The 57,671-nt window shown below is 45.7% G+C and carries 44 protein-coding genes and 1 pseudogene (2 of these 45 only partly in view); 16 read left to right on the top strand and 29 right to left on the bottom strand.

The window, feature by feature from the left end; translation table 11 throughout:
• Window positions 1–208: the 5' portion of a S9 family peptidase gene (locus ACHZA1_RS16765; protein WP_320053014.1), read on the bottom strand. The gene continues 1,964 nt to the left of window position 1, outside the view; 208 of the gene's 2,172 nt are visible here — the first part of the coding sequence; its start codon is at window positions 206–208; the stop codon falls past the left edge of the window.
• 148 nt (window positions 209–356) lie between these two features.
• Between ACHZA1_RS16765 and ACHZA1_RS16760 the strand changes: the two genes are divergently transcribed.
• A complete protein-coding gene (locus ACHZA1_RS16760; RefSeq protein ID WP_320053013.1) occupies window positions 357–1,094 on the top strand; it encodes a DNA alkylation repair protein in 738 nt (245 codons plus the stop codon).
• Between the two features lie 759 nt (window positions 1,095–1,853).
• Here the strand turns inward: ACHZA1_RS16760 and ACHZA1_RS16755 are convergent.
• A complete protein-coding gene (locus ACHZA1_RS16755) occupies window positions 1,854–4,310 on the bottom strand; it encodes an outer membrane beta-barrel family protein (RefSeq protein WP_320053012.1) in 2,457 nt (818 codons plus the stop codon).
• Window positions 4,311–4,541: 231 nt separating this feature from the next.
• The gene (locus tag ACHZA1_RS16750; RefSeq protein ID WP_320053011.1) at window positions 4,542–6,998 is read right to left on the bottom strand and encodes a TonB-dependent receptor domain-containing protein; all 2,457 of its coding nucleotides are present in this window, start codon (window positions 6,996–6,998) and stop codon (window positions 4,542–4,544) included.
• 483 nt (window positions 6,999–7,481) lie between these two features.
• Between ACHZA1_RS16750 and uvrA the strand changes: the two genes are divergently transcribed.
• A complete protein-coding gene (gene uvrA, locus ACHZA1_RS16745; RefSeq protein WP_320053010.1) occupies window positions 7,482–10,286 on the top strand; it encodes an excinuclease ABC subunit UvrA in 2,805 nt (934 codons plus the stop codon).
• Window positions 10,287–10,610: 324 nt separating this feature from the next.
• Window positions 10,611–11,168 carry a hypothetical protein gene (locus tag ACHZA1_RS16740; protein ID WP_320053009.1) on the top strand — a complete coding sequence of 186 codons (558 nt, stop codon included), beginning with the start codon at window positions 10,611–10,613 and terminating at the stop codon, window positions 11,166–11,168.
• Between the two features lie 133 nt (window positions 11,169–11,301).
• Here ACHZA1_RS16740 and ACHZA1_RS16735 read toward each other — a convergent pair whose 3' ends face one another.
• From ACHZA1_RS16735 to ACHZA1_RS16725, 3 genes are all read right to left on the bottom strand, one after another.
• The gene (locus tag ACHZA1_RS16735; RefSeq protein ID WP_320053008.1) at window positions 11,302–12,258 is read right to left on the bottom strand and encodes a YafY family protein; all 957 of its coding nucleotides are present in this window, start codon (window positions 12,256–12,258) and stop codon (window positions 11,302–11,304) included.
• A 293-nt stretch (window positions 12,259–12,551) separates the two neighbouring features.
• On the bottom strand, window positions 12,552–12,896 hold the full coding sequence (locus ACHZA1_RS16730) for a DUF3795 domain-containing protein (protein ID WP_320053007.1): 345 nt from the start codon (window positions 12,894–12,896) through the stop codon (window positions 12,552–12,554).
• A 57-nt stretch (window positions 12,897–12,953) separates the two neighbouring features.
• Window positions 12,954–13,406 carry a GyrI-like domain-containing protein gene (locus ACHZA1_RS16725; RefSeq protein WP_320053006.1) on the bottom strand — a complete coding sequence of 151 codons (453 nt, stop codon included), beginning with the start codon at window positions 13,404–13,406 and terminating at the stop codon, window positions 12,954–12,956.
• Between the two features lie 170 nt (window positions 13,407–13,576).
• Here ACHZA1_RS16725 and ACHZA1_RS16720 point away from each other — a divergent pair, with 170 nt between their 5' ends.
• On the top strand, window positions 13,577–14,566 hold the full coding sequence (locus tag ACHZA1_RS16720; RefSeq protein WP_320053005.1) for a zinc-binding dehydrogenase: 990 nt from the start codon (window positions 13,577–13,579) through the stop codon (window positions 14,564–14,566).
• 105 nt (window positions 14,567–14,671) lie between these two features.
• On the top strand, window positions 14,672–15,085 hold the full coding sequence (gene arfB, locus ACHZA1_RS16715; protein ID WP_320053004.1) for an alternative ribosome rescue aminoacyl-tRNA hydrolase ArfB: 414 nt from the start codon (window positions 14,672–14,674) through the stop codon (window positions 15,083–15,085).
• Window positions 15,086–15,132: 47 nt separating this feature from the next.
• On the opposite strand, the gene ACHZA1_RS16710 is transcribed toward arfB, so the two are convergent.
• Entirely contained in the window at window positions 15,133–15,696 is a 564-nt protein-coding gene (locus ACHZA1_RS16710) for an adenylate kinase (protein ID WP_320053003.1), read from the bottom strand.
• 237 nt (window positions 15,697–15,933) lie between these two features.
• Complete coding sequence (locus tag ACHZA1_RS16705) at window positions 15,934–17,895, bottom strand: TonB-dependent receptor domain-containing protein (protein ID WP_320053002.1); 1,962 nt, start codon at window positions 17,893–17,895, stop codon at window positions 15,934–15,936.
• A gap of 477 nt (window positions 17,896–18,372) precedes the next feature.
• Here ACHZA1_RS16705 and ACHZA1_RS16700 point away from each other — a divergent pair, with 477 nt between their 5' ends.
• From ACHZA1_RS16700 to ACHZA1_RS16690, 3 genes are read left to right on the top strand one after another with little or no spacing between them, the layout of a single operon-like run.
• Window positions 18,373–18,945, top strand: a complete 573-nt coding sequence (locus tag ACHZA1_RS16700; RefSeq protein WP_320053001.1) for an RNA polymerase sigma factor — start codon at window positions 18,373–18,375, stop codon at window positions 18,943–18,945.
• Window positions 18,938–19,465 carry a hypothetical protein gene (locus ACHZA1_RS16695; protein WP_320053000.1) on the top strand — a complete coding sequence of 176 codons (528 nt, stop codon included), beginning with the start codon at window positions 18,938–18,940 and terminating at the stop codon, window positions 19,463–19,465. The genes ACHZA1_RS16700 and ACHZA1_RS16695 overlap by 8 nt, the downstream gene beginning before the upstream one ends.
• 1 nt (window position 19,466) lies before the next feature.
• Complete coding sequence (locus tag ACHZA1_RS16690) at window positions 19,467–20,537, top strand: DUF4097 family beta strand repeat-containing protein (RefSeq protein WP_320052999.1); 1,071 nt, start codon at window positions 19,467–19,469, stop codon at window positions 20,535–20,537.
• Between the two features lie 78 nt (window positions 20,538–20,615).
• On the opposite strand, the gene ACHZA1_RS16685 is transcribed toward ACHZA1_RS16690, so the two are convergent.
• Window positions 20,616–23,216: a M1 family aminopeptidase gene (locus tag ACHZA1_RS16685; protein WP_320052998.1), complete on the bottom strand. Its 2,601-nt coding sequence runs from the start codon at window positions 23,214–23,216 to the stop codon at window positions 20,616–20,618.
• Between the two features lie 224 nt (window positions 23,217–23,440).
• Here ACHZA1_RS16685 and ACHZA1_RS16680 point away from each other — a divergent pair, with 224 nt between their 5' ends.
• Window positions 23,441–23,728: a hypothetical protein gene (locus tag ACHZA1_RS16680; protein ID WP_320052997.1), complete on the top strand. Its 288-nt coding sequence runs from the start codon at window positions 23,441–23,443 to the stop codon at window positions 23,726–23,728.
• Here the strand turns inward: ACHZA1_RS16680 and ACHZA1_RS16675 are convergent.
• Window positions 23,725–24,459: a SprT family zinc-dependent metalloprotease gene (locus ACHZA1_RS16675; RefSeq protein ID WP_320052996.1), complete on the bottom strand. Its 735-nt coding sequence runs from the start codon at window positions 24,457–24,459 to the stop codon at window positions 23,725–23,727. The two genes, ACHZA1_RS16680 and ACHZA1_RS16675, sit on opposite strands and share 4 nt — an antisense overlap.
• A complete protein-coding gene (locus ACHZA1_RS16670; RefSeq protein ID WP_320052995.1) occupies window positions 24,459–25,730 on the bottom strand; it encodes an SPOR domain-containing protein in 1,272 nt (423 codons plus the stop codon). Before ACHZA1_RS16670 ends, ACHZA1_RS16675 begins: the two co-directional genes overlap by 1 nt.
• A gap of 647 nt (window positions 25,731–26,377) precedes the next feature.
• On the opposite strand from ACHZA1_RS16670, the gene ACHZA1_RS16665 reads away from it, so the two are divergent.
• From ACHZA1_RS16665 to secA, 4 genes and pseudogenes are all read left to right on the top strand, one after another.
• A complete protein-coding gene (locus ACHZA1_RS16665; protein WP_320052994.1) occupies window positions 26,378–27,616 on the top strand; it encodes a hypothetical protein in 1,239 nt (412 codons plus the stop codon).
• Window positions 27,617–27,684: 68 nt separating this feature from the next.
• On the top strand, window positions 27,685–29,952 hold the full coding sequence (locus ACHZA1_RS16660; protein WP_320052993.1) for a GAF domain-containing protein: 2,268 nt from the start codon (window positions 27,685–27,687) through the stop codon (window positions 29,950–29,952).
• Between the two features lie 125 nt (window positions 29,953–30,077).
• Window positions 30,078–31,875 (top strand): annotated as a pseudogene (locus tag ACHZA1_RS16655) (DNA polymerase III subunit gamma/tau).
• 159 nt (window positions 31,876–32,034) lie between these two features.
• Window positions 32,035–35,331 (top strand): preprotein translocase subunit SecA, encoded by a 3,297-nt coding sequence (secA, locus tag ACHZA1_RS16650; RefSeq protein ID WP_320052992.1) that lies wholly within the window; start codon window positions 32,035–32,037, stop codon window positions 35,329–35,331.
• A gap of 181 nt (window positions 35,332–35,512) precedes the next feature.
• On the opposite strand, the gene ACHZA1_RS16645 is transcribed toward secA, so the two are convergent.
• Both ACHZA1_RS16645 and uvrB read right to left on the bottom strand, forming a co-directional pair.
• Window positions 35,513–35,917 (bottom strand): hypothetical protein, encoded by a 405-nt coding sequence (locus ACHZA1_RS16645; protein ID WP_320052991.1) that lies wholly within the window; start codon window positions 35,915–35,917, stop codon window positions 35,513–35,515.
• A gap of 621 nt (window positions 35,918–36,538) precedes the next feature.
• Window positions 36,539–38,560: an excinuclease ABC subunit UvrB gene (gene uvrB / locus ACHZA1_RS16640; protein ID WP_320052990.1), complete on the bottom strand. Its 2,022-nt coding sequence runs from the start codon at window positions 38,558–38,560 to the stop codon at window positions 36,539–36,541.
• A gap of 118 nt (window positions 38,561–38,678) precedes the next feature.
• Here uvrB and ACHZA1_RS16635 point away from each other — a divergent pair, with 118 nt between their 5' ends.
• From ACHZA1_RS16635 to ACHZA1_RS16625, 3 genes are all read left to right on the top strand, one after another.
• Entirely contained in the window at window positions 38,679–39,239 is a 561-nt protein-coding gene (locus ACHZA1_RS16635; protein ID WP_320052989.1) for a manganese efflux pump MntP family protein, read from the top strand.
• Between the two features lie 100 nt (window positions 39,240–39,339).
• Window positions 39,340–40,245: a helix-turn-helix domain-containing protein gene (locus ACHZA1_RS16630; RefSeq protein ID WP_320052988.1), complete on the top strand. Its 906-nt coding sequence runs from the start codon at window positions 39,340–39,342 to the stop codon at window positions 40,243–40,245.
• 93 nt (window positions 40,246–40,338) lie between these two features.
• On the top strand, window positions 40,339–41,319 hold the full coding sequence (locus ACHZA1_RS16625; RefSeq protein WP_320052987.1) for an aldo/keto reductase: 981 nt from the start codon (window positions 40,339–40,341) through the stop codon (window positions 41,317–41,319).
• A 129-nt stretch (window positions 41,320–41,448) separates the two neighbouring features.
• Here ACHZA1_RS16625 and ACHZA1_RS16620 read toward each other — a convergent pair whose 3' ends face one another.
• From ACHZA1_RS16620 to ACHZA1_RS16545, 16 genes are all read right to left on the bottom strand, one after another.
• Window positions 41,449–42,393 carry an alpha/beta hydrolase gene (locus ACHZA1_RS16620; protein ID WP_320052986.1) on the bottom strand — a complete coding sequence of 315 codons (945 nt, stop codon included), beginning with the start codon at window positions 42,391–42,393 and terminating at the stop codon, window positions 41,449–41,451.
• A 64-nt stretch (window positions 42,394–42,457) separates the two neighbouring features.
• Window positions 42,458–43,087: a hypothetical protein gene (locus ACHZA1_RS16615; RefSeq protein WP_320052985.1), complete on the bottom strand. Its 630-nt coding sequence runs from the start codon at window positions 43,085–43,087 to the stop codon at window positions 42,458–42,460.
• Window positions 43,088–43,505: 418 nt separating this feature from the next.
• Window positions 43,506–44,615, bottom strand: a complete 1,110-nt coding sequence (locus ACHZA1_RS16610; RefSeq protein WP_320052984.1) for an acyltransferase family protein — start codon at window positions 44,613–44,615, stop codon at window positions 43,506–43,508.
• Window positions 44,616–45,159: 544 nt separating this feature from the next.
• Entirely contained in the window at window positions 45,160–45,582 is a 423-nt protein-coding gene (locus tag ACHZA1_RS16605) for a hypothetical protein (protein ID WP_320052983.1), read from the bottom strand.
• Window positions 45,583–45,695: 113 nt separating this feature from the next.
• Entirely contained in the window at window positions 45,696–46,163 is a 468-nt protein-coding gene (locus ACHZA1_RS16600; RefSeq protein ID WP_320052982.1) for a hypothetical protein, read from the bottom strand.
• Between the two features lie 378 nt (window positions 46,164–46,541).
• A complete protein-coding gene (locus ACHZA1_RS16595; protein WP_320052981.1) occupies window positions 46,542–48,428 on the bottom strand; it encodes a serine hydrolase domain-containing protein in 1,887 nt (628 codons plus the stop codon).
• Between the two features lie 569 nt (window positions 48,429–48,997).
• On the bottom strand, window positions 48,998–49,879 hold the full coding sequence (locus tag ACHZA1_RS16590) for a radical SAM protein (protein ID WP_320052980.1): 882 nt from the start codon (window positions 49,877–49,879) through the stop codon (window positions 48,998–49,000).
• A gap of 181 nt (window positions 49,880–50,060) precedes the next feature.
• Window positions 50,061–50,246, bottom strand: a complete 186-nt coding sequence (locus ACHZA1_RS16585; protein ID WP_320052979.1) for a hypothetical protein — start codon at window positions 50,244–50,246, stop codon at window positions 50,061–50,063.
• A 656-nt stretch (window positions 50,247–50,902) separates the two neighbouring features.
• Window positions 50,903–51,358 carry a cupin domain-containing protein gene (locus tag ACHZA1_RS16580; RefSeq protein WP_320052978.1) on the bottom strand — a complete coding sequence of 152 codons (456 nt, stop codon included), beginning with the start codon at window positions 51,356–51,358 and terminating at the stop codon, window positions 50,903–50,905.
• 201 nt (window positions 51,359–51,559) lie between these two features.
• Window positions 51,560–52,216 carry a hypothetical protein gene (locus ACHZA1_RS16575; protein ID WP_320052977.1) on the bottom strand — a complete coding sequence of 219 codons (657 nt, stop codon included), beginning with the start codon at window positions 52,214–52,216 and terminating at the stop codon, window positions 51,560–51,562.
• A 158-nt stretch (window positions 52,217–52,374) separates the two neighbouring features.
• On the bottom strand, window positions 52,375–52,797 hold the full coding sequence (locus tag ACHZA1_RS16570; protein WP_320052976.1) for a hypothetical protein: 423 nt from the start codon (window positions 52,795–52,797) through the stop codon (window positions 52,375–52,377).
• 128 nt (window positions 52,798–52,925) lie between these two features.
• The gene (locus tag ACHZA1_RS16565) at window positions 52,926–53,705 is read right to left on the bottom strand and encodes a TonB family protein (RefSeq protein WP_320052975.1); all 780 of its coding nucleotides are present in this window, start codon (window positions 53,703–53,705) and stop codon (window positions 52,926–52,928) included.
• A gap of 241 nt (window positions 53,706–53,946) precedes the next feature.
• The gene (locus tag ACHZA1_RS16560; RefSeq protein ID WP_320052974.1) at window positions 53,947–54,726 is read right to left on the bottom strand and encodes an MBL fold metallo-hydrolase; all 780 of its coding nucleotides are present in this window, start codon (window positions 54,724–54,726) and stop codon (window positions 53,947–53,949) included.
• Between the two features lie 198 nt (window positions 54,727–54,924).
• On the bottom strand, window positions 54,925–55,752 hold the full coding sequence (locus ACHZA1_RS16555) for a hypothetical protein (protein ID WP_320052973.1): 828 nt from the start codon (window positions 55,750–55,752) through the stop codon (window positions 54,925–54,927).
• 287 nt (window positions 55,753–56,039) lie between these two features.
• Window positions 56,040–56,426, bottom strand: coding sequence for a DUF4279 domain-containing protein (locus ACHZA1_RS16550; protein WP_320052972.1), 387 nt, complete (start codon window positions 56,424–56,426; stop codon window positions 56,040–56,042).
• Window positions 56,427–56,957: 531 nt separating this feature from the next.
• Window positions 56,958–57,671: the 3' portion of a RelA/SpoT domain-containing protein gene (locus ACHZA1_RS16545; protein ID WP_320052971.1), read on the bottom strand. 327 nt of this gene lie beyond the right edge of the window; the window shows 714 of its 1,041 coding nt (coding positions 328–1,041); its start codon lies off the right edge, out of view; it ends in the stop codon at window positions 56,958–56,960.

The raw sequence follows: 57,671 nt of genomic DNA, 5'->3' as shown, positions 1-57,671 counted from the left end.
TTTTGTAGCTGTACTCGACGATGTCGCTCCCGCTAAAGGCGGTATAGTTAACGCCATCGTTCATTGAGCTGATGCCCGAGACCGATTTCGCCCTGAATGTTCCCTTATCCATGAGGTCGGAGATGGTGATCTCCTTCTTTTGAGCCAACGATGGTATGCCTACGAGTAGTAAAGCAGCCAGCCCAAGGGCTAATCTCCCCTTCTGCATTTCGTTTTTTATTTAGTAAGTATTTACGGACACTGAAGCGCCAAAAGTATGCAACTACGGGCAAAGCGCCAATTAATATAGACACCCAAATTCCCTAAAACTGGCAGCTCGTAAAAGATTATCTTTAGCCAATCAAATACGATACGCTATGAACGATACGGCACCGGCATACCAGCGCCTAATGGACGAGCTGGTAAACCTTCAGGATCCATCGACCCAAAAGGTGGTTCAGTACTTCTTTAAAACCGAGCAGGGGCAGTATGGCGAGGGGGATAAGTTTTTGGGGATTAAGGTGCCGGTGGTGAGGGCTACCATTAAGCCGTACCTACACGAGGTAGCGCCTATAGAGGTTGAGCACCTGTTGCACTCGGAGTACCACGAGGTGCGGATGGCAGGGCTGCTGGTTTGGGTTAACCAGTACAAGAAGCTGAAGGATGAGGCTGCCCGTAGGGAGATCGTTGACCTCTACCTTAGGAATACGCGATACGTGAACAACTGGGACTTGGTGGACCTGAGCTGCGAGTTCATCGTTGGCGAGTACCTGCTGGATAAGCCCGCCGATTGGCTCTTCGCCCTGGCAAAGTCGGAGAACCTGTGGGAGCAGCGCATCGCCATTGTCTCGACGCTGACCTTTATCCGGAAGGGGCGCTACGGGGATACGCTGGCCCTGTGCGAGGGTTTCCTAGACCACCAGCACGACCTGATTCATAAGGCCTCGGGATGGTGCCTGCGCGAGATCGGAAAGCGCGACGAGGCTGTTCTTAGAGAGTTCCTCGAAGCGCATGCGCACGCTATGCCCCGCACCATGCTGCGCTACAGCATCGAAAAGATGAACGAGCAGGATAGGAAGTACTTCATGGAGGCTAGGGCAAGAAGCGGCAGGTAAGGAATTGCTAGCCCTGCGGGAATAGCGCTAAGCGTGGAAGCCTTTGTGCTAAGCGCAGGAGCGTATGTGTAATCCGCAGGAGCGATTGTGTAACTCGCAGGTGCGATTGTGTAAGCCGCAGGTCTGAATGTGTAACTCGCAGGTGCAATTGTGCAAGTCGCAGGTGTGATTGTGTAAGCCGCAGGTGTAATTGTGTAAAGCAACGGAGCGATTGTGTAGAGCGACGGAGCCAATGTGTAAGCCGCAGGTGCCAGTGTGTAAATCGCAGGTGCGAGTATGCTGAATCGGCAAGCCATAGCGGGAGTTGAGGTGATAATGGTAAACGGATACGGGGCAATCGTGAAATTTTTTGCAAAAAAAACGCCCTTCGTTTTTGCAAAAATTAAAAAAAGCCGTACTATTGCACCACTAACAAGCAAGTTCTTTAACAAAAAGATATTCCTCAGCATCTATATGCTTAACATGTAGCTATTTTTTAGCGAGGTGTTGAGTCTGTTGATTTGGGTTTGGTTGAGACAGGAGTAGAATTCTGTCACCGTTGCTCCACTTAATTTCGGCATTGCGCCGGCTAACGTAAGCCAAGAGCTGAGTGAGGTTTACGTGCGGTTTTTGCGAAATAACCTACTAGTGGGGCATACAAAAAATAAAAGGTCGATTGTTGCAATCGGCCTTTTTTTTGGCTCTATACCAAATGGGATGGGGCTGTAGAATCTGGGGCTGCGGCTTGCTAGAGAGCGCGCTCAGCCACTTCGAGGCAGCCTATCTCCCCGCCCCTTCGTTCCGATCCTTGCTGCTACTTGGCTTAACATCGTCGTTGCTAATTCCGCGCTGGGCTTTCTTAACGGCTTGCCCCATCTTGCCGAAGCGGTAGCTGATTGCAAGCTGAAGCACCCGTGCCTCCCGTCGGTTTTCGCTAACGGAGGAGAAGGTGGCTCCTTCGGCATATCTCCTAGAGGTGTAATATCTCTTGAAAGGATTTTGCACGGAGATGGCTGCGTTGAACTTTCGATCAAGGAAGTCCCTGCTAAGGGTGAACCCGTGATAGGTGTAGGATGACCATCTGGCTTGGAGCTCCATCGATCCATTTCCATACTCTCCGAAGCCCGAAAGGGTAAAGCCTTTGGCAAAGCACCATCTGAAGCTACCGCTAATACTTTTGGTCCACCCGCTGCTTTCCATTTTCTCGCCCGACGATCCGCTCCTGTAGGTGTTGTACTCTACGGATGGTACTAGGCTAATGGACAGCTTAGCGGAGGGGGTAACCGATCCGTAGAATGAGGCGCCATAGGTGCTGCTGCGCCCCCTGTTTCGGTAGGTTTGAACCTGCACGCCGGTGGGTAGCGTAAATATTAGCGTTTGGATGGCGCTGCTGCTTTGGCGAGCATAGAGGCTGAAGTCGAACTTAAGCTTGCCGGTGAAGTAGCTATAGCCGCAGTCGACGGAGTTCACCTTTTCGGCTTTCAGGTTTGGGTATCCGTAGGATATATACTTGGGATTTTTGTCGTCGATGTAGGGGTTAAGGTACTCGATGCCGGGGCGCTGCAGGCGCTGGGTGTACGAAATCCTGATGCTGCTGGCTTCGCTGAGGTGGTACGCCACGCTTGCATAGGGAATGAGGTCGGTTTGGCGGTTGCTGAATGAGGTGTCCGCCACCTGCTTAAACGAGGCATCGGTATAGGCACCTTCGAGCCTTAAGCCAGCCTTGACCGAGATCGTTTTAAGCTTAAGGAGGTAGCCTAGGTAGCCAGCAGCAATGCTTTGGGTGTAGCTTAAGTCGTTGCTGCGCGAGGGGTTGGGCTCCCACTCCTTGGCGGTGGTGCTGTAGGTGTAGCAGCTTACGTCGCTCGGATTGGTTCGTAGGATGTACTTTACGCCTGCCTCGTATAGGCTGTTTTTGTTGATGGGGTTAACGAAATCGAGCTGGAAGGTGTTCTCGTAGGAGCCTGCCGTATTCTTCGACCTGGTAAGAGACGAGCCGTAGCTAATATCGCCAGTGATATCGTTGGTGTAGCTAGCCTCTTGGGGGGTATAGTCGAATTTGTAGGAGATGGTTAGCAGCTTATCGGGCTTCCGGTACGAACGCTGGTAGTCGACATTCCCTGTTATTGAAGCCCAATCGTTTTTAGCATAGCTGTCGGTTGTAAAGCGCTGCGTAAGCCCACTTGTGGCGGAATAGGCAGCGGTTGAGGAGTACGAATCAATTTTCCACACGCTTTTATAGCAGATAAAGGAGGCGCTTATGAGGTTCAGCGAGTCTATTTCGTAGCTGAACTCTCCGCTGAGGTAGTCGGCAGCGCCATGGCGCTTGGCGCTCCCCTCCCCAACCGTTAACCGATAGTCTTCGCTACCGAAATTGCTTAGGGTAGAGTGGCTCTGCGATGCGGGAAACCTCCAGCAGCCATGCCCGTAGTTCATCGAAAACGCAAACTTCCCAAGCGTAGCCGTTGCGTATAGGTGCCTCATATATCCGTCCAAGTTATCGAGGCGAAACAGGAGGCTCCCCGAAAAGCCCGATAACCCTTTTTTGCTGGTGATGATGTTGATGATGCCGCCAATCCCCTCGGCGCTGTACTTGGACGATGGGTTGGTGATCACCTCGATGCTCCTGATGCTGCTGGCCGGCATGGCCTTGAGCACATCCTTTGCGTTAGCCGACATCAAGGCCGACTCCTTGCCGTTGACGAGGATTTTGTAGCTGCTGGCACCTTTAAGCTTGATGTTATCCTCGCCGTCAACCGTAAGCAAAGGCACCTTACGCATCATGTCTAGCGCGGTTAAGGTCTGCGATTCGGGGTCGGCATCGGTATTGTACGAGATCTTGTCCACATCGATCTTTACCAGCTGCTTTTGGGCCTGAACAACCACCTGGTCGATCTTCGTGGATAGCTCGCTCATCGTAATGGAACCGAGATTTTCCTTGGCTTTGGCGCCCGCCAAGAATTTTACCGTTACGGGTTTATAGCCAACTGCAGAAATAACCACCTCGCCTCTAAGGTTCTCCTTAAGCGAAAACTCGAATGCGCCACTGGCATCGGCGGCTAACCGCTTTAGCACCTTACTCTGCGAGTCCTGAACCGTAACGGTTACAAATGGAACGCCTTTTCGTGAAAGAGAATCAACGACTTTTCCTGAAATGAGCGTAGAGACCGAATCGCCAAAGGTGCGTAGCGGGAACGCCCCAGCGAGAAGCAGAAAAACGAAAAAGAACCGACACATGATTATGCTATTTGGGGTTATTCGTTAAAAACATCCGTACAAACCTCTAGCATTCCATGCTTAGTTTCAACTTTAATCGATATACGCCCATTATTTGCCGATGAAGCAGGAGGCTTGGATGATCTTCCCGAAAACAGGACGGCTTAAACAGCAAAAACGGGAATCCCTCAGTTGGGATTCCCGTTCTTTTATCATAGTGATGTGTCGGTATAAATCGGGTAGTTAGGCAGACTAGTTGCCACCGCCGCCGTTACCGCCTTTGCTGCCGCCACTCTTAACGTCGTCGTTATTGATGCCGCGCTGAGCCTTCTTAACCATGGCGCCCATCTTACCGAAGCGGTAGCTGATGCCGAAGCTAAAGGTGCGGTTAAGGGATCGATTCTCGTTGTGCGAGCTGAAGGTATCATCCCTCATATCAGACTTCCAGGTTCTGTACTCCTGGAAAGGATTGCTTACCGAAATGCTCACGTTCATCTTGCTCTTGAGTAAATCCTTTCGGAGGCTAACTCCATTGTAGAAGAATCCTTTTGATTTTCCCTGAAGCTGCAGCCAGCCGGTACTTCCGCCGCCGTAGGTCGATAGCGAAAGCCCCTTTATGATGGTCCAGCGAATCGATCCGCCCATGTAGGTTTCCCATCCTTCCTTACGGAGCTTTTCGCCGTTGCTATTGCGCTCCATAATGGAGTAGGAAGTCTCGCCGTGTATATCGAGCGATAGAATTGACCAAGGACGGTAGGAGCCGTACAGGTTTCCCCCAAAGGAGTTGTTGATGCCGCTATTCTCGTAGGTTTGAACCTGAACACCATCGCTGCGCACGGAGATAATGCTTTGGATGGCGTTATCATTCAAACGCGTCGACAGACCTGCTTCGAGGTTTGCTTTTCCGCTAAAGTAGCTGTAGCTGATATCGAAGGCGTTAACCTTTTCCGTCTTTAGGTTAGGGTTACCGTAGGATATCATTTTAGGCTTGGAGTCGTCGACGTAAGGGTTGAGGTACCAGATGCCGGGACGCTGCAGGCGCTGGGTGTAGTTGAACTTCACGCTGCTAGATTCCGCTAGCTTGTAGGAGAGGGTGAAGTAGGGAACCACATCCGTTACGTTATTGTTGAATGGGGTTTTGGTAGCAACACCCTGCTTAGAGTTGGCATCGGTGTAGGCACCTTCGAGCCTGAAGCCCGTTTTGAGCGATACCTTCTTCATCTTGTACAGGTAACCGGCATAGGCGGCAACAATGTTCTGGGTGTAGGTAAGCTTATTATAGCGGGTAGGGTCGTCAACCCAATCGCTATTTACGAAGTTGTAGTAGTCCGTTTCGCTGGGGTTGGTGCGTAGGATATACTTGGTGCCCACCTCATACTGGTGCCTTTCGGTGATGGGGTTAACGAAGTCGACCTGAAAGGTGTGCTCGTACGATGCAGCATCGTTCTTCGACTTATTCTGTATGTCAGTATAGTTTTTTATGCCTTTAACCTCATACTCGTTTTCGGTTCCGCTGGGGTTGTAGTCGAGCTTGTACGAAACGGTAAACAGCTTATCTGGCTTCTTAAACGAGCGCTGATAGTCGAGGTTGCCCGACATCGACCCAAAGGTCCTCTTGTAGGTGTTCTGCTGGTTGAACTGCTGAAATAGGACTCCCTGGTCGTCGTATACAGAGGTAATTCCATCGGGGTTGCTCTTCCACTTGCCGCCATATCCCCAAAACGACATGCTGATGAGATTTAGGGAGTCGATCTCGTAGCTCATCTCCCCCGACCCGAAGTGGGAGTACGAGCTGCCGTTGGATGACGAGAAGGTCTCGGTTCTGTGGTTCGTTGGGCTCAGGAAGTTTTCCATAATGGAGCTGCTAGTGCTCTCCTTCTCCTTTCGGCGGTTTGGTCCATAGTTTACCGAGAAGGAGAACTTTCCAATCTTAGCCGTGGTGTAGATGCTACCGCCAAACCCTCCGATGTTGTCGGCTCGGAGGTTCACATTACCGGTTACTCCTTCGAGCGTCTTCTTGGTGGTCACGATGTTGATGATACCGCCAACGCCTTCGGCGCTGTACTTCGATGATGGGTTGGTAATAACCTCCACGTTCTTAATGCTGCTGGCGGGCATCCCTTTTAGAATATCCTTAGGGCTGCTAGACATCAGCGTAGACTCCTTGCCGTTAACCAATATCTTGAAGCTGGATGATCCCTTGAGGGTGATGTTATCTTCGCCGTCAACCGTTACCAGAGGTACTTTGCGAAGCATATCCAGCGCATTGGAAGTTTGCGCTTCGGGGTCGGCATCGGTGTTGTAGGAGATCTTATCCACATCGATCTTAACCAGCTGCTTTTGTGCCTGAACAACCACCTGTCCAAGCTTGGCAGATGCCTCGCTCATCATTATCGAGCCTAAGCTTTCTTTTGACTTACTACCTGCCGCAAACTTTACCCTTACAGGGTTGTAGCCAACGGCGGAGATAACCACCTCGCCTTTGAGGTTTTCCTTAAGCGAAAACTCGAACGTACCGTTGGCATCGGAAGCCAATCGTTTTAAAACCTTACTTTGTGCGTTTTGAACCGTAACGGTTACAAAGGGAACCCCCTTTCGTGAAAGTGAATCAACAACCTTACCTGAAATAAGCGTAGTCCCCGTATCTCCAAAGGAGCTTAGAGGTGATGCTCCGAGTAGAAGCAGAAAAAAGATAAGCAATCGATACATAAACTATTATTTAGAATTTGTCAGTAAAAAATTCGTACAAACCTCTATCACCAAATGAAGAGGTGCAACTTTTTTCGATAAACAGCATTTTTTTGAGGATAAAACGCCCCAATAGGATGTGAAATCTTCGTAAACCGTCAACCTTTTCACTCAATTATTGTCTTTGCTTTTTTTGAAGCGAAAGACCAACGGAATACCCTAAAAAATGATTTGCCTTTGCAAGGCGAGACGAAAAGAAAATTAATTGTTAAGCTAAAATTTTAGGTTAATATTTATTGCCATAACAACGTTACGACCTTTTTGAAAACGGCGTAAATGTAGAGGAAATTGTCTACCGCGATGAACGGGTAACCCTAATGTGAGCTAAACTTACTATAAATATAGTAGAAACCTTTGAATAGCTTCATTTAACGGCAAACCTTACACCTGCAATCACCATGTAAAATAAGTTGGCTAATTTTGAAGGTTTTCCAAAAATGCACGATGTCAGAGAAAAAAAACTCCAAATATATCTCCGTTAAGGGAGCTAGGGTACACAACCTCAAAAATATCAGCATTGATATTCCCCGTAATAAGCTAATCGTTGTAACCGGCCTATCGGGGTCGGGCAAGTCGACCCTTGCGTTTGATACCATCTTTGCCGAAGGGCAGCGCCGCTACGTAGAGAGCCTCTCGGCCTACGCCCGCCAGTTTCTTGGCCGCGTTAACAAGCCCGATGTCGACAACATTGCCGGAATACCACCTGCCATTGCCATCGAGCAAAAGGTAAATACCCGTAATCCCCGTTCTACCGTGGGCACCTCTACCGAGGTGTACGACTACATCAAGCTGCTATATGCCCGCATCGGCAAAACCTACTCGCCTGTAAGCGGAGTGGAGGTTAAGTCGCACTCGGTGTCGGATGTGGTAGACTTCATCATCAGCCAGCCCGAAGGAACGCGCATACAGATTATGTCGCCCTTCTGCTACGATGCCCAAACGGGCGTTATCGCCAAGCTAACCCTTCTGATGAAGGAGGGCTTGCAGCGCCTAGAGGTTAACGGCGTGCCAATGCGCATAGAAGAGGTTATTAAAAATGCTGACAGCATCGATCCCAATACCATCTTTGTTATCATCGACCGTATTGCAGCCAGCAAGGATGAAGATTCGGTTAGCCGATATGGCGACTCGGTACAAACGGCATTTGGCGAAGGGAATGGAAGGACTACCGTTAAGGTATTTCCCGCAGAAGGCGAACCTTTTGTTGAGGAGTTCTCGAACCTCTTTGAGGTCGATGGCATGCAGTTCGAGGAACCTAACGTGCATATGTTTAGCTTCAACAGTCCGCTTGGGGCTTGCCCCAAATGCGAGGGCTACGGCAAGGTGATTGGCATCGACGAGGATTTGGTAATTCCCGACAAAACGCTATCGGTTTACGACGATGCCGTTGCCCCTTGGCGCGGCGAGGGCATGAAGGTGTGGAAGGAGGAGCTGATCTACAATGCGGCCAGCTTCGATTTTCCAATACATCGCCCCTACTGCGACCTTACGCCCGATCAGCAACGGCTGATTTGGAAGGGTAACAGCCACTTTACCGGAATAGATGGTTTCTTCGAATATCTCGAAGAAAAGAAGTATAAAATACAGTATCGCGTAATGCTATCGCGATATATGGGTAAAACCATCTGCCCCGTCTGTAACGGTGCAAGGCTAAAGCCCGAAGCCAGCTACGTAAAGGTTGGCGGCACCACCATCAGCGAGCTGGTGCTGATGCCCATCGATGAGCTGCACGTATTCTTCGATGCGCTCCAAATCGACGAGCATCAGGCAAAGGTTGCCAAGCGAATACTGGTTGAAATCCGCAATAGGCTTCAATTCCTAACCGATGTTGGACTGGGATACCTAACGCTCAACCGTCTTTCGGCTACCCTTTCGGGGGGAGAGTCGCAGCGCATCAACTTGGCAACATCGCTGGGCAGCAGTTTAGTTGGTTCGCTATACATTCTCGATGAGCCAAGCATTGGCCTACATCCTCGCGACACCAACCGCCTTATTAAGGTGCTAAAGCAGCTGCGCGACCTGGGCAACTCGGTTATTGTGGTAGAGCACGAGGAGGAGATTATGCGAGCTGCCGACGAGATAATAGACATTGGTCCGATGGCTGGGCAGCATGGCGGCGAGGTGGTATTCCAGGGCCCACATACCAAGCTACCTGAAGCCGAACGCTCGCTAACGGCGAAGTATCTTTTGGGCATCGAAAAGATTCCGGTACCAACCATTCATCGCAAGTCGAGCAGCTACATCGAGGTACAAAAGGCATCGGAGAACAACCTTAAAAACGTATCGGTACGATTCCCGCTTGGCGTAATGACCGCTGTAACGGGTGTCAGCGGTTCGGGAAAGTCGACGCTAGTTCGAACAATTCTTCATCCTGCACTTAACCGAGCCATAATGGGTACTGGCGATAAGCCCGGCAAGCATGCTGGGCTAGCTGGCGATATCCGGATGGTAAAGGGCGTTGAGATGGTTGACCAAAACCCTATAGGCAAGTCGTCGCGCTCGAACCCGGTTACCTACATAAAGGCCTACGACGAAATTCGCAAGCTTTTTGCCGACCAGCAGTACGCCAAGCAGAATGGCTTTACCCCATCGCACTTTTCGTTTAACATCGACGGTGGCCGATGCGAAGAGTGCCAAGGCGAAGGCGTAATTAAGGTGGAGATGCAGTTTATGGCCGATGTCACCCTCGTTTGCGAGAGCTGCGGTGGAAAACGCTTTAAGCAGGAGGTACTGGAGGTTCGCTACAAGGATAAATCGATATACGATATCCTGGAGATGACCGTAGACGAAGCCATCGACTTTTTTGGCAAGCAGGATAACAGCACCGCCAAAAAGGTGGCCGAGAAGTTACAGCCGCTTCAGGATGTTGGCTTAGGCTACGTGAGGCTTGGGCAATCGTCGAGCACGCTTTCGGGCGGCGAGGCGCAGCGCATCAAGCTGGCATCGTTCCTCGGCAAGGATAGCGCCAACGGGCCTATCCTCTTTATCTTCGACGAACCCACCACCGGGCTGCACTTCCACGACATCCGCAAGCTGCTTGATGCCTTTCAGGCTCTGCTGTCCAACGGACATACCATCATCATCGTAGAGCACAACATGGACGTGATAAAGTGTGCCGACTGGGTAGTAGACCTCGGTCCAGAGGGGGGCGAAAAGGGCGGCAACCTCGTCTTTGAAGGTACCCCCGAGGAGCTCGCCATGAGAACAGACCTTCATACGGGGAAGTTTTTGGCCGAGCACATTAAATAGGAGTTAGACGAAGTTAACCGAAGAAACACAAGCCCTAAAGGGGCGTAATCATAAAGCCTAGCCTGTAAGGGCTAGGCGGAGATGGACGAAGGAAGATATACGAAGTTATTTCAGGGGTTAGAAGGAGTTAGAGGAAGAATATTGAAGTTGGTATAAACGAACCAACCCACCCCTCCAAGGAGGGGATAACGTGCTGCTATTAGACGTTTGCCCTTTTGAATTCAACCGTAGCCTAATAACAGCAACAAGCAGAGCCTGCGCTTAGCACGCCTTAGCGTAGAGTTAGACGGAACTCACATCAAGTAGAAACATAAGAAACCATCAATGGATAAGAATATTCAGCTAGACAACGAGATTAAGAAGCTGCTAGAGCTGGTTCAGCAGCTGCGCAAGGAAGACAACGAGGCGTTTAAGGAGCATATCGAGCAGGTGCGCACCTCCAGCGACATCCAGATTATTCCATTCCTTGTTGAGCTACTTGCCGACGAAAAGGTTGACGAGGAGAAGAAGGAGGCCATCCTATCGCTAATCATGGACATCAAGCACCAGGATGCCCCTAAGCTGCTGGTGCAGGGTATCGCCTACCTTAAGGGTACCGACCAGCTGCAGCCCTACCTTTCGGCGCTGTGGCAGAACTCGCTCTCGTTTGCCCCCTACATGGATAAATTTGTGGATATCGCCCTTACGGCCGACTACCTTACCGCCTACGATGCGTTTACGGTTATCGAGAACTCGTGCAGCGATGCTACGGTGGAGATGCTGGATGCGGCCATCCTTAAGCTGAAGAGCGGATACGCCACCGAAGACGAAAGCAAAAGGCCGATGATACAGGAGCTAATCAAGGTACTGGAGGATATCAAAGTTCTTCCGAAGGAGGAGTAGGTATCCATCTAGTAGAAGAAGTTAATCGGAAATAAACCGGAGTTAATCAGAAGTTAATCGGAAAAAGTTAACGAAGACTCCTTACCATAAAGCATCAGCCCCAACAGAGAAGTCCTGTTGGGGCTGATGCTTTTTATTCGCACTGATAGGCTTGCGCCAGCTCGCTTACAAGGTCTCGGATCAGCACCTTTAACTCCTGGGGCTCCTCTATCCTAACGTTGCTTCCGCCGAGGATCACCCAGCGTGAGAATCCCCAAAGGTCGGAGTTGCGAAAGTGCAGCCTCAGCCATTGGTCGTCGTACTCCTCGTCGTAGGTGAAGCCGTACCAGTACTTCGACTCCTTGATGTGGTGCTGGCAATCGCGGGCAACCAGCAGCGTGATCTTCTGCATGCCATCGCGGTTCTGCATCCGCTCGAAGTACTCGTCGAGGCTGATGTGGCACTTCCTCGAGAAAGGGATATCCTGCCGTTCGAGGCTTAGGATGCGGTCGATGCGCAGATCGCGGTAGTCTTTGCGCAGCTGGCAGAAGCCAATTAGGTGCCAGCTGCTGCCGTAGTAGATCATCCCAATCGGCTCCACGCGCCGTACGGTCCGCTGGTTGGTGTAGCCGGCATGGTACTCGATGTCGAGCACCGTTTGGCCGACGATGGCCTGCTGAACGTCGGCCAGCAGCGCCTTCTCGCGGTTATCGTTATGGTTCTGCTGTCCAAAAACTAGGATATTATCCTGCAGCTTCTCCAGCGCATCCTTCTCCTTGGCGTTGAGCACCGACTTGATCTTGAAGAGCGCCGACTGGTAGGCCTCGCGCGTTTGCGAGTCGCTCATCTGCTCCACAAACTTGGCCCCAATCAGCAGCGCCGACGCCTCGCTATTGGTAAACCTTACCGGGGGAAGGTGGTAACTATCTGAAAGGAAGTACCCCACCCCCGCCTCCGAGCCGATGGGTACACCCGCCTCCTCCAGCGCCCGGATGTCGCGGTACACGGTGCGGATGCTCAGCTCAAAGCGGTCGGCCAGCTCGGCGGCCGTTACCACTTTCTTGCTTTGCAGATGGATGAGGATGGCCTGTAGGCGATCTATTCGGTTCATCGGATGAATTTACGTGAAGGAAAGACGGGGCGACTTTTCTGCCTTTACAAAGCTGCATGAAGCTTCCAAGTCGACTTTTTGACCTCAAAAACTTTTTTTGGAGCCTCCAAGTCAACTTTTTTCCTCAAAATATTTTTTTTGAGCCCTCCAAGTCGACTTTTTAACCTCAAAAACTTTTTTTAGAGCTTCCAAGTCGACTTTTTTGCCTCAAAAACTTTTTTTGAGGCCGCCAAGTCGACTTTTTTGCCTCAAATGTTTTTTTTGAGGCCGCCAAACCAGCTGTATCGTACGCGCTACTTCCGCTTGATGGTTTGCATCTTCCTATCGGCCATCTCTACGGCGTAGGCTAGGTAGCCCACCTCCTTGATGCGCGCGATGCACTTCGATCGGTCGGAGTTAAAGACCAACCCGAACATCTTAGCCATAAAGTTATTGAAGAGCTTGCAGCGTTCGTGCCCACCCGTCTTGCAGTCGGCACAGCTGGCAATACCGTTGCTGATGCAGCAGCTGCGCACCTTGCACCAGGTAGCCTTTTGGTTATCGGCACAACCGGGGCACTTCCCGCTCAGCAGCCTTCGGCAGGCGCCGCAGTAGAGGCCGCAGTAGGCCACATACTTCCTATCGGCAACAACATCCATAATCGATATTTTTAGTGGTAAACAAAAGTAAATAAAAGGAAGGGGGAATGCTACAGCTTACCGCACCTCCAGCTGAATTTCGGTAAGGCAGTTGGCAGGATTCTCGAAATCGCAGCGGTGGTAAACCTCGCGCGAAGCTGCCCCCATTTGTAGCCCTGCAGCCACCATATCGCCCATCAGCGCCTCGTAGGCCTTGCCAAGGTCGTTCCACGACCCCTCGTGCATGGCGCAGGCGCACCTAAACGAGCCAAGGGTGATGAACTCGAAACCGCCCCTATCCTGCCCCTTGCGCTCTACCGGAACGCATATCAGCAGGTCGAACTCCGTTTCGGGATTCCCATCGCAGCCGGCATAGTGCCAAATCTGGCTTCCCGTAGGATTAATTCCCTGCGATGCCAGCTCCGCCATCAGCCGCTCGGGCGTACTACCAACAAATTCGTGAATGGCGCTAAGCGATGTACGCACCTTCGTACCGCAAACAAGCATTGTCTCAACAACTTTAACTTCCATAATGTTTTGCTTAAATGATTACAGTACAAAACTACGACAGGCTACTGACAACAGTATGTCAGCATTGAAAAGAGTACAGGAGAAAATACGACAATTACCCAAAATAATGACGAAAAGAGCTGACATGTCGCAGGGCAATTTCATAACTTGATCAACAAAAACGGCATGGTATGAAAGCAGTAACGTTTAATCCAACAACCGACATCTACTCCATTAAGGACCTCCCCTTCCCCAAGCTCGGCAACAACGATGTAATGGTAAAGGTTAAGGCCTGCGGGCTCAACCCCTTCGATGCAAAGATATCGCTATGGAAAAGCCTCGTACCCAACATGACCGACACCTGGGTGCCCGGCCTCGACGTTTCGGGCGAGGTGGTTGAAATCGGCAAGAAGGTAACGCGCTGGAAACCCGGCGATCGGGTGCTATACCACGGCTACATGCTCCGCCCGCATGGAGGCTTCGCCGAATACGCCGTGCAAAACGAGGAGGCCATCCTGCACAATCCGGTACTTCCCCACGATATTGCAGCAGCAACGCCCTGCTCGGGGTGGACGGCCTTCCGTGGCATAAAGGATAAGCTAAACCTACGATCTACCGACACGCTCCTTATCATTGGGGGATCGGGTGGAGTTGGCAGTTTTGCCACACAGATAGCCCGCTACATAGGGGTAAAGAAAATCATCGTAACCTGCTCGGAGCATAACTTTTCGTTTGTTAAGGAGATGGGAGCAACCCACTTTATCGACTACACCAAGGAGGATATCGTAAAAAGGGTGATGGAGATTACCGATGGCGTTGGCGCCACCAAGGCCATTGATACGGTTGGTCCAGACTACGACATTGTGGCAGCCAACTCGCTATCGTTTAACGGGCAGCTGCTCGAGCTGGTAAACTTTGCCAGGCCAACCAAGTACCACGATGCCTTTATGAAATCGCTCACCTTCCACCAGTTTAGCCTTGGCGGCGGCTACGGCTATGGCATTCGCGGCCTACTATCCATACTCGAAACGGGCAGAAACTTTACCGATCTGGTAGAACGAAATTTTATTGATGTTCCCCTCAAAAAGGTGATATCTATAGAAGAGGTTCCCCATCAGCTTTCCGAAATGGTTAAGGGGAAAACGGTTGGCAAAATCGTAATGGAGCTTAAAGGCAAGTAGCATTAATATCATACAATCAAACAAAAGCGGCAGATCTAGCATCGAGCCGCTTTTTTATGCGATATTTGCAGCCAAATTATTCACCCCAACAATCAGCCACCCAAAATGTACGGTAACATCCGCAGCAGAGACTTTCTTCCCGAGCTCACCTTTAGCGCCTCGCGCAGCAGCGGTGCAGGCGGGCAAAATGTAAACAAGGTAAACACCAAGGTCGAACTCCGATTCGACATTGCCAACTCGTCCATCCTCACCGAAGACGAGAAGAGCCGGCTGCTCGCTAAGCTCGCCAAAAGGCTCACCCAAGATGGAACGCTGATAATTGTTTCGCAAACCGAGCGTACCCAGCTAAAGAACAAGGCTCAGTGCCTCCTGAAATTCTACGAGCTGCTCGAGAGCTCCCTCACCGTGCAGAAAAAGAGAAAGCCAACCAAGCCAACGCTTGCCTCTAAAGTCAAAAAGATGGAAGCCAAGAAGCACCAGTCGGAGCGAAAGGCTACAAGGCGCAGCATAGATTACTAACAAAAAAGGTCGGGGACTCCCCGACCTGAAATTGATTCAAATAAGACCTAAATACTGGCAAGAATTCGCTCTGCAACCTCTTCAATATCGCCGATACCGCTAATGGTAACCGTCATATTTTTATCGATGTAGTACTTCCCAACCGGCTTTGTCTCCTTTCGGTAAATCTCAATGCGCTTATTCATAATAGCAGGATCCTTGTCATCGATTCTATCGGAGTCTAGCCCCCGGTGAATTCCTCGTGCAATAAGTTCGTCGTGCGGTACGTCTAGGAATAGCACGCGCCGTATGGCAACTCCGTGCTTTTGGGCAAGCGAGTGCAGCGTGTGAGCCTGATTAATGGTACGGGGATAGCCATCCAGTATAATCCCTTTGCTGCTTTTGCACTTGATGATCTCGTGTTCAATCATCTCGTCGAGCAGCTCGTCGGGCACCAAATGCCCCTGGCGAATGTAGGTCTCTGCCTTCAACCCTAATTCGGTATGATTTTGCCGCTCAGCACGCAGAATGTCCCCTGTTGAGACATGCTGAAACCCGATCTTCTGGGAAAGGATCTTCCCCTGCGTTCCCTTTCCCGAGAAAGGGGCACCAAAAAGTATAAGTATCTCCATGGCCGACTGTTTTTATTAACACCACCTCAAATACCCTTAAAGCAACGACAAGTTAAAGAATCTCACCCCTAATGTCAGCTTTTTGAGGTTTATTTTATAAAGATCTTTACCCAAAGCTCCATGCTGCTCCCAATCGGGAGTGCATGTGGAGATCATCGTCGAGGAAAGCGGCCAAAACGCTCGAACCCAACCGTTCTGTTGCTGCATAAAAAAAGGGAGCCGAAGCTCCCCTATTTCCTAAAATGTTACCGCGATCCCCGCCTTAAACCAGCGTTGCGGCTGTGGGATATTCCCCAAGTCGTAGTACCGCTTGTTAAGCAGGTTCGAGGCCTCGGCAAAGGTTGATATGCTTTTGTAGGTGTACATCAGCTTGGCATCGAGGGTAAAAAAGGGATCGTAGGCCTCCTCCACCCCTTTAGGATCGGTGTAGGTTCCCTTTCTATCCTGATAGCAGCCTCTAACATTCAGCGTAACGTTCTTAATCAAACCAATAGTGCCAGAAAGGGTCGCCTTGTAGCTGAGGTAGTCGAGCACATACATCGATATATACTTGCTGCTATCCTTACCCTGAGTTTGGTAGGTGTAGGATGCTGCAATGCCCTTAAAGAACCTGCCGTTGGGGCTGTACGAAGTGGTTAGCTCAACACCCGTGGTGTGAATATCTGTCAGGTTTCGGGTTGTTGTTTTTGCCTCGGTGGGTAGCTTTACCCTATCTATAGAGTTATCGGCCAAGCGGCGGTATACCGATGCCTGCGCCATCCAGAAGCTCTTCTCGAACTTAAGCCCGCCCTCGTAGGTAATGGCCTTCTCGGGCTTTAGGTTAGGATTGCCATCGTGTACCGAGCTTTTGTAGTACAGGTCGGTAAAGGTTGGCAGGCGGTACGACTGGTTGGCCGAGGCAAACACCTTCAGGCCAGACTGCCCTAGCAGGTAGCTGGCATCGGCCCCCCAGTACCAGCTGCTTCCAAAATCGTTCGAGTTGTTGAACATCAAACCCGCCGAGAGGAACAGGTTTCTATAATTGTAGGAGTGCTCCACAAATGCGCTGGTGTTAAACCGATCGACGCCATTCGTATAGAATAGGTTGGTTCCAATAATCTTAACAGGCTTGCTCAGCACATCGCCGAGCACGTTGGAGAGGATATCCTCCTCGCGCAGCTCGGCGCCCACTAGCGTTTTACCGAGCAACGAGAAGATGGTTAGCTTCAGGTTGCCGCCGTAAACATCGGTACGGTGGTAGTTATGGTTCTTGTAGAAAGGAAGCGGATCGTACCGAAAAAGCTCGAAACGGTCGAAATGGCGACGCCAGTACCCGGTTGCCGACAGGTCGAATGCCCCGAAATCTTTGCCCCAGCGTAAGCTGCTGAAGTAGGTTTTGGTGGCCTCGTACTCGTTCGGATACTTTACCGAGTAAAAGCTGTTTGCCCCGAATCCCTTATCCTGAACGCCGGTGCTTAAATCCCAATCGCCCACCTTCTGGTTCTTGTAGGTGAAGCTGCCGTAGAAGTTGTTAACCTCGAAATCGGTATTGCTGACGTAGCCCGACGACTGCTGGCGATTGGCCGAAATAAACACGCCCAAATCGCCCTTGGTTGCCGAGGTGGTTGCCCCAAGCGAGAGGTATCCGAAGTCGCCTCCAGCAACGCTAACCCTGGTTTGATGGCTGGCCGTAGATGTGGTTATAAAGTTGATGGCACCGCTAAAGGCATTGGGTCCGAAGCTACGGGCGCCAGGTCCCTGAAGAATCTCAATGCGCTCGATGGCCGAGATATCGACCGGTAGGTTGAGGTTATGGTGCCCTGTTTGAGGGTCGGTAATGTTTACGCCGTTAAGGAGGATCAGCACCTGATCGAACGACCCTCCCCGAACCGAGATATCAGCCTGCACACCTACAGGACCTCTGGTACGAATATCAACACCCGCCGCATACGCAAGGACATCGGCCACGCTCTGGATGGGCGAAGCCTTTAGCTCCTCCTTGGTTATGGTAGATACAACACGGGTAAGCTTCGAGAAGGCATTCTTGCGCTGCGTGGCCTTAACAACAACCTCATCGAGCTTCCTCGACGAGACAATGGTGGTATCGCTTTGCGCCATGCCCTGCACGCTCACCAGCGAGAGCAGCATCAATCCAGCACAGCAGCTACGGCTAACCTTTACGCGAGCAGAACGCTCGAACCTTGGGGATTCAAAATCCATGATAAAGAAAATTTTGGCTGCAAATATAAGGGAAACCCGCCAATATAAGGTGGTGCACCGGCATTTGCCCGGGATTTCGACCCTACGCTTGCCCCTACCCGCCTTCAGCCGGCAACCATGAGCCTCAAGCCCTACGTCCAAGGTGGCATCAACCTGCCTCAAGCAGCTAATAAGCTGCTCCGAACTGGTTATTACCCCCTTCATAGGGGGCTACAACCACCTCCAAGCAGGTTATTACCCCCCTTGTAGGGGGTAATAACCACCCCAAAGGGGGTTACCAACCACCTCCGAGGGGGATATTACCCCTTCGAAGGTGGTTACCGCCACTAGTGGTTCCCCAACGAGCGAGCTTCCCCGGGTAAAATACCTAAAGGTGATCCCCCGAACTTTTGCTAATTTTGAAATCTCGTAAAAAAAGGGAGTTAACCTGTAACGTTTCGTTTTTTGGCAACGTCTTTAGGCTAGAAAAGTAAAGATATGGAACCAGAATCCTGCTTTAAAAACATACATCAGGAGCTAATTGAAGGATGCAAGGTATTCCGATCCGATAGTCAAATGGAGGTCTACAAGATCTACTACAAGACTATGTACAATACGGCCTACCGCATGGTGCACCATAGCGCCGAGGCGGAGGATTGCATGCAGGAGGCGTTTCTGAAGGCATTTACCAAGATTGGCAGCTACCAAAACGAGGTTAGCTTCGGGGCTTGGCTAAAGCGCATCGTCGTGAACACCTGTCTGGACAAGCTGCGCCAGCGCAGGCTGGAGTTTGCCCCCGACGACCAGTTCCCCGACAAGGAGGACGAACCATCATCGGATATCGACTGCGACGAAAACATGACGGTGGAGTGCATCAAGCGGTGCATCGAGATGCTGCCGGAAAGCTACCGGATAATCATCAACCTCTTTTTGATTGAGGGGTACGATCACGAGGAAATCGCCGACATCCTGCACATATCGAACGCAGCGTCGAGAACCCAGCTGCATCGTGCCAAGCAAAAGCTGGGACTACTAATTAAGGAAAAACAAAAAACAATATACAATGGCTAGGATTGAGGATTACATCAACCGTCACCGCGAGGAGTTCGATAGCGAAAGCCCATCGGACGAGCACTTCAAAAGCTTTGAGCAGAAGCTGCGTTTCGCTGGCTCATCCCTACAACCCAAAAAGCAACGGAGGCTCCCCTTTGCCCAAGTGGCAGCAGTAGCCGTGCTTCTGGTAGCCTCTGCCCTGCTATACGACCAGCTCTTCGTCGCCAACACCAACGAGTACAGCAACGAAATCAAGGTGATAAGGAGCAGCTACAACGAGGTGCTAGATGCCAAGTACAACCAAATCAATATTGCCGTAGATAAGCTTCCCGAGTCCGTGCGCAAGGATTACGAAAAGCAGGTCGAAAGCATCAAAAAGCAAACATCAATCATGGAAAAGGCTTCCGAGATGTCGGCTAATAACCCCGAAATGCGCCAGGCTCTTATGATGCACTACCGCAAAACGGACAGAATCCTTACCCGAATGGCCATTAAAGCCGAAAAAAACGAACAACAAAACGCACAAAACTCGAAGTAAAATGAAAACCTTTTATAGAATTGCACCACTCTGCACCTTACTCCTAATGGTTCTACTTTGCTCATCGTTTACAGCTTTCGAGCAAAGCTTTAACTCCGACTACGAGAACGACGCTAAAGCCGAAAAGGTGGCGTCTAAGGAGTTTGCCTACAGCAGCAACACCGCCTTAGAGGTCAACAACTCCTACGGAAACGTTAAGGTGACCACCTGGAAAAGCGACAAAGTAAGGGTCGACGCCTACGTAAAGTACGATGCCAGCATCTCCGACACCAAAGGGTACGCATCGAAGAACTACCGCATCAGCATCGCGCAAAGCGGAAACGAGATCAAGGTCAATACGCAGCATCTGCGCAACAACATCAAGCACACCATTAGCTACGTCATCTACGCGCCCGCATCCATAAAGTCGAAGATCACCGTAAAGTATGGCGATATCGCGCTTGGCGACCTAAGCGGCTACGTAAATGTAAACCTTAGGTATGGCGATCTCTTCGCCGAGAAGCTCAGCTACGGCAACGCCAAGCAAGCCAACAGCATTACAGCGGCCTATGGCGATGTCGCCATAAAGGAGGTGACCTGGCTCAACCTAACCATCGACTACGGCAACTTTGCCCTCCAAAATGGGTTTGCAATTGGGCTAAACGGAGCCTACTCCGACTTTAAGATCGACCGCGTAAAGTTCGTAAACTCCGCGCTCAGCTACTCCGACCTCAAGTTTGGCACACTTAGCTCCATTAAGGGCAAGCTGACAAACTCCGATATTAAAATTGACAAGCTATCCGAGAACATGGCGCTTTCGCTTCTCTACAGCAACGTCATTGTCTACAGCATCGATGGAGGCTTTAACAATATCGACCTGCAAGGCAGCTACTCCGATGGCAAGCTAACCTTCCCAAATGATGCCTCGTTTAAGCTTAACGTTAAGTCAAAATACTCCGACTTTAAGCTGTACAACCTGATAAATGGGGCACAGAACATCGAGGGGTCGTTCAGCAAAGCTATCGGAAGCAATCCAACCAAGAATGTCAAGATTATTTGCACCTACGGCGACTGGACCTTACGAAAAAACTAGAGTAAGCTTTATTCATACAATTGCAAAAGAGCGCATCGGTTTTCCGGTGCGCTCTTTACTTTTCGATATCAATATCCGCTAATGCTTTTCATTCCTATTATTCAGGATGCTTATCGATCGATTAAGCATATCGGTTCCCTGGTAAACCTTCGATAGAAGCGAAGGCGACAGCGACTTTTCCTCCTTGCTGATGTAGCCATTCACTATCGAGTAGTCGTCCATCGAGGTATGGCCGTATAGCAGCGATGTAATCCAGCTCTTAGGGAAGAAGATATCGCCGGTTTGCTGGATTTCGGGTAAAATCATCAGCCCTTTAGCAAGATACTCCTTCGAATCGTCATTGCGTAAAGGATGGTTTAGGAGCTTAAGCGCATCAGCAACCCAAGCCTCTTGCTTTCTATTATCGACATGCAGAAGCGATTCAAAGACCTTATCTCTGATAATCTTTTCGGGGCTTACCGCTTTCGAAACAAAATCGAAACGGCGCAGGTTATCTGTACTTTTAACTCCTCTTCGGGCAAGGCTAAGGATAGCGCTAGCATCATCCGGCATCCTTACGCACAGCTCAAACGCAATGTTCTGAAGGTCCACTTCCGAAATCCATCTCTTATCTTTTACCACTTCGCCCTTCCAAATCTGGAGCATCTTCTTCACGGATTCCTCGGAATTCATCAACTTAGAGATTGTTCTTAGGTACTGAATTTGGAGTTTCTTATCGCCTGATGTCGAGTAGGCTTTCCAAAGCGAATTCTCGACCATCACTCTCGTTCTAATATCATCTTTAGGAACAAAGTAAAGCTGAGATGTGAAGAGGTAATCCAGGATTAGGCTAACAAGTTGCTCGTTCTTTTCCTTCACTACCGCTTGGCTCAGCAGGGAAAGCATCGATCTACCATCAAAATTGCCGTTAAGCATATTCTCGTGTAGGGTGATTAAGCAGGAAGCCCGATGTACGGGGTTATCCATTTTGGGATAGCATCGAGCAATTGAGGCACATCTAGCGGAATCCATCTCAAAGTTTCCGTACGCCAAGCCACTCGAATTGGGTATTAAGCACTCATCCGTCCCTTTGCAGCCTCGAAACTTTAGCATTTGATCACGATCTCCTTCCTTCCCAATTAAAACCGTTTGAGCAACTGCTCTCCCTTTAGGAATCCTAGAAAATTCTATGAGCTGGAGGAAGGGAATTTTACTGATGGACGGAGACTTTTGTCTCAGTATAATTCCGCAATCTGCGCCATCGTTATGAAGTTCATCGTAGGCATACGTCGGCATGCCTGCACTTTCTATCCAGCTTTTACTCCAGCTCGTAACGCTAAACTTGGCATGCTTATCGAAGATTTTCACCAAATCGTTCCAATCTGCATTCCCCAACGTGTATGTCTTTAAGTACTCGCGCAAGGCATTTTGAAAGGCATGCTGCCCCATCAGATTTTCCAGCGAACGAATTGCAATGGGTGCCTTATGGTAGATAATATTGCCGTACATTGTTCCTGCAAGATTCAGGTTGTCGAGTTTCTGCCGAATTGGGTTTGTACCCTTTGTACGATCTTCGCTATAAGCCTTAGGCGTATGCGCAATCACAAACTGAAGATCGCTGTTTACAGCAGGGAATAATTCCTTCACGATTTTATCAGCAAAGAAACCGGCAAAAACCTCCTTCATCCACACATCGTCAAACCATTTCATGGTAACCAAATCGCCAAACCACAAATGAGCAGTTTCGTGCGCAATAAGTTCGGCTCTAGCGAGCTTCTCTGGCATGGTGGCATTCTCGCCAAGCCACATTTTAGAATCAGTAAAGTAAACCGAACCAGGATGCTCCATCCCGCTAAACTGGAAATATGGGATTATCGCCAAGTCGTACTTCGAGAATGGATACAGAATGCCCGTGTAGCGCTCCATCCACCGCACCGAATAATCCACCATGTAAAATATGGAATCGAGGCTTTGGGCGACTTTATCCTCATCGGTCTCACGGTAAAGGATGTTGTACTTTTTCCCATTAATCTCCTTCGATGCTTTGAAGAACCTACCCGCAGTAAACGAAAAGAGGTAGGTACTTATAAGATCCGATCGCTCGAATCGGAGAGAGGTCCGCGTATTAGAGATAGCAGCAGAATCGGCAATACGAGTATTCGAAATGGCAGTCCATCCCCGAGGCACCTCCAACTCTAGCTCGAAACGAGCCTTTAAGTCTGGTTGATCGAAACAAGGGAAAACAGTTCGTGCCCTATCGGGAACAAAAAGCGTATACATGAAATCATCCTTGCGGTTTAGCGCCTTATCCCCTGCCACAAATTCGATAGCTACCGTGTTCCCCTTCTTCTGAAAGTACTTCGATCGAAAGACAATATGCTCCTTAGCCAACTCGTACTTTACCGATTTACCATTGCATTCTACACTCTTTATGCTAGTGAAGTTCCCCGTAAAGTCCAAGACAACACGTCCAACATCATCCTTAAAATCGAATGAGATAGTTTCACGGCCTTGAACTGGCTCCGAAACCGCTTCAGGAATACTAAATCGAATGCTGTAGGAAAGGTTGCAGATGCTCTTTTCCCTTTCTTGAACTAGTTGATGCGAAACGCCAGCTTGTAAGTCGGCATTGTTTACTATTTTGTCGCACCCAAAAAGCATGGGCATCAGCAACAACAGGAGAGCACTTTTAACTCGCATATATTATTAATGTATTTTTTTGCGAGATTAAAGGTAGCCTTTATTTCAATAACAAGTAAAAAGACGATGATATTTCTGCTATCTCAGACATACTACAGCCGTTACATTACGTTTTAGGCAATTCTCGAAGCAAAGAGTTGCAGCTTCATTTTTAACACTTTTAGATGTTGATTTAAAATAAAAAGAGTTTTACTTTAACCATATCAAATTTTCCCGAAGAAACCATGGCAAGTGTAAAACAGCTAAAGAAAAAGGTAAAGTCGCTTTGCGACAACGTGCAAAATGAATGCTACGTAGAGTTGCTATTTGGTACAAGCAATGAGGTTGAGCTAATATGGAGCATCATGTCCCGCTGCGATAAGCTCCAGCAGGAAACCATTCGAAAGATAAACTCGAAGGAGTCGAAGAGGCTTCCGGCAAAAGAGCGGAGGGCTTACTTCAAAACGCTTTCCGATAGCTTTTACAGCAAAACGATGGGGTTCATCAACGACATGAACACCATTATCCCCTAGAAGTAGCGCGTACTATAGTGCTTCATTTCCTTTGCAAGCATTTTTGCCTTGGCGCCTGTGTGCTTATCGAGCAATGCCCAGAAGCTTGGTCCGTGGTTCTTTTCCACCGTATGGCATAGCTCGTGAAGGATTACATAATCGACCAAATAATCGGGCAGCTGCATTAGGTAAACGCTGAGGTTGATGTTGTTCTGATGCGAGCAGCTGCCCCACCGCGACTTTATCTTCTTTACCGCAACGTTGCCGTAGGTAAATCCGCAGCCCGATGCCAGCTGCGCAACGCGCTGGGGGAACATTTCTTTTGCCTCCAACGTCCATGCCCGCTCGATAGCCTTTACCGTTATATCCTGCACGGTTGGGTGCTCGGTATCGACTCCTTCGGGAACTGATATCAGGATTTCGTTTTGCAGGATGCGGCACGAGACAACGCCCTTTTCTGCCGCATGCCGTACGAAGGTGAGGGTTCTCTTTTTCGTCCTAAACGAGGAGGACTCGTTGAACACCGTCTTCCGGGTTTCGAGGTTAGCCATCTTCTTCCTGGCCATCTCAATCCAATCGGCCTTTTGGAGCACAAAATGCTCGGCATCCTCGAACCTGACGCTGTAGGGCATGGTTACCACGACCCCCTTGAATGGCTTTACCACGATGGAGACGCGCCGTACCCCCTTCTTTTTCTGGTAGCAGACCTCTCCTACCTCGGCATACGTAACCACCTTCGCGCTTTTCTCCATTACTTTGAGCTTATCCATCCGTCAACCCCCAGCGATTTTGCGCGTTCCTGCTCCGCCTGCGCCTCCTCGTAGGTCTTGTAGGTTGCGGTTACCACCGAGTAAACGGTACTTCGATGAAGCACATGCCCCTTTATCTTCTTTTTTGCCAGGTTTTCTACGTGCTTGTCTGCACCTTCGCTGGTTTGGAACGAGCCGAGCACCACCACGTAGGTTTTACCGGCTGTGCTGGACGATTCCTTGGCTCCCTTTTTGGGGTCGGCGGCAGCAACCTTCTTGCTATCGGCTGACTTAGGGGCTTCCACCTTCTTGGCTGGCTCGGCATCCTTTACGGGCTTCTCCTGATCGGTGCTGGTGGGCTTGTTGACCGTTTTTTCTACCGTAGAGACAACCTGGTCGTCGATGGCATCCTGGGCAACCTCCTTGGCCTCCAGCTTCTCGGTTTCGGCAGCCTTCTGCTCCGAATCTATTGGATCGAGCACAATCTTTGGCTTTGAAGCGTCGGATTGGCTTCCGAAGATATCTGACCAGAAAAAGTTGAGCACGAAAAGCGCACCCGCAAGCAGAATAAAGCTAACCAGCAGCGCTTTTGGCTTTCGCCTTGGCGCGGTGGGGGTGCTTGTCTCGCTCGCGCGCGTCACTTGCTCCTGCTTCTTTTCCTCCTTGATCGGCTTCGATGGCCGGCTTTCCACCTTTTTCTCGGCCTTCACTTCGGCTGCGGCAGGCTTCTGCTCGATTTGCTCGAGGACAGGTTCAACCTCCTTACCCGTATCGGCTGCGGGGGCCTCCGCCTGCGAGGGCGAGAATATGATGTTGGGGATGGCGCTTGCCGCCTCCTCTACTGGCTTTCCGACCAGCTCGGGCTCCACCGGAGCGCTGGGGGCTACCTCGGCTACGGGCATGCTAGCAGCAGCCTTAACAGGTGCCTCCTCGGAAGGTGAGGTGATGGAGAATGCCGCATTCCCCTGCTTATCCTTGTAGAAGAAGCCCAGCCCAGGAATCTCGTAGGCCTTCTTATCGACGTTTAGGGCCGTCTTCACGGCCTCCACGAAGGCTGCCACCTGCAGGCGGGCATCGTCCTTAGGCAGCCCGTGCGCGTGGGCCAGCTCGCCCTCCAGAAAGCCATCGTTGTACTTCAGGAAGGGGCTAAACGTTATGTTTTCTTTCGTAAGGATGCTGCTAAGGGTGCTATCTTTTATCAGGAATGCGCCAAAATCGGGTATGATGACCCTTTTACCTTGCGATACGAGTGATTTGATGACAGTTCCTACCATTACTTTATTGCTATTACAGAGGTAAGCAAAGGTATTGTTTATTTCATTTTTTGGTGCAGCCTCGGAGCAGCGCCAAGCTAAAAAGTTAAAGCCACCCGAGCCGCTACCGCAATCGGCCCTGCCGCTGGTGCAACGGCGTATGACCGCTTCGCAATTGACCTTGGCCATGACGCAATGACATGTGGCAGTCTCGCAATCGAGTTTGGCCATGACGCAATGACATATGCCGGTCTCGCAATTGAGTTTAGCCATGACGCAATGGCATGTACCGGTCTCGCAATTGAGTTTAACCATGACGCAATGACATGTGGCGGTCTCGCAATTGAGCTTGGCCATAACGCAATGACATGTGGAGGCCTCGCAATCGAGCTTACCCCTGACGCAATCGCATCTGGCGCGAGCGCAATCGGCCTTAACCATAACGCAAAGGCATGTGGCGACTTCGCAATTGCATCTGCCGTAAACGCAACCGTATCTGACGCGAGCACAATCGACCCTGACCATAACGCAATGGCATGTGGCGGCTCCGCAATTGCACCTGCACCTAGCACAATCTGACCTAAAAACGCCCCCCGGGGATTCACCCGAAGGATTGGAGAAGTCCCTTTAAAGGATAACTTTGCAGCCTCCAATTAAAATCGTTAAGAATGGTAAAGAGACTTATGCTTACTGCCACCGCGGCCGTTTCCGCCTTTTGCGCCACCGCGCAGAGCGATGACATTAAGGTAAAGCTTTCGGGATTTGTGAAGGCCGACGGCTGGATAGACACCCGCAGGAATACCGATGGGGTCGACGGGCTATTCACCTACTTCCCGCTTGCCCCAGAGTACGACGCCGCCGGGAACGACCTGAATAAGGTGGCCACCACCAACACCACCGCCCTCTCCACTAGGCTCCGCGTTACCGCTGCTGGCCCCGACATCTTTGGGGCAAAAGCCAACGCCATTGTCGAGGCCGACTTCACCGGCACCACCGAGGTGTCCCTGCTCCGCCTCCGTCTGGCCAACCTAAACCTGACGTGGAGCCGCTCCACGCTGATCGTGGGCCAGGCGTGGCACCCGCTCAGCATCCCACAATTTCTGCCCCGGACGCTCTCGCTGAATACGGGCGCCCCCTTCCAGTGCTTCAGCCGCAACCCACAGGTTACCTATATATATAATGCTGGCAGCGGGGTTAAGCTGCTTGGCTCCATCAACTACCAGAGCGGCTACGAGAGCCTTGGCCCAAGCGGCAAGAGCTCCATCTACCTAAGGAACGCCGTGATCCCCAACCTCGACTTCCAGGTGAGCAAGACCTTCGGGAGATCGACCATCGGCCTCACCTACGACTTCAAGATGCTCCGCCCCAACGTGTACAACATGGCCCCCGACGGCAAAAAGTACCAAAACGACAACACCGTAAGCTCGCATGCGGTGCTGGGGTACTACAACTACACCTCCGAGAAGCTGTTTGTGATCGCCAAGCAGCTCTTCGGGCAAAACCTCACCGAGTTCCTGATGCAGGGCGGGTACGGTGTTTCTGAAATCGATCCAATTACAGGCGTTCAGCAATACGCACCGTCAAAGGGAACATCAATTCTAATCAACTTTAGCTACGGCACAAAGTACCGTATTGGTGGAACCTTTGGCTACCTAAGCAATAATGGTTTTACCAAAAATATAGTTGAAAATAAGGACCTAGTATACGGTCGTGCTTTAAACCTCAAGGAGATGATCCGCATTGCGCCCAGCTTCACCTACGCGTACAAGAACTTCACGCTGGGCGTCGAGGGCGAGCTCAACCGGGCCTACTGGGGTACTGCCGATTATAGCAACAAGGGGAAAGTGGCCAACGCAAAGGCCGTAAATGGGTTTAGATTTTTAACTTCTTTACAGTACAATTTCTAAGATTTAATTGAAGAATATTTTTTTCTTTGCATTAGAATATTCAAACCTATCCATCAAAAAAGTTTGTGATGAGGGATAACGCAACCATGCTTTCCAAAAAGTATGCCTTTTACCTGTTTTTAATTGGCTGTGGAATGTGGCTTTTGGCCATCGTCGTAGAGGCAATCGTAACCAACCAGGCCCTTTCGTTAGGCCTGATAGGTGACATCCATGCCCGAAGTATTTCTTTCCTATTTGTAGATATCCTGCCATTCGCGCTCGGGTTCTGCGGGTACCGCTGGGGCCTACGCACCGGTATGAAGGAGGATGCGCTCGCCGAGATTGTCGAGAAGGACAAGCAGCGCAACACCAAGCTCATTTCGCTTGTAGACGAGATCAAGAAGGGAAATTTTGAAGTCAGCAACGGCTTTGACAAGAAGGATCAGCTGATCACCTCGATCCTCGACCTCCGCGACTCCCTTAAGACCAGCACCGAGGAAGAGGGAATTCGCAAGAGCGAAGACGAGCAGCGCCACTGGGTCGCCCAAGGGCTTGCCAAGTTTGGCGAAATCCTTCGAGCCAACAACGATGATATGGCCGAGCTCTCGTACAACATCATCAGCCAGCTGGTGAAGTACGTTGGCGCCAACCAAGGAGGCCTCTACCTGCTTACCGAAAACGAGGAAGGCCAAAAGGTTTACGAGATGAAGGCCTGCTACGCCTACGAGCGCCGCAAGTTTGTCGAAAAGTTCATCAACCTAGGCGAGGGCCTCGTTGGCGCATGCGCCAAGGAAGGGAAGACCGTTAACCTTAAAAAGGTGCCCGACTCCTACCTATCCATCACCTCGGGGCTGGGGCATGCCAACCCCAAGTTCCTGCTGCTGGTTCCGCTGAAGTTCAACGACGAAACCCACGGCGTACTCGAAATAGCCTCGTTCAACGAGTTCAAGCCTCATGCAGTAGAATTCGTAGAGAAAGTTGCCGAGAGCATCGCGTCAACCATTGCCAACGTAAAGATCAACATCCGCACCGCCACGCTTCTCCGCGATTCGCAGGAGCAGGCCGAAATGCTCGCCTCGCAGGAGGAGGAGATGCGCCAGAATATGGAGGAGCTGCAGGCTACTCAGGAAGATTCCGTACGCCAAACCGAGCGCCTTTCCGGGTACATCAGCGCGCTAGACAGCGTGCACATGCGTGCAGAGTTCGACTCCGACGGAAACCTTGTTGCAGCCAACGAGCTCTTCCTCGAAAAGTTTGAAGTCCCCCACTTCGACGATGTCTACGAAAAGAATATCACCTCATTTATCCATCCCGATGCACTTGCCTCGTTCCGTAACAGCTGGGCAAACCTTGTAGCAGAGGACAAATGCCACGATGGCGAGCTGAAGTGCGTAAACTTCATCAACAAAACCATCTACCTGGTTACCTCCATGAGCCGCATAAACCGCAGCAGCGGAGAAATGGACAAGGTGCTTTTCCTTGCCCTTGAGGTTACAGAGCAGAAAAAGGAAGAACTCGAAATGAGGGCTGTAGTATCGGCGGTAAACACCTCGCTGCTTCAGGCCGAGCTCACCAATACCGGCGACCTGGTTGTGGTAAACGACAAGCTCAAAGCCGAGCTTGCCTACACAGATCCTCAAGCCATCTACAACATCAACGAATTCATCAACGACCTCGACAAGCCTCAGTTCGAAAAGGCTTGGATGAAGCTCATCAACCAAGGCTCCTTCGATGGAATCATCAACTTCACCAGCTTCGACGGGCAGGTAAAGGCGCTAGACGTCACCCTGATCGGCATCCGAAACTTTAACGACGACATCGTTAAGATTGTACTTATCGGCACCGACAAGTCGGCAATAAAGGCTGTCGAAGACAAGTACGCGCAGCTTCAGGAAACTACCGAGCAGCTCAAGAATACCCTTTCGAAGACCGAAGAGGAAATCAACCGAAAAGTTCGAGAGGTGCGCGAGCAGCTGGCCCATCAGTACAAGGAGGTTGAAAGAATCCGCATCCGTAACGATAAAACAGTTGACAACGCCCCTATCGCCATGGTATGCTTCAACTCGCAAGGCATCATCGAGGTATTCAACAAAAAGGCAGCAGAGCTATGGGGGTATCAACCTTCGGAGGTTATCAATACACCCGTAAGCAAACTATTCCCCAAGGAGCTCGTTCAGGGCGAAGGCTTCGTTAACGCCATCTGCGATGTGGATAAAATTAAGCCGCTCAACCAGAAGGAAAGCGTAAAGATTGAAGACAACACCAGCAAGAAGCAGGCAGCCTACATCACGCTTGCAGATGCTAGGGTAACCAAAGAGCATAACTACGTTGCCTACGTCGAGGTGCTAAGCAACTAGCAGTAATCCGGCAACAAATTGTTTCGATAAAAATAGCATAGGGTGGGAATTTAATCTCACCCTATATTTTTGAAATGCGGCATGGGTGACTATCTTTGTCGTGAACAAAGATTTTGGACAAAAGAATGGGAGAGTTTATTGTATCAGCGCGCAAATACCGTCCGGCAAGCTTCGACACCGTTGTTGGTCAAGGGTCTATCACATCAACCCTGAAAAATGCCATCCAACGAAAGCAGCTAGCGCACGCCTACCTATTCTGCGGTCCACGTGGTGTTGGAAAGACCACCTGCGCCCGCATCTTTGCCAAAACCATCAACTGCTTTAACCCAACCGCCGACATGGAGCCATGCGGCGAGTGCGAATCGTGCAAGGCCTTCAACGAAGGCCGCTCGTACAACATTCACGAGCTCGATGCCGCATCGAACAACTCGGTTGAAGATATCCGTACCCTGACCGATCAGGTGCGCATTCCCCCACAGATAGGCAAGTATAAGGTGTACATCATCGACGAGGTTCACATGCTCTCGTCGGGTGCGTTCAACGCGTTCCTTAAAACGCTGGAGGAACCACCAGCACATGCCATCTTTATCCTTGCCACCACCGAAAAGCATAAAATTCTACCCACCATTCTGTCGCGCTGTCAGATTTACGACTTCAACAGAATGGGGATTGAAGATACCGTAAAGCACCTTACCCAGATTGCCCAAAAGGAGGGCATAACTTTCGAGGAAGAGGCGCTAAACATTATTGCGCACAAGGCTGATGGTGCCATGCGCGACGCGCTGTCAATCTTCGACCAGGTGGTTGCATTTTGCGGCACCCACCTCAGCTACGCCAAGGTTATCGAAAACCTTAACGTGCTCGACTACGACTACTACTTCCAGCTAACCGACTCGTTCTTAGCAAAGGATCATGTCAAGGCCCTTGTGCTTTTCGACGAAATTCTAGCAAAGGGATTCGATGCACAACACTTTATAATTGGGCTTTGCATCCACTTCCGCGACCTGCTCGTTTGCAAAGACCCACAATCGACAAAGCTGCTCGAAGTTGGAGCCAGCATCGCCAACCGCTACAAAGATCAGGCTGCACGTTGCAGCGTCACCTACCTCTACGAGGCAATGGCGGCTGCCAATAAATGCGACGTTGGCTATCGAGCCAGCAGTAATCCCCGGCTCCATGTAGAACTTGCGCTGCTTCACCTTTGCTACATTGGTGAAGAAAAAAAAAATTAGCGAACGAAATCTAGGCGATCTAATGAGCGGTGTAGACACCGCTAGTTCTGTTCAAGTAACTCCAGCAAGCAATTCAGCGGCATCATCGCAGCCCCAAGCAAGCAGCACCAGAAGTGTACCTGCCCCAAAGCAGGAAGAGGCAAAACCTCAAGCACGTCCATCACTGCCATCGCTAAAGCGAACCCCTTCCTTCTCGGTTAAGGATGCAATCGCGGGGAAAGTAACCCCACCTGCACCTACCCCATCGTCAACAAACGATACAGGTGCCGACGCATCGGATAGCATTGATGAGGTTGAAGAGCCCTTCGAATCAATGGTAGAGGAGGTCGATTTCACACCCAAAAACATGGAACAGGTGTGGAATCGTTTTGCAAACCACATTAAAGCGTCAAGACCCCGAATCGGAAACGCCCTCCTCTCCAGCAAGCCCAACATTATTGACGATAACCACATCTCCTTCGACGTTGTAAATCAACAGCAAAAGGAAGAGATAATGACCATCTGCAACGAACTTGTCGGGTTTATTCGCAAATCGCTAGGAAGCCCAATGCTTGAACTTGAGTTTAATGTTGTAGAGGCAGATAGCACAAACTCACGCCCCTATACCATCGACGAGAAGTTTAAGTTTATGATCCAAAAGAATCCCGCTGTTCTGACGCTTAAACAAGCCCTAGGGCTCGATTTTGAATAATCCCTGAGAAACTTATTCTATTTTATTTTAAAAGAATTAGCTGTTCGATGCTGTACTTACAGCATTTAGAAGTGTACACTCGCTATTTTTGCTATCTTTGGTGCCGCTTACATTAAGCGAACAACTATTTGTGCTCAATAACAAAATATTATAGGTCTAATGAGTATAGTAAACGCTCTATTGAAAGCCTTTTTAGGAGGTAGTAAGTCTGATCGAGACATAAAGGAGGTTATGCCTTATGTTCAGAAGGCTTTGGAAATTTACCCCAGCCTTGCTCAAATTAGCAACGATGAGCTAAGGTTAAGAAGCAAAAGGCTTCGTGAAATCATCAAGGAAAGAATTTCTGAAGATGAAATTAAAATTGCTGATCTGAAGTTACAGATGGAATCGGATGCTATTAGCATCGAAGAGAAGGAAACAGTTTACACCCAAATTGACAAGCTAACCAAGCAGGTTGACGACACAATCGAGGTTGTCCTACTTGAGGTTCTACCTGAAGCCTTCGCCATTGTAAAGGAAACAGCTCGACGTTTTAAGGAAAGCACCGAGCTTGAAGTAACAGCCACCGATTTTGACCGCAATATAGCCGCAAAAAAGGAAAACGTAGTAATTAAAGGTGATAAGGCAATTTGGGCCAACAGCTGGATGGCTGGAGGAACTATGATTACCTGGGATATGGTGCACTACGATGTACAGCTTATTGGTGGTGTAGTTCTTCACAATGGCAAAATTGCCGAAATGACAACTGGTGAAGGTAAAACCCTTGTTGCTACCTTACCTGTATTCCTAAATGCACTTACCGGAAAGGGTGTTCACGTTGTAACCGTGAACGACTACCTTGCCCGACGCGACTCGGAATGGATGGGACCAATCTACGAATTCCACGAGTTATCGGTTGACTGCATCGACAAGTATGAGCCACACTCAGAGGCTCGCCGTGCCGCATACAACAGCGATATCACCTTTGGTACAAACAACGAGTTTGGCTTCGACTACCTTCGCGACAACATGTCGTTTAACCCAGAAGATCTCGTTCAGCGCAAGCATCACTTTGCCATCGTCGATGAGGTTGACTCCGTTCTTATTGATGATGCCCGTACTCCGCTGATCATTTCTGGTCCAGTTCCAAAGGGCGAAGATCAGCTATTTAACGAGTATAATCCCAATATAGAAAGGCTATACAACGTTCAGCAGAAATTGGCAACCCAGCTGCTTTCTGATGCAAAAAAGCTTATAACCGACGGAAACTCTGAAGAAGGTGGCAAACTTCTACTAAGAGCACATAAAGGGCTTCCTAAATACAAGCCATTAATTAAATACCTCAGCGAGCCAGGCGTTAAATCCCTGTTACTTAAAACTGAGAACTTCTACATGCAAGACAATAACAAGAACATGCACATCATCACCGATGATCTGTACTTTGTTATTGACGAAAAACAAAATTCTGTAGAATTAACCGACAAGGGGATTGACCTAATCTCTAAGTCTTTTGACGATAAGAGTTTCTTTATCCTCCCTGACATAGGAAGTATAATTGCAGATCTTGAGAAAAACATCCAAGATCCTACAGAAAAACTTGCTGCTAAGGATAGGCTACTCGAAGAATACGCCATCAAATCGGAGCGCGTACACACGGTTAACCAGCTGCTCAAAGCCTACGCGATGTTCGAAAAGGACACAGAATACGTGGTTATGGACAACAAGGTTAAAATTGTTGACGAGCAAACAGGACGTATCCTAGAAGGAAGGCGCTACTCTGATGGATTACACCAAGCAATTGAAGCAAAAGAAAAAGTTACTGTAGAAGCAGCAACTCAAACCTTTGCAACTGTTACCCTACAGAACTACTTCCGTATGTACCACAAGCTTGCAGGTATGACCGGTACTGCCGAAACTGAGGCAGGTGAGCTTTGGTCAATCTACAAGTTAGATGTAGTTGTGATCCCAACCAACCGCCCAATTGTCCGCAAGGATATGGAGGATATGGTTTACAAGACAAAGAGAGAAAAGTACAACGCTGTTATCGATGAGATTGATGTCCTTACCAAAGCAGGACGTCCAGTCCTTGTAGGAACAACCTCTGTAGAAATCTCGGAATTACTTTCGCGTATGCTTAAACTACGCGGCATTAAGCATAACGTACTTAACGCAAAGCAGCACCAACGCGAAGCCGAAATCGTAGCAGAAGCAGGACGTCCTAGTCAGGTAACTATTGCAACGAATATGGCAGGTCGTGGTACCGACATTAAGCTAGCCCCAGAGGTTAAGGAAGCTGGTGGTTTGGCAATTATTGGTACAGAACGCCACGAATCTCGCCGTGTAGACCGCCAGCTACGTGGTCGTGCAGGACGTCAAGGAGACCCAGGAACTTCGCTCTTCTACGTTTCGCTAGAAGATGACTTGATGCGTCTATTTGGCTCCGATAGAATGTCGAAAATGATGGATCGCCTTGGTCTAAAGGAGGGTGAAGTAATTCAACACTCTTGGATTTCAAAATCCATCGAGCGTGCTCAAAAGAAGGTTGAGGAGAATAACTTCGGTATTCGTAAGCGCTTGCTCGAATACGACGATGTGATGAATTCTCAACGTGAAGTTATCTACACCCGTCGCCGTCACGCATTAAACGGCGAACGCGTTGAAATAGATATCGACAACATGATGAGCGATTTCTCACTTACCATTGCCGAGCAAGTTCATGGTAAGATGAATTACGAGGATTATCAACTAGAACTCATCAGGCAACTCGGAATTGAAACCTCAATAACCGAAGAGGAATTCAAATCGCTAAGCGAGTCAGCACTTTCCGATCGTATTTACGAAAACATAAAGGGCGTATACGAACGTAAAACACAGCAAATAGCAGATCAGGCTTGGCCCGTAGTAAAGGATGTTTACGAACATCAGGCGGCTCAATACCAAAATATAGTTGTCCCAATTACCGATGGACATAAGGGCTTCAACATCCTTTCAAACCTCAAGAAAGCATACGAGTCAAAGGGTAAAGAGGTAATAAAGTCGTACTCCAAAACCATAATGCTGGTCACCATAGACGAGCACTGGATGGAGCACCTTCGTGAAATGGATGAATTAAAGCAATCCGTTCAGAATGCGACTTACGAGCAAAAAGATCCGCTTTTGATCTACAAGTTCGAGTCATACAACCTATTCCGCTCAATGCTCGAAAAGGTTAACCGCGACGTGCTTTCGTCACTGCTTCGTGGTCACATTCCATTCCGCGAAAACGAGGAGCAAAGACCTCAAATGCAGGAACAACACGAAAATCGCCAAAAGGTAGACCTTAACCGTTTAAGCACTAGCCGTAACGAACTATCATCGAACGCTAGCGAACCAAAGCACAACGAACCTGTAAAGGTTGGGAAGCAAATTGGTCGTAACGATCCTTGTCCTTGCGGAAGCGGCAAGAAGTACAAAGCTTGTCACGGTAAAAACGAATAGCATTTACCTACAAATAAAAAGAGAGGTCTGAAAATTACAGACCTCTCTTTGTTTAAATATGGAATAATTACTACAACGTTCGACGTTGAATAGTAAAACACATAAATAAAAGGACAGAGATTCACTTTTGAAAATCTGTCCTTTTTATTTTAGCAAATAAATAATACGGAGAAGAATCGAACTAAATTTTCTTACTATTAAAGTAATGAATAGAAGCATCTACCGACTTCCAATTTTTATTATTATCCAAAATAAAAGTGTGAGTTACCTCGATATTATTATCGATATGGTAAACAAGAGTAACTTCCGCTTGCACCTTATCATTCATGGTCATTTCAACATTCTGAACATGAACCATAGTCATGCTGCTATCTAGTTCCCTATTCAATTTAGCTTTCGAATAAATGAAGATAGGCTTCAAATTTCCATCGCCATCTTTTGAAAGAGCAGCCTTTACCTCGTTAGTAATTAAGGACTTTTGTAGGAAATAATTGCCTACTAGATTACTTTCTTTTGCTGTAATTGCACTTGCATAACTTCCAACCAGAATAAGCATTCCAATTAGAAAACATTTCATCGTTTTCATCACTATAATTGTTTTTGTAAAACAAAAAACTAATTCATTTAATCAATGAATGTAGATGAATTAAGATGTGCACAACTATTCTACTACAACACTTGGAACTTCTAGGAACGACCTTCGATAATTTAGATTGTTCTTTCTGATGATTCCACCTATAAGACGCATCAGAAATAAAAATGTAACCTCGTAAGTCCCCATTTAACAATATTTAGTCGCCAAACCATGTATTGCGTTGAAATACCATCTTTTAATGTTATCGTACATAAAAAACAACACCAATAAACAGCATTCCACACTTTTGAATCACACATTTTCTCAACATGTGGAATGTCTTCAACACTTTTTTATTCAATTCAAATCCCCGAGAATAACTGAAACTTTTATTATTTATCGCATACAAATAGGAATCAACCAATTGATGGTTCAAGTTTATTATTAAGTATATATTTACAGAACGAAGAATGATGGTAGGCATCCTTCTTGCAGTAATAGTATTGTTGCCGTATAGAAGCAATAGACATTAATTAGCCCCATTTTTCACACACACGATAAAAGGACAGAGATTCATTAGATGAAAATCTGTCCTTTTTACCTTTTAATAAGTTCGAAAGAATTGAAGCAGCCCTACTTCGTTTTCTTATCTGCTATTTCTATCAGGGCAAACATCTCATCACGGTACTTTGCAGCTTCAATAAAGTCGAGATTCTTAGCGGCCTTCTCCATATTCTCTTTTGCCAGTTGAATTGACTTTTGAATTTCATTTTTAGACATATAACCAATAATAGGATCGGCAGCAACGCTAACCTTTTCGGGTTCAACGTAGGCCTTCCCTTCGGCTGATTTAGAAAGTAAATCGCTACTTAATGCACCTTTTGACGATTTGTAAACCTGACGAGGCGTAATATTATGCTCGATATTGTAACGAGCCTGCTTTTCGCGGCGTCGGTTGGTTTCGCTAATGGTCTTCTCCATCGAATCGGTAATCTTATCGGCATACATAATTACCAGACCATTAATATTACGGGCTGCACGGCCTGCCGTTTGGGTTAGCGAACGTGCAGAACGAAGAAATCCTTCCTTATCGGCATCAAGAATAGCAACCAAAGAGACTTCCGGTAAATCGAGCCCTTCGCGAAGAAGGTTAACTCCTACCAGCACATCAAACAATCCGGCTTGCAGATCCTCCATAATTTGAATGCGCTCAAGCGTTTCTACATCGGAGTGAATATAGCGCGTTCTGATGCCCATACGAACAAGATACTTGGTTAACTCCTCTGCCATACGCTTGGTAAGCGTAGTTACAAGGATTCGCTCCTCCTTCTCTGTCCGCTTGTAGATCTCTTCGAGCAAATTATCTATTTGATTTGCTGTTGGACGGACGTCAATAACAGGATCGAGCAACCCTGTTGGGCGAATAACCTGCTCCACAATTACGCCTTCGCTCTTTTTTAGCTCGTAATCAGCCGGAGTTGCGCTTACAAATACCGCCTGGTTCACCAGCGTCTCAAACTCATCGAACTTTAATGGACGGTTATCGATTGCTGCAGGAAGTCGGAAACCGTATTCAACCAGGTTATTTTTTCGGGAGAAATCGCCGCCGTACATTGCACGCACCTGCGGAATTGTCACGTGGCTCTCGTCAATTATTATTAAGCGATCGTTAGGGAAGTAATCGAGCAAGCAGAATGGACGCATGCCCGCTTTACGTCCATCAAAGTAGCGAGAGTAGTTTTCGATGCCAGTACAGTACCCTAGTTCCTTTAGCATCTCCATATCGTACTCAACCCGCTGCTTTATGCGCTTTGCTTCAGCAAACTTTCCAACGCTATTGAAGAACTCTACCTGATGCACCAAATCATCCTGTATTTGACGAATGGCATTGTTCATTCGCTCCTTGGTGGTAACGAATAGGTTTGCTGGATAGATAAGTACCTCATCTGGCTCATCGATAACCGAACCAGTAACAGGATCGAATATCTCAAGGCTTTCTATTTCATCACCCCAAAAGGAGATACGGTATGCGCTATCGCTGTAGGCGAGGTAAACATCAACCGTATCGCCCTTAACCCTAAAGCGACCACGGGCAAACTCCACCTCGTTGCGCGAGTAGAGCGCATCTACCAAACCGTACAGCAACTTATTTCGGCTAAGCAGCTGACCGCGTTGGAGTTTTATGGTTGTTGCATGAAAGTCTTCGGGATTACCAATACCATATAAACATGATACTGACGACACAACAATAACATCTCTCCTACCCGACAGCAACGCCGATGTAGTGCTTAGCCTTAGTTTCTCCAGTTCGTCGTTAATAGCCAAATCCTTTTCAATGTAGACATCGGTAGTAGGAATATACGCTTCGGGCTGATAGTAATCGTAGTACGATACGAAGTACTCCACCGCATTCTCGGGGAAGAAGGTTTTAAACTCACCGTAAAGCTGCGCAGCCAACGTCTTGTTGTGGCTAAGGATAAGCGTAGGTCGGTTAAGCTGCGCCACCACGTTAGCCATGGTAAATGTTTTGCCCGAACCCGTTACTCCAAGAAGCACGCTATACTTACTATCTCCCTTAATATTTTCCACCAGCTGACGAATGGCTTCGGGCTGATCGCCCGTTGGCTTAAATTCGGATGTGAGCTTAAAATCCATTATGTTCTCCTTATCGTGATCTGCAAAAATACAAAGATGCATGAAGCTTTATGCCTGCATATCCACCCTTTTTGGTACTTTTGCCGCGAATTTACAACATTATAGCAGTCATTTTATTATGGAATTCCTCACCCTTTTTGCCCTCGCCGTTGGACTTTGCTTTGATACCTTTGCCGTTTCGGTATCAAGCGGACTGATGAAACGAGAGATTACCTTTAATCAAGCGCTTCGAATTGCCTTTGTACTGGGAACTTTTCAAGGGTTAATGCCTGCTATCGGGTGGTTTTTAGGAACAAGCATTAAGGGATTTATCGAAGAGTGGGATCATTGGATTGCCTTTATTCTACTTGGTGCACTTGGCGCTAAAATGATCTACGAGAGTTTCAGCAAAGATGATGATAAGGAGTTCGATCCGCTTAATGTAAAGGTGATGGTTGGAATGGCAATTGCCACCAGCATCGACGCGCTAATTGTTGGCGTTAGCTTCGGGATGTTCGACGTTAACCTTCCGCTTGCCGTTATCGTTATTGGAGGGGTTACAGTGCTAGCCTCGATGCTCGGCATCTTTTTTGGGAAGAAAACTGGTGCGCATTACGGTGAGAAAATTGAAATTCTAGGAGGAATAATCCTGATTGTCATTGGTATAAAAATAGTGGTGCAGCATATTTGGTTTTCGTAACCTAATCTATATTCAGAGTTAGGCGGCATTAAGTATAGGTGCAAACTAGGATAGATTAATAAGTAGCACTTACTTATAGTTTCAGCAAATATTTAGCGATATGCAAGACATAAAATCTATCGAAGATCTCATCGAAATTCAAAAAGCGTGTGGAATATCTTCCGAACTAATTGATAATTCGACTCTGCATTCCGATGGCGGCACCATCTACATTATTCGTCGTGAGGATTTTTACAACAAGCAAGTTCCATATAGCCGCAGAGATTTCTTCAAGATATCGCTAATGATAGGCGATGGCACGCTATGCTATGCCAGCAAAGGAATAAAAATAGATCAAGCCGCCCTTGTGTTCTTCAATCCTCTAGTGCCATACGCTTGGGAAACAGTGTCTGAAAACCAATCGGGCTACTGCTGCCTATTTACCGAAGAGTTCGTTACGCAAAATAAGCTGCTAAACGATTCGCCTTTCTTTAAAATTGGAGCCGACCCTGTATTCTTTTTAAGCGAGCAGCAAAAGGCAACGCTAAGCATACTATTCGAAAAGATGCTTGCTGAGATTGGCAGCGAATACAGGTACAAGTCGCTTCTTCTCCAAAACTACCTGGAGCTAATAGTACACGAAGCGCTTAAGATGAAGCCATCCGACAGCTACTTTACCTATACCGATGCATCAACCCGTATTACAAACCTATTTTTAGAGCTGCTCGAACGCCAATTTCCGGTTGATCCAATAAAGCATCCGCTAAAGCTAAAAGCGGCAAACGACTTTGCCTGTTCGCTATCGGTGCACGTTAACCACCTTAATCGTGCAGTTAAGGAAATTACCAATCACACCACATCGTGGCATATTGCCGATCGGGTTATACGCGAAGCAAGATTGCTGCTTAAAAATACCGACTGGTCCATTGCCGATGTTGCCTATAGCCTCGGTTTCGAATACCCTGCCTACTTTAATAGCTTTTTTAAGAAACAAACAGGATTGACACCGCTTATCGTACGCAAGTAGCAGCTTGAATTTTATAGCTATCTGTTTGAATTCTGTTATGCAACTCAAACCTCCATAGCCTATTTTTGCGTTACAAATCAACAAGATAAAAAGATGAAATATCGCGAATTAGGACAAACCGGCGAAAAGGTATCTGCTATTGGGTTAGGCTGCATGGGCATGAGCCATGCCTACACGGGTAAAAACGACGAGGAATCGGTGGCAACTCTTCAACGCGCTATTGAGCTTGGGGTAAACTTTTGGGATACCGCAGACTTTTACGGCAGCGGCGCTAACGAGGAGCTAATATCCAAGGTGCTAGTCCCCAATAGAGATAAAATTATTATTGCCACCAAATTCGGGTTTAGCGCTACACAAGAAAATGCATTCAAACTCGATGTATCGCCTGCATATATGCGCAAAGCAGTAGAGGCCAGCCTTCGCAGGCTTAAGATTGAAACCATCGACCTGTACTACGCACACCGTATTGATCCTAACGTACCAATTGAGGAAATGGTGGGTGCCATGAGCGAGCTGGTAAAAGAGGGTAAGGTGCGCTATTTAGGACTATCGGAAGCATCGGCAACATCCATCCGCAAGGCAAACGCGGTGCATCCCATTACGGCTTTGCAGAGCGAATACTCGCTACTAACGCGCGATGTAGAAAAGGAGATTATTCCCCTTTGCAAAGAACTCGGCATATCGTTTATTCCATTTAGCCCACTAGCACGTGGCTTAGTTACCAACACCATTGATAGGGAAAAGATGGATAGTAACGACTGGAGAACAACACTTCCTCGCTTTTCGGGCAAGAATTGGGAGAACAACCAGCACCTAGCAGCCGCATTTGCCGATATGGCCTCAGCCAAGGGATGTACGCCAGCCCAGCTAGCGCTAGCGTGGGTACTTGCTCAAGGAGACAACATTATTCCTATTCCTGGAACTAAGCAAAGAGCAAAGCTGGAGGATAATGCAGGAGCGGTAGACGTAAGCCTTACTCCTACCGACATTGAGGAGATAGAAGCATTGCTCGCCCATTTCCCCAACGTGGGATCGCGCTACCCCGAAGAATTGGAGAAGCTAACCAAAAAGTAAAATGTAAGGCCATACGGCATGATCATCCTAATAAAGTAGGACTGGCAGCACTAAAGTGCTGCCAGTCCTACTTTTATATCTGTGATACAACGGCTAATATATTCCTGCGAAGTAGCGTCCTCTGAAATTTTACTTTAAATTATCCACCATAAACTCCTTAACCGAATAGGAAACATCCTGCTCCAATTTCGTCTTTTTACTATAGATGTACATGTAATGCCTAACGTTCTTCTTCGCCAGCTCTTTCGATAGCACCATTGCATGCCCCCTGTGATGCTCTATAATATCAAAATCTTTGGGGAAGCGCTTCTTCTGCATGTTAATCACATATACCGGAGGATCGTCAGGCGAAATCATTCGAAGCATATCGTACTGCTTTGGGATGCTATCAATTAACGGCTTAAAGCCATTATAGGTTGGGTAGCCGTAAAAATTAGCCATAGAGGAGTAGAATTGCTTCTTCTTTAGCCAAGCCACCATGCCAAGATTCGGAATAAAATCGAACCATCGGAATAGGTTGTAGGTAGCCTGAGTGGAGATTGCCCCTACACATCGTAGTCTAGTCGATTCGCCGAGCAACGTTGAATCACCCTTAATGGCGAAATCGTCGTGAAAGGCGAGGTATAAGCTCGATCCGGCTCCTGCCGAGATGCCGTAGCTGCCAATACGCTGCTTATCGATGTTATACTTTGAGGCATTATGGCGGATGTACTGAATAGCCCGTTTTACATCGTTCAGGCATCTTCCTACACCTAGTGAATCGTCAGACTTATAGAACTGGTAGCTAATGGTGGCAAATGCAATATTGTGCTGCAGAAAGTAGGCGATATCCTCCTTTCTCCTTTCGTACGCCTCCTGCTTATCGCCCCAAAGGAAACCTCCACCATGAATATAAACGACCAATGCCGTCGGCTGCCCGCTCTTAGGCATAATAATGTCGAATACGTTGCGCTTTGCCGCACCATACCGCTCGTTGCTAAGCATCTTGCAACCGATGCCGCTTAAGAAGTCTGGCTTTTGCGCTGCTGCCGATAGCGAAATAAGCAGAAGAACTAGTATTGCTCGATATTTCATGGATGCTATGTTGTTATTAACTAAATCTGTTGCAAATAAAATATGAAAGATAATGAGATGTATGCTACTTCAGCAGCCCCCTTTCGCGTAAATTCTTATAGATATCGGCAATATTTACAGGTATATCGAACCGAATTAGCCAGTTAACGTCTAAGCCATTATGAATGGCGGCTTTCATTAAGCTGCTATTATTGCCCACCAAATTTCCTATGGATTCTATATCATCCCTAAACTCCAGGTGCAGATCTTCATGCTGCTTTTGGATAAGCATTAGGATCTTAAAGATGCGTGCCACAATATAGATGATTAAAGTATAGGCCTTGCCGTACCTTTCGGCAGCAATGCGCCCATTATTTAGCTCCATAAGCTGTCGTAACAAGGTACAATTCAGGCTTATTTCGCCAACCTTATCCTTAGCAATGTAAACATGCTCGTTTATCTTTCCGCTTATGGTGCGAGCATCCATCAGTAAGTATCCGGGAGAGTAGTAGGTATCGGAAGCATGCTTAATGTCCTTTATTATTTCGCTTTTAAGCTGCTCTCTTTTATCCTGAACCGAATCGGTATCAACCAGCTCGAAACGGAGCTTACTTGCCAGCTTCATGTCTTTCTTTAGCAGCCTTAGTATCAGCTTATCCTTTTCCTTGCTGGGTAGCAGCTCTAGGGCTCTTTTAAATTCTGGATCAAAAGTCATATTCTTCTTTTTGGGTCAATCAACCTTCCGTAAGGCATACCTACATCACCTATCCGCTTGGCCGATTCCTTATTTTCAATAAAAGGAATTATTGCATTAGCGGTACCACTAAACTATTGCTACCAACGGAGCATCTATACTGCTAAGCTAAAACTTTTACCTCTTTTATCCTAACTCGGCTAGATAAAATCGAAGGGATTGCGCGCTTAGGAATCCCATGATTACGCGTATTCCCTCGCCATTTCGATTGTAATTAAACCTTTAGGTTTCGGGCTACCTTGTTGTTGTTTGCGATTGTATATCTCCTACGGAGAAAAATGCAGATGGGAGAATGCTATTCTACAAGACTGTAACCACTACGTGGTATTCCCACCACTCAAAATTTGTCCTTAGGACATTACTATTTGTAGTAGGTAAGCTACTGCCCTACACCTTTACCTTGAGGAGAGAATCGCGATCGCGCAAATACGATTAGGTGTTGAGCCTTGCTACTATTCTTTAGTCTAGACGTAATTCGTTCGATGAGCGCCTCGCTTACCTGCTTTCGAATTAGCTCGATAATAGCACCGGTAACAAAAATAGACAGAACCAGCAGTCCAATAGCGCCAGCAAATAGCACCTCGGAATCGCCATAGGTAGCCTTTAGGCTAGATACCCAAGCAACAAGGATGCATCGGATGCTGCTATATTCGTGAATCATATATACCCCAAGTACCGTGCTTGCCGCTACATTAATTCGACGGCTATACCGAATATCAAGATTTTTAAATATAAAGAAGAACGATATTGAGGAGATGATTAGCAACGGGTTGTTATACGCAAAGAGCCAGACAACGGTGCTCTGCTTTTGGTAGTGCAACAGCAGCATCGTTAGGCAAAAGATAACCGAGCTAATCGCAATAAAGAAAGCCAGAGGCGACTTAAAGCTTATGGAGTACTGCCTTACGTAGCGCCCAATTAGGTATATGACAATAAAGTTGAATATGGAATATCCCTTCTCCGAGATAGTTCCAAAGAAGAATCCCGAAAAGCAATTGATGAAGAGCAGGCCAACCATAATCAACTTAAACTGTCTTCGATCCAGCGACTGCACGCCGCTGTTTAGTATCGGCGAAAGGATGTACAGCCCAATATAGGTAGAAATAAACCACCACATGTTTCGGGATATCGGTAGCAGCGAGTTCACTACGTTAGTAGCATTCCAGATAGACGGATTAATGGTTGCAAACAGCACGAAGAGCAAAAACGAGTAGGATGCCGCCTGAAAGAATAGCGAGAAAAGGGTGCGTAGCCTAAACTTTATCCCAAAGTAGCCCGAGATAAACACAAACACGTTAACCGCTACCACCACTATGCAGTTTGCTGCTATTGCCCAGTAGGTGAGATTATCAAAATGAAACGAACGCCTCCCTATATTTGCCAAACCCAAGCCATGTACTATAACATGGTGGGTAATAATCATAATCATTAGAGCTATTCGAAGCAGCTCTATATTCGATTGCCTCTCCGGCTTATCCATTCTGCTCATAAACGGTTGCTTGCTAGCGCCACGATATACCCGATGGGCGCTGTTCTTACCTCTGTTGGACGAAGGTTGCTTCCGATAGAAGTCAATGCTAAGAATAATTTCTAAAACAGAGATTCATAATCGCAATAACTTATCCTCCCGCTTTGACGAAAGGCTGTGGTGGGTTAAGACGTTATCACCCACCCCCAACCCCTCCCAAGGAGGGGATAAACAGTTTCAATCATGAACTAGTACTTAATATCTATCCTTTTTTTCAAAATCTCAGTTCTATAAAGGCTTAGCTTAACGGCTATGAGGCATAGCCTTAGCCCAGCTGAGAAAAAGATAGAGCCCTACTATCGCGAACATTCCCTCGGCTATCAGTAAGCCGACAAAAGTAGCAATAATGACCTCAGATAAACGCTGCTTTACAGCACATTTTGGGGCAAGCAGCCTATACCTATATTCGTTAATCCGTATTGATACAAACAGAGCCGCACGACGGTACGGCTCTTCTTCTTTGCATCGAGGCTTGCTTATTGAACTTCCCACGCCTGGTGATAAACTATCTCGTCATTTTCAATAAAATACCTGATTCATCTATCAAAAAATACACATCGTTATTGACAATCCCATATTCTATTTGCATTAATGAATATCCATCCGACTTACTACCAATCTTAATGGTATGGTTCTTTTCTGAAATTATCCATTTGGAATTCTTCGGAATGTATAACTCCTTAAAGAATGCTGCTGTATTAGGCGGAAAGATAAGGGTAAAGTTTCCAGAAGCCGAAAATTCAAAAACGGCATTTGTAAAACCTTGCTTCACCGCATCAATCTGCTTTTGCATCTCAGGATTATCTGGCTTTATCGATATCTTAGCCTCCGCTACAATCCAAGAACCCACAATTTGATCTTTACCCAAATTCTGAGCATTACTGCTGAATGAAAGAAGCAGTAAGGCTAAAAAGAAATAAGTCCTCATGTACATTGTATTACTTTACGCTACGATATACCGCAAGGCGGCTATAAACACTATACTAATCGTGATAAAACTTACTTGATCTTTTTACGCAAGGCTACTTTAAACCAAATATTCTATAGCGACTCTGTCGTAAAGGTTATATGAGTAAATTTTAGGTGATGAGAGATTTCACGCAACAGTAGAATCACCGCAAAGTTTACCGAGTTTAACTCAAGACCTTCAGGTAAATGTCGACTCATAACCACCCTTGCTGCTAGGCTAAATAAGTCCTCAATTTCCTGCCGCTGAATAGTTGGTTGATTAATAGCATATTTTCTGAATACCTCTTCAACAATTGGGCTTAGAATAGCTAGCCCCTCATTGTCACCTACGAGCTTTTTATTGCTCATCAGCTCATCCTCAATAAAGTTAATGGCATAATCTGTTTCACCTTCAGTAGGAATATTGCTTTTAAAAAAGCGATCAGCAATAAGCTGATAACCTGCGTTCAAAACTACCTCGTCCTGCTTTTGACCGTTACTAAAGAATTGAAAAGTAAGTTTCTCCTTTTCAACGTACAAAACACGACTACTTTCTTTCATGTATCAATCCATTTTAGATGAAAACAGCTGGCAAAAAGCTATATATAAATTTATCTTCCTATTCTATAGATCAAAGAAGAACCGTAAAGGTATAAAATGTTCGAGAATCGGTATTAATGGCTGAAATATGTTACCCCTATTGGAATAACCCAATAGGCTACTGTGGCTATCCTTCAATATAGGTTCAACAGATTCGCTTATCCTTCTTCCACCCGCGTTAGGCGAAGACTTCTACCTTCGCCATTTCTATCATTGCAGGCTATAGCCTGCAAAATAGATTCGTCTGAGGCTGTGCCTCAGACGAACAGAACCTTGCACTCGAGTAAACTTCGCTTAGCGAAGGCAAGATGGACAATGTGCTTTTCAGCAAACCCTAAATTAAATCCAAGTAGGAATGCCAATCAAACCTGTGTATATAAAGTAAATCATAATAATTAGATTTAACACAGTAGCTAATGCTGAATGAAAATAGAATATTTTAGACATCTTTTCGCGTCGCTTTTTGAAGATGTAGTACGCCGACCAAATTGCTGCAGCAGAGTAAATAATCCCGCAAATAAATACGACTATCGATATTGGGTTCATGGTTCCAAATATTTGAAAAGCATCGTACCTATTATGAATTGACAACATTAACAAAGCAGCAGCAGCTAAGATGAACGAATAGGTAATAATTGGAAGTAAGCCTACGAACATGGCAACTTTACTTTTCTTTTTCCCAAACAAAAAGACCAAAACCGCTAGAAGGCCAAAAATAACCGAACTAAATAGGACGATAGGTAGTGAATAGAATATGCCAAGTAGGGTGTAAGCCCATAGCGGTGAAATCTTTTTTAAATTAGGCCATATTATGCTACCATTTAATGGATCGTTTACAACAAAAAGTGTAATTCCATTTGTATCAACTGATCTAAACTTGTTATTGCCTGCATAAACATATTTATTTAATGAACCACCGTCGTTAAGTCTCTTAGTATAAATCGTATCGTCTTTCACCCAAACTTTGCAAACACTTTTAGGAAGGTCTAGCGCTTTGGTTAAGTCAAATTTAGGATAAATACAGGAGTAATAACCCGATGGATTTATATCAAGCTTATACTTTTTAGTAGCTATTTCGACCGATTTTTGTTTTAGATTTTTTGTTTGATAGCCCCTTATTACATCGACTATTTTTTTCAACGATTCTTCATCACCGTCGTTAATCATAACAGCATACCCCAACCGGCTTTCTTTAATATACCCAAAATTGGCATTTCCACCAGGAAGACTTCCCCCATAACCGCGATATCTAAATCCATTAAACGCTTCAGCATAATTGGAAAAACCACAATCGTTCACAAATTCTTTCGGTACAATTTTTTGAAAGCTTTCCCCCCGTTCCATCCTGCAAATAGACGAATCGGATAGTATTCGAACCTTGTTGACCTTACCTCGACTAGTAAGAAACGTAATAAATTTTGACATGTCGGCCGCCGAGCTATTGAGCGCTGCTGCAGGTCGATAAAGCAGGTTTAAGTAGCTTAATTTAATGCCATTTTCGTATAAAGTAGCCCCTCTTTTTTTGTACTGTTCGGTTTGAAGAAAGGACGTAGATTCCATACCCATTGGCTTGAAAAAATTAACGTCCATATATTTATCAAAGGTAAGACCAGATACTTTTTCGACAATATAAGCTGCAACAGCACTCCCTACATTGCTTTCACTAGACTTTGTTCCAGGAACAAATATGGATGTTCTGGTTTTAGGATAAAAATCGAGCGCCTCCTTTAGCGTTTTTGGTGTTGGATTATCGTAGCCTAGCTCTGCCATACTCCAGTATTTCCAGCCAGAAGTGTACTCAAGTAAATTTTCTATTCTAATGGGATGGGTAGCCTCCCATGGATTGTTAAACTTAATTTCCGGGATGATATCTTTTATCTTATCTTTTAGGTTTAGCCGCCCCTCTTCTTGCAATTTTAGTATTGCCAATGCAACAAAAGTCTTCGAAACTGATCCGAGTCGAAATATTGTATTCTCATTTGCATTGATGTTCTTTTCGAGACTTGCTTTACCAAACCCTTCGTCCATGATTGTCTTATCACCAGAGACTAAAACCACACCGGCACCGGGTGTTTTTGTTTCTCTTAATATCTTTCGAATTGAGTTTTTTAACTCTGTCAGACTTTGGGGTTTCTTATTATCAGCTGCTTTTTGAGCGAAAGAATCTAACCCATTACAAATAATAAGCAGCAATACTAGTACTATTGCCTTTTTTACTCTTTCCATCGTATCATTTTTTAATAAATTCCTAAAGCTGTTATTCTGTTTTTTCTTTTTTGTAAAGCGAAATAGTCCCATGGTAAGCGATCGCTTTACTTGTTTTTGCAAAACCGCATGCCTATACGTACATGTCGGCGCAATAACAGTAGATAAGACAAACAGGATAGTTTAACGTTACAATAAATAATGTTAAATAAATATGATTAAATGAAGTTCGGCGGAGTAAAAATGCGAAACCAATGAAGCTAAAGAATAGAAGGCTACCGACGCTCAGCTGCGGACTTACTCAATAATTCGGAGCATAGCCCCGCGTTAGGCTAAGACTCCTGCCCATAGCCGTCAAACTAAGAGATACCCTACTTAAAGGAAGTGCTTATGGCATGCCTATTTTCGACTCACCCCTAAATTCCCTCTCTTAGCCGAGTGGTTGGGTAGCCAGTAAAACAACGGTTACTTCTTCTACCTATTTTGCTTAAGCAATGCCTGCTCGGCTAAAAAGAGGGGAATTCCAGCGCTCCGATTAGGCAGTAGTTATATCCGTACCACATCCCAATCGCTTTAATAAAGTATCTGCCTTATACTTTATGCATTTTTTCCTTCATTGGCTTTGAATAGCTACTTGATAGCTGGTATTTATCCCTTAGCTCATTAACCATTTTATATAGATTATCCTTGTACTCCCTGTTTGCCCCGCCTTTTTTATATAAATCAAGAAAATACTGGTAAAGCTCAGGAAATTGGGTTTGTATAAAGCTGAAAAATGATGTCCTGGTTTTACCCCTTAAGTACAATGTGCCGGGTAACATATAATGAACCTTAGCATCGCAGGCATAATAACAGAGTGAGTTCAGATTCTCATAGCCATCCGTTAAATATGGAATTATGGGCATTACGTGTAGTCCTACAGAAGCATTTGTTTTCCTGAAAGCTTTGAGCATTTCGAATCGTTTCAAGCTTTCGGCAGCACCTGGCTCAATCAGCTGTCGTATTTTCTCATCGGTAGTTGTTATTGTAGAGGCAATATTTACATATGTTATCCTCGATAGCTCATCAACTAATTCGTAATCGCGTAAACCCAAATCTGATTTTGTCGAAATAATGGCAGGTGTTTTATACTTTATCAATAGCTTCAAAACCTCCGGCATTATTTTATACGTTGCCTCACAAGGTTGATAGCTGTCGGTAACACCCCCAATATTAATAATCTCACGATTCCAACTTTTGCTGCGAAGTTCAACCTCTAGCATCTCAACAATGTTGGATTTTATATAAATATTCTCTGAGAAATTATCATCGTCTAAGTATTCGTGAGAATACATGGCATAACAGTATTGGCATTTATGCTCACACCCCCGATAGATATTCAAATCCCAACCATACGGATATTTCCGCTTAAGTGGGTTTAAAGCAGCTTGACAACTTGTCTCGATATAATTGGCTGTTCGTTTTGCTTCCATTACAATATATTTGGTTAGGATTTACTCAATAATTCGGAGCATAGCTCAACAGGATAGCCCTCAGTATTTCTTAAATGTACATCCGCATCTTCCGATCAGCCAAACTAATTGGTCCGCTGATAGAATTCACGGCTTTGATCCGCCCACCCTTGTGCATATTATATGACGAGCAAGGGGCATTCTACATTAAGTCTTTTCTATGAAGTGTAATGAAGGCTGTAGGCATCCACCACATGTTTACCCCAAACGAAACGGATACGATTTCATATCCTTCAAGAGTTTTCTTGTTAAGAACCTCTTCAACCTTTCTAATCAGCGAACTCATCGACCATGAGGCTGAGATTTTAATTATAGTATACCTCTTCATTTTCTTTTAATTTTTCATCTTTCAATTTTTCGCTTACCGCTATTCCAGTAAAAATCAAGTCAATCTATCATTAAGGTTCACGCCCTAGGCAAAGCCTCCTTCCTTTGTTGCGCCCCGCGTTAGGCGAAGGCTCCTAACCATAGCCGACAGGCTAAGAGATACCCTACTTAAAGGAAGTGCTTATGGCATGCCTATTTTCGACTCACCCCTAAATCCCCTCTCTTAGCCGAGTGGTTGGGTAGCCAGTAAAACAACGGTTACTTCTTCTACCTCTTTTGCTCAGGCGATGCCAACTCGTCTAAAAGAGGTGACTTCCAGCGCTCCGATTAGGCAGCAGCTTATATCCGTGCCACATCCCCCTCTTTGCGAATGGCTGGCATGGGCTTACAGCCTCGCCAGGCTTTCTAATGCCATTCGGAGAGAGGGGGATTGGGGGTGAGTCGAAATTGCTAAGCGGTTAGCACCTTTTTTGTCGCTTACATATGCTTAGCTTGACGGCTGAAGCACAGCCTCGCCCGAACAGAGTATATTCACTTACTTGTTTGTGCCACTGACCGCGCGGGAGCTAAACTCCCAAAGCCCACAAAAGTTAGGGCTACTTTATGATGTCTTGTTAGCTGCAGGGCTTTCTTTTTAATTCCTCCCACAGTACACATTTACAAATCCTTATATGAGTACATTTTATCTTGTCCTGATTCACCTGAAATCAACCCTATCTTATTATCTGCGGGCATAAATACTACATCAGGTAAGTTTGTTGTTCCTAAATCTAGATATTTTAGTGTTTCACTATCTGATGTATTCTTTAATTGATGTACCCCTTTTTCTCCGGCGGGAAATCTTAAAATATCGCCCGACTTAACTTTTAATACTCCATTTTCCGTTATCACTTCCCCATACCCTTCAATAATATAGAAAACTTCCTCGTTGCAGGTATGATAATGGAGTGGCCAATTGGCTTTCATTGGCGGAATTTCATATATATCACAGTACAATTTATTGACGTGCTCATCATCAATTAATCTTTTTCTGTGATGTTCTATGTCATCAGCCTTCGACCAGCTATTCCATTCTACTTCACTTTCATTGAATTTTAATGTTTCATCTTTCATAACGTCTTGTTATCTGATTATAGATTATGCTTATCTCGACAGCTCCCTCGCTAGGCGTAGCCTCCTACCCTCGTCAATTCTATCATTGCAGGATACAGCCAATGCTTTTTCTTACGCCCTCTGGTCTTAAATAACAGGCTAGAAGCCTTGCCTACTTGAGCGTAGCGAGGACGCTACGCTCAGCTGCGGCACCGTATTTTCTTAATTGTATATTTTTGAAGTAAAAAGTGGAGGAAACATCTTTAGCCATTCATCACTTTCTCTAATGGATTTTCCATCTTTTTCGAACTTTTCTCGAATCATTTTATACTCGCTTGTTTGCTGAAATAACCCAAATTGTGAATCCTTAAATTTTTCATATTCATCAAATGACATTTTTTGTTCACCAAGTATTTCGCCTTTAACTACTTTAATTACATAATACTTTTCATAAACAGATGCATAACTCATATCTACATTCTTTATTTTTTTACCGTACGAAAGAACTAAATATCCACTATACCAATCACAAGAAAATAGGGTTTGACCTGGAAAAACAACATTCATTGCACTAACAAATGCTAATGAATCACGATTCTTAGAATCTTTAACTTGATCTAGGTATTCTATATTCTTAACATATAATCTATTATTAATAATGCTGAATGACCCTACATAAGCTCGTAATAAACATGATGCTTTTGAACCAATTCCCAACATTGGACGCTTTTCGGGATGTTCTTTAAAGTAATATACCAATGGATTTGTCTCTAATGAATATGTTGAATCTTTATAGAAAATCTTATCTGGCAGCTGAGTTGAGCAATAAACCGATAATGAAAAAGCAAAGTTTGCTAATAGTAAAAGTAATGATCTCATAGATTCTTTTTTAAGTTGTATTTTTTTTCGACAGTCCGCTAAGCGTAGGCTCAGCCTACGCTTTTATTCCTTACGGCCTCCGCCCGTACTAAGCAGGCTAGAAGCCTTGGCTACTAGGGCGTAACTATGACGCAATGCCTAACTGTGGCAATTGAATTTTACCTATTTTGCAATTCAATTTTATCGACATTATTAAGATTAATTGGAGTAATATTCACTCCAAAAAAATGATCATTCTTCCCCGTTATAGTACTATCTTTTACTAGTAATGTGTCAAAATAAAACGTTTTACGAGTACCGTCCTTTTTGGTAATTCTTACACCAGTCTGTCTTGAGACAGGAATTATACATTCATGCTCATCTTTATCGAATACCTTTATTTCTTTCAACGAATTACCAGTCACAACCCCAGGAAAAACAATTGGAAGTGCAACTATATAATTGATTTTCTTTTCAGGCTGAGACGTTGCAAGCTGCTCTAGTAAGCTTGTAGTTGTAATATGGTATGTAGCACAACCTGACATTACAACTAGTGAAACAAACATAATAGCAACGCGTTTAACTTTCATTTTCTGCTTCATAATTCTAAAAAATACTTTTAACGTGTAAAATAGCTATCAAACCTACAGCTTTAGTATAATACTCTCGTTGGAACAGCATACCCTTTACATCCGCGTTAGACTGAGGCACAGCATCAGACGAACAAATATCAGCTAAACTTAAATCTAATTGGTATAGCAAATTCTGTTTTAACATTTTCACCTTCAAATCTACCAGGTTTCCACTTAGGCATTGCAGTAACAATCCTCAATGCTTCGCTATTAAGATGCTCCTCGACACCTTCTCTTATCTTTACATTGGTAATTGACCCATCAACATCTACAATAAAAAAAACATAAACAACACCTTCTATCCCATTCTTCAAAGCATAATCGGGATATTGCAATGTTTTACCAATAAACTCATACAATTCATATAATCCCCCTACATATTCAGCAGGTTCAGAATAGGGACAGTACTCCTTTTTATTCCCATTTTCATCATAGCACTCGCCATACAAGCACTCCCCACCTTTCCATTTCTCCGATCTTTTAAGCTTACCGTTAGGGTAGTATGCCGTAAAATCGCCATTAAGCTTATCTCCCGAATAGGAGCATGACACTCTTTTCGACCCATCAATATACCATTCATCATACTTGCCAGTCTTAACCGGAATATATGAGGAAATACTACCTTTACTATATCTCTTATCGAACACTTCGTACTCAACCATTTTAGTGTTGGTGTGTAAGTACGAGATTTTGTACAGGTAAACATTCGAATTATTTGGAACAGTTGTGCTATATCCTTCAGCCTTATTCTTATCGCATGGGACAATCAAACCATTTTGAAATTTATAAAATACAGTATCGCTTGTGCTACTTGCTGGATTTGCCTGTGCTAAAGCAGAAATAGCAGATAATACGAATACTAAAATCACAGTCCTCATTATATGTCAAGTTTTTTAATTGTAAATAATTCAGCACCAGTCAATGGCAAGAAATGTAGCGAAGCTCAGTGCAGCCATCCCCCGCGTTATACAAAGACTTCTTCCCTCGTCAATTCTACCGTTGCAGGCTATAGCCTACGCTTTTTCTTACGCCCTCTGGCCTTAAATAACAAGCTAGAAGCCTTGGCTACTTGAGCGTAGCGAGGACGCTCAGCACAGGGGTACTGTTTTTCTTCCATTTTCAAAGCTTTATTCCGAAATTCTCATATGCAAATGTTCCGCTTCCATGTTTCAATTTGCCCCTTTCATATAATTCTGAAAAAGCCTTATCCATATCCCTTATAATAGACAATGGAATATCAAGGTCGTGGTGTGCCGGCAAAACTCTCTTTACGTTTAAACCCAACAATTTTTTTATTGAATTCATATAGGCAATCGGATCCGTTGATGGAAAATATGCAAACAATTCGCCAATATAAATTAAATCACCAGTATATAAGTAACCTTTATCCTTTTCATAAAAACACATATGTCCTGGTGAATGACCAGGAGTGTGTAATATTTGAATTGTTCGTTGTCCTAACTCAATAGTATCATTGTCTTTCAGAACTCTCGTTGGAGCTCCTTCAAAAAGGTAATAATTATTAACATCAAAATCTTTAGGGAAATCGCAGGGTTCTTCTACCAAAAAATTTCTAACCTGTTCTAAAGTCAAAGGAAATCCGCCATTTATCCATTCTTTTTCGGCTTCGTGTACATAAAAGTCAGGAAAATACTTATGTCCACCAAAGTGATCGTAATGTACGTGTGTTGTAACTACAGTAATAGGTTTGTTTGTCAATTTCTGTACAGGTTCCCAAATATTTTCTACACCAAGTCCCGTATCAATTAATAAACATCTTTCGGTTCCATTTAGTACATAGCAATGTGTTTCTTCCCAATGCTTGTATTCACTTATTACAGATGTGTTATCATCTATTTTTTCGATTGTAAACCAATCGCTTTCATTGTCATAAGTCATTGTTAATTCTACTTTTATTAGTTACCCCCGCGTTAGTTAAAGGCTCCTGCCCTCGTCAATTCTACCATTGCAGGCTATAGCCTGCGCTTTTTCTTATGCCATATAGCCTTAAATAACAGGCTAGAAGCCTTGGCTACTTGAGCGTAGCGAGGACGCTACGCTCAGCTGCGGGCACCTGCCGTTGTCAATGCTATTAAATCAATATTCAATACCATAAACAGCATCCTTTTCGCCTTCTCTTTTAAAAGTTAAGCTGATTTCTCCTTTATCTATTCTATAGGATTTAAGATTATCCTTTGATTCTGAAGCCCGTATCTCACCAATTTCTCTTTCAAAAAGCCAATACTTGTTTTCATAAATCGAATAGGAGTAACCACCATAAAGCAAGCCTGTTGCATTATTCTTAATTTTATAATTTCCATCTGAAACAACAGTTGTAGGTCCAGTAAAAAAGAAGAAGAATAAAGATAATAATAGCCCCCCAACAATACCTTCAATGCTTAATAATATTATTGATAAAACAGGAAGGAGTAGATATACATACAAGTATATAGAAATTATAGTTAAAGGCCTTGACAGATTAAAACATAATAGCAACGCAGAGGTATATAATGCAATTTTTAATACGTAAACTATATTAGATAAAAAACCAACATCCAGATTACTAACTAATAGAATATTTACAAGCAATAAAAAAAATGAAAAAAAATGAATTCTTAATAGCCTTATAACAAACCTATTACAATTGGCATTTTTTACAGTTATAAAACCATTCCAAACATATCCTTTACCTCTTCGCCTATTCCTTTTATTTATCAAATCTTCAATTTCTAAGCCCAATAGTTTACGGAATAACCTACTTAAAAGTATAAATACTTTACTTTTTCTTTTACTATAACTTATTCCTCTTCTTTCAAGCTCAAACTTTGCTTGTTCAACGGCCTCAGATTGCCATCCTTCGCCATTAACAATTTCAATCAGTTCATTAGTATCTCTACTTGATATAGGCGGTGTAAAATCTACCATGCTCTAAAATGCTTTCTATTATATTATCTGGTCTTATTGCAATCTACCCGCGTTAGACAAAGACTTCTGTTCTCGTCAATACTACCATTGCAAGCTATAGCCTACGCTTTTTCTTACGCCCTCCGGCCTTAAATAACAGGCTAGAAGCCTTGGCTACTTGAGCGTAGCGAGGACGCTACGCTCAGCACAGAGCACTACGTGCCGCTTAAAGCCCTATTTATTGTGCGGCGTTTTTATTATAACTCATTTCAGTTTTCCTCATATCAGATCCAAGTTTGTAATTCCATCTAAGTTTTATCAAGTTGCCAACAATCAATATTCAACACTATTCCACTTTCACCAAGTCGTTTCATCTCTTCCGGATGAAATTCCATTGCACATTGTTGATCATATTCATATAAAAGCCAAAAAAGTATATCGTTCTTCTTAACACCAAGTTTTTTTAAATCTTCAAATTTTGGTTCGAGAATGTTTAAAAACTTATTAATGAAGTCAAAATATGGTTCTTCATCTTCAGTTTCTACAGAATATGCCCACAAATCATATTTGTTGTCAGGTTCCTTTGATGTCTTATATTTCTCAAACTTTGTAGGTTTAACGCCTAATAAATCTGTAATCTTATTATAAGTTTCAATATTGTCATCTATGTAAATATACAGATGATGGTATTTCATAAGTCTTCAAATGTTATTATGTCAATTTCGTATGACTAGTTTTCTTTAATGCCGCATAACTAGTATATATATCTGACTTTATCAGTCCTATCCACCCATTATTGGATGAGTATGTCTGATTAAGAGCTAGACTTTACCATCTACAAGCAGTAAGCCCACCACCCCGAACGGGATGCAAACGAGGGGAAATACCCAAATCTGTACTAGTAGGCTTACGATTATAAATAGTGCGCCTAAAGTAGCAATAATAGCCTACAGCTAGCGCTGCTTAGCTGTGTTTTTTTAAGAAAAGAGGAGGAAAACAGGTGAATGGGATAGATAAGGGGCTCTTAATTCAGCAGGCTACCCATGCTAAGCGTAGTCTCTGCCTACGCTTTTTCTTACGCCCTCTGGCCTTAAATAACAGGCTTGAAGCCTTGGCTACTTGAGCGTAGCGAGGACGCTACGCTCAGCACAGGGACTATACGCTCAGCTGCGGAACCGCTTTTTATATTCGACGATTAGCAAGTAGCACTACATGCCCTTAAAGCCCTAATTATTAGCGGTTGTAATTTTCATTGTGTTACAACCTTCACTAATTTTCTCAAGAGCATATATAAAATGTGATGTATCCAAAAAGTAACTAGGGTATGCATCTTTTAGAGATTTAATTGAATTTGATGAAACAAGTACTACTGCATTCGATGAACCTTGAATCGATTTTTCAATTTTCAAATATTCATTAGAAGCTCTTTCTAAATCATTTTTTTTAAACGAAAGTATCTGAACTTTCTTCTCTTGTGCTTTGATTAAAACTATATAATAATCACCAGGATAATTATTCTCGTCAATTTTATTCGCAGAAATTCTTAGCCCTTTTAATATATTTATAACATTTAACTTACTTAGCAAATACTCACATTCTAACATTAATTCCTCAATCGTTTTTGACGCATGTTCTTGTATTACAGGTAAATTTTCAATTATTGCAAATAATGAACTTACTACTTTGAAAAAATAAAGCCACTCATCTGGTCCTTGACTAGATTTTAGAGATGTTTTTGTAATTAGGCCAACTGTTTCAACGGCAGTAGCCCAATTATGTTGTAATTTAGTTCTAATCTGCAATTCTAATCTTAACCCATTATACTTTTCAATCTTAGAATTATAACTATATATTAAATGAATACTTCGATAACCAGAAAATTTTGGCTTTTCTATGTAATCATTAATTTTTATAAGTTTGTGATTTCTATTTTTCTGCAA

The sequence above is a fragment of the uncultured Acetobacteroides sp. genome (genome assembly GCF_963667355.2).
Classification (GTDB): domain Bacteria; phylum Bacteroidota; class Bacteroidia; order Bacteroidales; family ZOR0009; genus Acetobacteroides.
The sequence above is the reverse complement of the archived record's forward strand: the minus strand, read 5'-3'. Positions and strand labels throughout refer to the sequence as shown.

What these genes read in the sequence shown, in the direction of transcription:
- ACHZA1_RS16760 (WP_320053013.1), top strand. Translation starts at nt 357, where the DNA reads ATGAACGATACGGCACCGGCATACCAGCGCCTAATGGACGAGCTGGTA.
- ACHZA1_RS16755 (WP_320053012.1), bottom strand. Translation starts at nt 4,310, where the DNA reads ATGTGTCGGTTCTTTTTCGTTTTTCTGCTTCTCGCTGGGGCGTTCCCG.
- ACHZA1_RS16750 (WP_320053011.1), bottom strand. Translation starts at nt 6,998, where the DNA reads ATGTATCGATTGCTTATCTTTTTTCTGCTTCTACTCGGAGCATCACCT.
- uvrA (WP_320053010.1), top strand. Translation starts at nt 7,482, where the DNA reads ATGTCAGAGAAAAAAAACTCCAAATATATCTCCGTTAAGGGAGCTAGG.
- ACHZA1_RS16740 (WP_320053009.1), top strand. Translation starts at nt 10,611, where the DNA reads ATGGATAAGAATATTCAGCTAGACAACGAGATTAAGAAGCTGCTAGAG.
- ACHZA1_RS16735 (WP_320053008.1), bottom strand. Translation starts at nt 12,258, where the DNA reads ATGAACCGAATAGATCGCCTACAGGCCATCCTCATCCATCTGCAAAGC.
- ACHZA1_RS16730 (WP_320053007.1), bottom strand. Translation starts at nt 12,896, where the DNA reads ATGGATGTTGTTGCCGATAGGAAGTATGTGGCCTACTGCGGCCTCTAC.
- ACHZA1_RS16725 (WP_320053006.1), bottom strand. Translation starts at nt 13,406, where the DNA reads ATGGAAGTTAAAGTTGTTGAGACAATGCTTGTTTGCGGTACGAAGGTG.
- ACHZA1_RS16720 (WP_320053005.1), top strand. Translation starts at nt 13,577, where the DNA reads ATGAAAGCAGTAACGTTTAATCCAACAACCGACATCTACTCCATTAAG.
- arfB (WP_320053004.1), top strand. Translation starts at nt 14,672, where the DNA reads ATGTACGGTAACATCCGCAGCAGAGACTTTCTTCCCGAGCTCACCTTT.
- ACHZA1_RS16710 (WP_320053003.1), bottom strand. Translation starts at nt 15,696, where the DNA reads ATGGAGATACTTATACTTTTTGGTGCCCCTTTCTCGGGAAAGGGAACG.
- ACHZA1_RS16705 (WP_320053002.1), bottom strand. Translation starts at nt 17,895, where the DNA reads ATGGATTTTGAATCCCCAAGGTTCGAGCGTTCTGCTCGCGTAAAGGTT.
- ACHZA1_RS16700 (WP_320053001.1), top strand. Translation starts at nt 18,373, where the DNA reads ATGGAACCAGAATCCTGCTTTAAAAACATACATCAGGAGCTAATTGAA.
- ACHZA1_RS16695 (WP_320053000.1), top strand. Translation starts at nt 18,938, where the DNA reads ATGGCTAGGATTGAGGATTACATCAACCGTCACCGCGAGGAGTTCGAT.
- ACHZA1_RS16690 (WP_320052999.1), top strand. Translation starts at nt 19,467, where the DNA reads ATGAAAACCTTTTATAGAATTGCACCACTCTGCACCTTACTCCTAATG.
- ACHZA1_RS16685 (WP_320052998.1), bottom strand. Translation starts at nt 23,216, where the DNA reads ATGCGAGTTAAAAGTGCTCTCCTGTTGTTGCTGATGCCCATGCTTTTT.
- ACHZA1_RS16680 (WP_320052997.1), top strand. Translation starts at nt 23,441, where the DNA reads ATGGCAAGTGTAAAACAGCTAAAGAAAAAGGTAAAGTCGCTTTGCGAC.
- ACHZA1_RS16675 (WP_320052996.1), bottom strand. Translation starts at nt 24,459, where the DNA reads ATGGAGAAAAGCGCGAAGGTGGTTACGTATGCCGAGGTAGGAGAGGTC.
- ACHZA1_RS16670 (WP_320052995.1), bottom strand. Translation starts at nt 25,730, where the DNA reads ATGGTAGGAACTGTCATCAAATCACTCGTATCGCAAGGTAAAAGGGTC.
- ACHZA1_RS16665 (WP_320052994.1), top strand. Translation starts at nt 26,378, where the DNA reads ATGGTAAAGAGACTTATGCTTACTGCCACCGCGGCCGTTTCCGCCTTT.
- ACHZA1_RS16660 (WP_320052993.1), top strand. Translation starts at nt 27,685, where the DNA reads ATGAGGGATAACGCAACCATGCTTTCCAAAAAGTATGCCTTTTACCTG.
- secA (WP_320052992.1), top strand. Translation starts at nt 32,035, where the DNA reads ATGAGTATAGTAAACGCTCTATTGAAAGCCTTTTTAGGAGGTAGTAAG.
- ACHZA1_RS16645 (WP_320052991.1), bottom strand. Translation starts at nt 35,917, where the DNA reads ATGAAAACGATGAAATGTTTTCTAATTGGAATGCTTATTCTGGTTGGA.
- uvrB (WP_320052990.1), bottom strand. Translation starts at nt 38,560, where the DNA reads ATGGATTTTAAGCTCACATCCGAATTTAAGCCAACGGGCGATCAGCCC.
- ACHZA1_RS16635 (WP_320052989.1), top strand. Translation starts at nt 38,679, where the DNA reads ATGGAATTCCTCACCCTTTTTGCCCTCGCCGTTGGACTTTGCTTTGAT.
- ACHZA1_RS16630 (WP_320052988.1), top strand. Translation starts at nt 39,340, where the DNA reads ATGCAAGACATAAAATCTATCGAAGATCTCATCGAAATTCAAAAAGCG.
- ACHZA1_RS16625 (WP_320052987.1), top strand. Translation starts at nt 40,339, where the DNA reads ATGAAATATCGCGAATTAGGACAAACCGGCGAAAAGGTATCTGCTATT.
- ACHZA1_RS16620 (WP_320052986.1), bottom strand. Translation starts at nt 42,393, where the DNA reads ATGAAATATCGAGCAATACTAGTTCTTCTGCTTATTTCGCTATCGGCA.
- ACHZA1_RS16615 (WP_320052985.1), bottom strand. Translation starts at nt 43,087, where the DNA reads ATGACTTTTGATCCAGAATTTAAAAGAGCCCTAGAGCTGCTACCCAGC.
- ACHZA1_RS16610 (WP_320052984.1), bottom strand. Translation starts at nt 44,615, where the DNA reads ATGAGCAGAATGGATAAGCCGGAGAGGCAATCGAATATAGAGCTGCTT.
- ACHZA1_RS16605 (WP_320052983.1), bottom strand. Translation starts at nt 45,582, where the DNA reads ATGAGGACTTATTTCTTTTTAGCCTTACTGCTTCTTTCATTCAGCAGT.
- ACHZA1_RS16600 (WP_320052982.1), bottom strand. Translation starts at nt 46,163, where the DNA reads ATGAAAGAAAGTAGTCGTGTTTTGTACGTTGAAAAGGAGAAACTTACT.
- ACHZA1_RS16595 (WP_320052981.1), bottom strand. Translation starts at nt 48,428, where the DNA reads ATGGAAAGAGTAAAAAAGGCAATAGTACTAGTATTGCTGCTTATTATT.
- ACHZA1_RS16590 (WP_320052980.1), bottom strand. Translation starts at nt 49,879, where the DNA reads ATGGAAGCAAAACGAACAGCCAATTATATCGAGACAAGTTGTCAAGCT.
- ACHZA1_RS16585 (WP_320052979.1), bottom strand. Translation starts at nt 50,246, where the DNA reads ATGAAGAGGTATACTATAATTAAAATCTCAGCCTCATGGTCGATGAGT.
- ACHZA1_RS16580 (WP_320052978.1), bottom strand. Translation starts at nt 51,358, where the DNA reads ATGAAAGATGAAACATTAAAATTCAATGAAAGTGAAGTAGAATGGAAT.
- ACHZA1_RS16575 (WP_320052977.1), bottom strand. Translation starts at nt 52,216, where the DNA reads ATGAGATCATTACTTTTACTATTAGCAAACTTTGCTTTTTCATTATCG.
- ACHZA1_RS16570 (WP_320052976.1), bottom strand. Translation starts at nt 52,797, where the DNA reads ATGAAGCAGAAAATGAAAGTTAAACGCGTTGCTATTATGTTTGTTTCA.
- ACHZA1_RS16565 (WP_320052975.1), bottom strand. Translation starts at nt 53,705, where the DNA reads ATGAGGACTGTGATTTTAGTATTCGTATTATCTGCTATTTCTGCTTTA.
- ACHZA1_RS16560 (WP_320052974.1), bottom strand. Translation starts at nt 54,726, where the DNA reads ATGACTTATGACAATGAAAGCGATTGGTTTACAATCGAAAAAATAGAT.
- ACHZA1_RS16555 (WP_320052973.1), bottom strand. Translation starts at nt 55,752, where the DNA reads ATGGTAGATTTTACACCGCCTATATCAAGTAGAGATACTAATGAACTG.
- ACHZA1_RS16550 (WP_320052972.1), bottom strand. Translation starts at nt 56,426, where the DNA reads ATGAAATACCATCATCTGTATATTTACATAGATGACAATATTGAAACT.